The following is a 57,671-nucleotide window of genomic DNA, read 5'->3' as shown; positions in this document are numbered from 1 at the left end:
TGAAAAAACAGGAGTAAGTCATGGGTTGCAACCACACTATTCACAAACACAACCACCATTTCGGCTGGGACAACTCCATCGAACCCGTCCTGAGCGTCGACCCCGGCGAGACCGTCGAGGTCGAAACCATCGACAGCTCGGGCGGGCAGTTGAACGCCTCCTCGACACTGGCCGATCTGGGCAAGCTGTCTTTCGAGGCTGTCAATCCGGTCACAGGGCCGATCCACATCAAAGGGGCTGAGCCCGGTGATACCGTTGCCGTGACCTTTCTGGATTTCAAGCCTTCGGGCTGGGGTTGGACCGCCAACATCCCCGGTTTTGGCCTGCTGACCGATCAGTTTCCCGACGCGGCGCTTCATATTTGGAACTATGATTCCACCGCGATGACCCCTGCTCTGTTCGGCCCGGGCGGGAAGGTACCGCTCAAGCCGTTCGTCGGCACAATCGGCCTGGCGCTGGCCGAGCCGGGCTTGCACTCCGTCGTCCCTCCGCGCCGTGTGGGCGGCAATCTGGACATCCGCGACAATTGCGTGTGCACAACGCTTTACCTCCCGGTCGAAGTGGCTGGTGGGATGTTGTCACTGGGGGACACCCATGCCGCACAAGGCGATGGTGAGATTTGCGGTACGGCCATCGAAAGCCCTATGGACGTGGCCATCAAAGTCGACCTTCTCAAAGGCGAAAACCTGCCCTATCCCCGGTTTGAAACCAACGGCCCCGTCACACGCCATTTCGATACCTCCGGCTACAAGGCGACGACAGGCATAGGCGAGGATCTCATGCAGGCCGCCCGCGATGCGGTGGCGGGCATGGTCGACTGGATCTCGGCCACGACGGGGATGTCAGCGCTTGATGCGTACATGCTCTGCTCGGTCTGCGGCGATCTGCGCATCAGTGAGATCGTGGATATCCCGAACTGGACGGTCTCATTCTACTTTCCGAAGACCGTTCTGGACTGAAGAACACTGCAACTTCTGAATTTCGGAGCTATGCGGTCGATGTCAGAAGCAGTGAGTCGTTCAAAATAGGTCGGAACATAGGCGATCTCTTCAGTAGGTGACCTTCGACTTCGGTTCTTTCGCCATTGTGACGACCAGCGCAAAGCGTCTCACCAGCGGTTCAACTGCCCGTTTTGTAGTGCGCCATAAACATGGCAATGCAATCGTCCATTACGCCCTCGGGTGTCGGGTTCTCACCAAGGAAAAACTCTGGCCAGAAAAAGAAGTTTTTGGCGAGTGCCAAGAGCTGGTTGGTCGCGAAGACCGGATCAGCCTTTCGGATTACGCCCGCGTCCATGGCTTCGCCGATCAACTGCGTCATCGGGTAGTCGTGCGTTTCTGTCTCCGTGAAGAATTTCCGAGAACGATCGAGGTCGCGGATCAGCTCTGAAAGGACCATGCGGTTTAGACCAATTGCTGTCTCTTCCGTTATGATCGAGATGTACCCCCAAAGAGCGTCTTTCAGCTGCTCAACGAAGTCACGACTTGGGTCATAGGCAACCGGCTGCATACTCCGGTTCTGCTCCAACATGATTTCTGAGATTGCTTCGAAGAGGGCCTCTTTGCTTTCGAAGTGGTTGTAGAGCGTGCGACTCGAAACATTTGCTTTTTGGGCGATTGAGGTCGTCCTGGCCCCCAGAAATCCTTGTTCTCGAAACTCATCGATGGCTGCATCGATGATATCTTTTCTTTTCTTTTCAGTACGTTTCACGGATTTCGCCTCAAAAAGTAAAAAAGTTTGTTTACAAACTTCACCCACTCAACATAAGTAAACAAGACGATTTACTTTAGCAAGGTGCAATCCTGCTCGACCTCGAAAGGACCCAAACCATGACCTCCGAAACTTTCATCGCTGGCAAAAACGCAGTGACCTTTAAATCTTTTGGCGTGGATTTGGCCGGTGATCTCTACCTGCCCGAAGGTTTTGATGAGACCAAGACCTACAAGACCATCGTGGGAGCCAGCCCGTTTCCGCAGATCAAGGATCAAATACCCGCGACCTACGGCCCCGAAATGGCGGCACGTGGCTTCATCTATCTCGGCTTCGACTATCTGGGCATGGGCGATAGCCCCGCGCTGCCCGGTGAATTCAAACAATCGCGCTACAATTTCCGCCTGATCGAAAACACCTGGGACGCGGTTTCGTACCTGGGTACGCTACCCTTCGTCGAAAAAATCTATGGCCTGGGCGTCTGTCAGGGCGGTCAAACCATTGCATCGGCAGCGGTGACAGACCACCGTATCAAGAAAATCGCTATGGTGTCGGGCATGATGGCCTCGGACGCGTTCCAGTGGACCGGCCGCGAAATGGCCAATCAGATGATCGACGCAGCAAATGCCTCGATGCAGAAGCAATATGAAACCGGCGAGCCAGACTACGTTGCACCGTTCGGCTTGAACGACGAAATGTCTCGTGAAGAGTTCACTGAAGCGGCCGCCTACCCAGACATGGCTGGCGAAACCTATGACTATTACGGCCGTGATGGTGCTAAGGGGCCGGTTGCAGTTCCCAACTATACCAACATGCACATTGCTGATCAGCCCATGCAGTCTTTGTTCTCACTTTGTGAAGCCTATGCGGACAAAATCGTGCAACCCTCGCTGACCATCTACGGTACAAATGCCTCCACAGCGATCTGCTCGACCGCATTTGTCGAGAAACTGACCAATGACCACAAAGAGCTGGCGTTTGATGAATTCAGCCACGTAGACTTTTATTACAAGCCCGAGGCTGTGAATGCGTCGACCGATGCAGTGGCAGAGTTCTTCAACAATTAACGCGATGGAGTGCTTCGTTTGATTTGGTCCACCGTTCTGTTTGAGAAACGGTGGACCGCGAATGTCGAACAAGAGACACAAGCAAGAGGAAATAGTTCAGAAGCTGCCGCAAGTTGACGTGCTAGTCAGTCAGGGAATGATGCCTACAGATGCGATCCGGGCAGCTAGCCAATATTCTGTTTTTGGTACAAAACTCGCGGGATTTCGGTGTGTACTTCCCAACTCGCACATAAAGGTCTCGGCGATCAAAGACCCGGCGCCATTTCTTCGCTAGAAACCCAAGAGTTTCGGATTGTGGGCGCAAATGACCTTGCGTATGGGCGACAATACTAACGAGATGGGTTCTTATTGCCTTGTGGTTCACAACGGGTTTCGCGCCCTCACCTCAGCCACATTTCGAATGACCGCAGCTTCTGCACGTCATGCAACCTTCGATCATCACCATGTCAAACTGCCCACAGGACGGGCACGCCTTACCACGTGGTTCATCCATGTTGACCACCTGCGCCTGAGGGTCCGACTTCAGCCCCATCCCCTCTCCCTCAAGAAAGCCTATGTTGACCATGTGCTGCTCGATCACCCCGCCAATCGCTGCCAGGATCGAGGGGATATATTTGCCCTTCACCCAGGCTCCACCGCGCGGGTCGAACACGGCCTTCAGTTCCTCGACCACGAAGGACACATCCCCACCCCGCCGGAAAACGGCCGAGATCATGCGGGTCAGCGCAAGTGTCCAGGCGTAATGCTCCATGTTCTTCGAGTTGATGAACACCTCGAACGGACGGCGGCGGCCTCCTATGACAATATCGTTGATCGTCAGATAGATCGCATGCTCACTGTCGGGCCATTTCAACTTGTAGGTCGACCCCTCTAGCGACTGAGGGCGGTCCAGCGGCTCGGACATGTAAACGACGTCACCGCCATCGACCTCATGCGGTGCAGCCGCGCTTTCACCCGGAGCCGTGTCTGCACTTTCCGATACGGTCAGAACCGAGCCGGTCACATCATTGGGGCGATAGGTCGTACAGCCTTTGCAGCCCTGATCCCAGGCCTGCATGTAGACATCCTTAAAGGCATCAAAACTGATATCCTCGGGGCAGTTGATCGTTTTCGAAATCGAACTGTCGATCCATTTCTGCGCCGCGGCCTGCATCTTGACGTGATCCGACGGAGACAGCGTCTGCGCATTCACAAAAAACTCCGGCAGGTCCTTGTCGCCAAACTTGTCACGCCACATCTGCACGGCATAGTCCACCACCTCTTCTTCGGTGCGCGAGCCATCCTTCTGCAACACCTTACGCGTGTAGGCATAAGCAAAAACCGGCTCGATCCCCGACGACACGTTCCCAGCGTAGAGAGAGATCGTGCCCGTCGGCGCGATTGAGGTCAGCAACGCGTTACGGATCCCATGCGCGCGGATTTCATCGCGCACATCGTCATCCATCTGCTGCATCGTGCCGCTGGCGAGGAACTTCTCGGCATCGAACAAGGGGAACGCCCCCTTCTCCTTCGCCAATTGCACCGACGCCAGATACGCGGCGCGGGCGATTGCGTGCAACCAGCGCTCGGTTTGACGCGCCGCCTCGTCAGAGCCATAGCGCAGGCCCAACATCAAAAGCGCATCCGCCAGACCTGTCACACCCAGCCCGATGCGGCGCTTGGCCTGCGCCTCGGCCTCCTGTTCGGGCAGAGGGAACTTCGACGCATCCACCACATTGTCCATCATGCGCACAGCGGTTGCGACCAGCTCTTTCAGAGCATCTTCGTCCATATGCGCGGCGTCATCGAAAGGCTCGGCCACCAACCGGGCCAGATTGATCGATCCCAACAGGCACGCGCCGTAAGGCGGCAGAGGTTGCTCGCCACAGGGGTTGGTGGCGGAAATCGTCTCGACATAGCTTAGGTTGTTGGCCGCGTTGATGCGGTCGATAAAGATCACGCCCGGCTCGGCATAGTCATAGGTCGCCTGCATGATCTTGTTCCACAGGTCCCGCGCCTGAACGGTGTGATAGACTTTGCCACCGAACACCAGCTCCCACGTGCCATCGGCTTTGACGGCCTCCATGAACGGGTCAGTCACCAGCACCGACATGTTAAACATGCGTAGACGCGCCGGGTCAGACTTGGCAGTGATGAACTGTTCGATATCCGGGTGATCGCAGCGCATCGTCGCCATCATCGCGCCCCTGCGCGAGCCTGCGGACATGATCGTGCGGCACATTGCGTCCCAGACATCCATGAACGACAAAGGCCCCGATGCATCCGCAGCGACCCCTTTCACATCCGCCCCGCGGGGACGGATGGTCGAGAAATCATAACCGATCCCCCCACCCTGCTGCATGGTCAGCGCGGCCTCTTTCAGCATATCGAAAATGCCGCCCATGCTGTCGGGCACGGTGCCCATGACGAAGCAGTTGAACAGTGTCACCTGCCGCGCGGTGCCCGCGCCTGCGGTGATGCGACCGGCGGGCAGATATTTGAAATCCTCCAGCGCGGCGTAGAACTTTTCTTCCCAATGGGCCGGGTCAGCCTCAACCCGCGCCAGATCGCGCGCGATACGTCGCCAGCTGTCTTCGACCGTCTGGTCGATGGGCGTGCCATCCGCCTGTTTAAAGCGGTATTTCATGTCCCAGATCTGCTCGGCGATGGGGGCGGCAAAGCGGCTCATTGGCGATTCCTATTCAGCTGCGAGGCATACAAGATAGACCAAATTGGTCACCTAGCGCTACTATGACTTGATGCAATAGGCCGTTAACCCTACCTTCTTAACCAATTCCTTTGGGGCGACTCTGTGGGTAAACTGTGGATAAATTCGTAAACCTCGTCAAACTTTCGGTCGGGTCAGAGAGCGTCGACACGCTAGTGGCGTGGCAGGACAGCCGCAAGCCGCTCTACGCGGATGGCTGCCCGCGCCACGTGACGCGCATGTGGCCCAAGCGCGAGGCCGAGATCCTGAACGGAGGTTCGATCTATTGGGTGATCAAAGGCGTGATCCAATGCCGCCAGCGCATCCTGCGCCTTGACGAGGTACGTGGTGAGGACGGTATCCGTCGCTGCGCCATTGTTCTCGACCCCGAGGTGCATCGCACCCAGAACGCGTTGAAACGCCCCTTTCAAGGCTGGCGCTATCTGAAACCCGAAGACACCCCTGCCGATCTTCCAAAATCGCGCGAGCAGGACGACGCCCTGCCCGACGATCTGAACCGCGCTCTGGCCGAAATCGGCATATTGTAGTCAGCGCAGGCGATCCAAAAGCTCGGACAGAACCGCCTTGTCGCCAGCATCGTAGCTCGCCACACGGCTGCGCCACAGGGTCGCTTGCGATTGCAGGATGAGACCGTCCGAAAGGATTTTCAGGTGATTGGCCCGCAGTGTTTCACCGGTCGAGGTGATATCGGCAACCGCCTCGGCGGTTTCGTTCATCACGGTGCCTTCGGTCGCGCCCTGGCTGTCGACTAGAGCATAGTCGGCCACCCCTGCATCGGTCAGAAACTCACGCACCAAACGGTGGTACTTGGTCGCAATCCGCAGCCGATGACTATGTGTTCTGCGGAACGCGGCGGCGGCTGCATCCAGATCGTCTAGCGTATCCACGTCGACCCAACAGGCAGGCGTGGCGATGATCAGATCCGCCTTTCCAAAACCAAGCGCGGCGATTTCCTCAACCTGCTGTTCCCAGCGCGGCAGCTTTTCCTGTACGAGGTCAACGCCCGTGACACCTAGGTGGATACGGCCAGCTGCCAGCTCACGCGGAATTTCCCCCGCAGACAGCAGGATCAGCGAGACATCCTCGATCCCCTCAACCTTGCCCGCATATTCCCGGTCCGACCCGCTGCGCGACAGAGTGATGCCGCGCTTTTCGAACCACGAGAAAGTTTTCTCCATCAACCGGCCCTTAGAGGGCACGCCCAGTTTCAGGCTCATTGTGCGTCCTCCTCGATCTCGAGCATCAGGTCAGGGCGGATGACGCCGCCAACGGCCGGAATTTCTTCGCCATTACCCAACTGCCGGGTCAGCGCATCATAGCGCCCACCGGTCGCGATGGGTGGCAGATCGGGGCGGCCTTCGGCGTAGAAGCCAAAGACAAACCCGTCGTAATACTCCATCGAGGTCCGGCCATACGCAGCCTCAAAATCCAACCGCTCAACATCGACGCCCCGCGCCTGCATGGCTGCGATCCGGGCTTCAAGACGATCAAGCGCCTGCGTGACTTGCGGCAGGTCAACCGCGACATCGCGCAGCTGTTCCAGCGCAAATGGCATGGTCTCGCGCACATTCAACAGCGTCTCCAACCCGGCCAGTTCGTTGTCTGAGATGGGCGGCGTGTCGCGATCTTCACGCAGGGCTTCGATCCGCGCCTCGATCTCGGAGGCACGACGCTTACCGATCATCGGAATGTCATTGTCCAGAGGATCTGCGGCATTCAGCAACTCGTCGCGCCCTTCGGGGCCCGGTTTACGAGCTGCAAACCGATCCAAAAGAATACGGAATCGGCGGGGGCGCCAGAGGTGCCGCATCAGAGCGGTCTTGCGACGCTCAGTCGTGCGAAGGCCCTCGACGGCTGCGGTCAGAATTCCGATATCCCCGGTCGCCGCCCGCAAAGGTAGACCCCGCAACTGCAGCGCAAACAGCGAGAACACCTCGGCGTCCGCACCGGATGGGTCGTCGCGATCAAAGACCTCATAGCCCACCTGGATATATTCATTCGACCGGTCCGGGTCATGCTCCTGACGGCGAAAGACCTCTCCGGAATAGGTATAGCGCGCGGGTTCTGCGCCGTCGCTCATGTGCATCTGCACCACTGGCAGAGTGAAATCCGGGCGCAACATCTGCTCGCCCCGCAAGGCGTCCGACGTGACATAAGCACGCCCGCGGATGTCTTCGCCATAGAGATCCAGCAATGTCTCGGCCGGTTGCAACAGAGGCGTATCGACCACCTGCGCACCTGCGGCCTCGAACCGGACGCGCATCATCGCGGCGCGGGCCTGTATCTGGGAACGGTTGGCCATGGCTCAGTCCTGACTGTCCAGAATTTCACGCACTTTTGCGACAAGATCACCGCGCGGCACTTCGAACTGGCTGGGGCGTTCTTTCCATTCCTCCAGCGTGGCACTTTCGGCGATTTTGGCACCAAGGATCAAGTCTTTGATCTGAACGATGCCGCCCGCCTTTTCGTCACCCCCTTCAATCACCGCGATGGGAGAGTTCCGCTTGTCCGCATATTTCAGCTGATTGCCGAAGTTCTTGGGGTTACCCAAGTAGACTTCGGCCCGGATACCCGCATTGCGCAGCTCAGCCACCATCGCCTGATAGTCAGCCATACGGTCGCGATCCATCACGGTGACAACCACAGGCCCTGTCGCCTGCGCGCTGAGACGACCCTTTTCGCGCAGAGCGGCCAGCAGGCGGTCAACACCGATCGACACACCCGTCGCGGGCACTTCCTGCCCGGTGAAGCGCTTGACCAGATCGTCATAGCGCCCGCCGCCCGAGACAGAACCGAACTGCCGCTTGCGGCCTTTCTCGTCGAAAATCTCAAAGGTCAGTTCGGCCTCGTAGACCGGGCCGGTGTAGTAGCCGAGTCCGCGTACTACCGACGGGTCGATCATAATCCGATCTGCGGAGTACCCTTGTGCATCCAATAGTTCGGCAATCTCTTCCAACTCTTGAATACCTTTCATTCCAGTTGTCGATTCTGAAACGATTGATTTCAAATATTTTATTGCGAACTTATTTCTAATGGCGCTCTCTTTGACACCACGGCCTAGTAAAGAAATCCAATCGGCATCATTTGCATAGCGAGCATTCGTCAAAAGACCCTCGTCCATGCCCTCAGACTTTAGTATCCGGGTTGTTTCCTCGATATCATTTTGGATGTTGGTGTCCGCGTTTACGAACCCCATGACAATTTCGACTTGCTCCGCGGAAAGTTTTGCGCCTTCTGTGAAAGCCCCCGAAGCATCTTCTCGGCCTACACTGAGAAGATCCTTGACGCCTTGGCTTCCTAGTCGGTCAATTTTGTCGATTGCACGAAGCACAATTCCACGTTCGTGCGCGAAAAGCTCTGGATCAGATTCGTCAAGGATGCCGGCAATTTCCATGATTCCGTTCAGAACCTTGCGGTTGTTCACCCGCACCAGATAGTCACCGCGAGGAATACCCACCGTCTCCAGCGTGTCCGACAGCATCGCGCAGATCTCGGCATCCGCCGCCATCGAGGCGGTGCCAACCGTATCCGCATCGCACTGATAAAACTGACGATACCGCCCCGGCCCCGGCTTTTCGTTCCGCCAGACCGGCCCCATCGCATAACGGCGATAGGGCGTCGGCAGGTCGTTGCGGTGCTGCGCGTAGACCCGGGCCAAGGGCGCGGTCAGGTCATAGCGCAGGGCCATCCAGTCGCCCCCAGAACCTTTCGAGCCGCCTTCGTCGAACTCCTGCCATGCAAAGACGCCCTCGTTCGGGCGGTCCACGTCGGGCAGGAACTTGCCCAGCGCCTCGACGGTCTCGACCGCGCTGCTTTCCAAAGCGTCGAACCCATACCGATGATACACGCCTGCAATCGTCCGCAGCATCTCGGTGCGCTGCGTGACTTCCTCGCCGAAATAGTCACGGAACCCTTTCGGCGTTACGGCCTTGGGGCGGGGCTGTTTCTTGGGCTTGGCCATCGGGGGCGTCCTTCACGGGTCATGTTCCGCGCGCGGTCTATCCCATGGCCCGCATCGGGGCAAGGCGCGCTTTCGCTGGTCTTGGCTTTGCAGGCCCGCTATGACCGTCCCTGAAGCAGACCCCAAAGGAAATCAACATGCAGCATCTGGAAGAACAGATTGCCCATCTGACCCGCACGGTCGAAGAGCTGAACACCGTCGTCACACGCCAGCAATCCGAGATCGACCGCCTGACGCGCCGCGTCGAAATGCTGCTGCAGCGCGAGGCCGAACGGGCGCAGGAAGGCTCGGGCGGGGTTGCGTTCGGAGACGAGCGCCCACCGCATTATTGAGACAGGTTTCGATGTTGCTGCCTACTTTTCTGGTTCTTGCTGGTCACGTCCAATACTAATCACAGGGTTACCTTCCGAACTCTTGTTGGTAGGCTAATACTTTAACATCAGTTCACTGGCAGGAGACGTTCAATGGCCGACAAACTTGCTCTTGTCACAGGTGCCGCGCGTGGCATCGGGCTGGCGACAACAAAACTGTTTCTACAAAACGGCTGGAACGTTGCGATGATCGATCGTGACTCTGAGGCGCTTTCTCTTGCCGCAAAGGATCTAGACGGTGCGGTTGCGTTCGTCGCGGACGTTTCAGATCAAAATCAGGTTGTTAGCCTGGTCAAGGCCGTTCTCACCGAGTTCAATCGCATTGATGCTGTGGTGAACAACGCGGGTGTCGCAGATTTCGGACCAATTGAAGAACACGATTTCGAGGTGTGGCGTCGCGTTATGGAAACCAACCTTGATGGCGTGTTTCTGGTATCCCAGGCGACTATACCGGCCCTTCGCAAAAGCCGCGGTGCTATCGTCAACATCGCATCGATTTCGGGACTGAGGGCCAGCACACTTCGGATAGCATACGGAACGTCTAAGGCGGGCGTCATCCACCTGACCAAGCAACAAGCCGCCGAACTAGGAGAATTCGGTATACGCGCCAATTGCGTGTGTCCAGGCCCGGTCCGTACCAAGCTTGCGATGGCAGTTCACTCGCCCGAAATCATTGCCGCCTATCATGACGCTATCCCACTGAACCGATACGGCTCGGAGGATGAGATCGCGCAGGTGATCTATTTCCTTTGTTCGGACAAAGCCAGCTACGTAACGGGTCAGGTGATTGCGTCCGATGGCGGGTTCGAAAGCACTGGCGTGGGTTTACCGGCTCTACGATCAAGCAACTGAAATTCGGCCACGATTTGCCCGCGTCGGGACGCAAGACAGGATAATTGCGTTCACAAACCCAGCGACGATTTCACCGCATTGTCGACGACCCCGCCCAGAAGGGCGTTTTTATCCGCAGCACAGCCCTCGGACAGAGCGGCGATGAAGGCCTCGCGCAGTTGCGCTTTGTCTTCATCCGTCGCCGCGTGGTCCTCGATATTGACCTGACGATTATAGAGCGACAGGGCCGTCATCTTGCCCACGACCTCGACAACAAAGGCCTCATCCCCGTCCGCCTCTTCAGCGATTGAGGCGCAGGTGTAGTGCATGACAGGCAGGGCATCGTCAACCATCTGCTGGGCGGCTTCGTCGGCCAAAGCAAAGACCGGAGCCACCAAAAGTGATACCAAGACTAAAGGCTTGAGAGTTTTCATCCGCATCGCAATCACTTCCAGTTATGTCCGATAATCGCACCGGCCACACCGCCGATTGCCGCGCCCTTGCCGTCACCGATCAGGGCCCCAACTCCGGCGCCGATCAACGCACCTTCGATTGTCTGCTTCTTCTTTTTGTCGTCCGCAAAAGCCGCAGTCGCCACGGAAAGCGAGATCGCCCCCGCAAATACCAACGCTTTGGAGCCCATAGCTGAAAGTGCCAAACCCTAACCCTCCTGTTTCATCTGTCACAGAATGTACAGTTACAGCCTAGCCGGGGGACATCGCTGTGGCAACAAAGCCGGGATCAGACCTCTTCCACTGACAGAACGCCATCCAGCGACTTGATTGCGCCTTTGATCTGCGGGTTGATCGGGAAGTCCTGCCCCAAATCCATCTCGACATCGCCTGGCAAGCCCGGGTCCATCAGGCACAGCTGGATCGGCCCCTTGGCGGCCCCTTTCGCAGCACTGGCGGCATCCGCCAGCACGGTTGCCACTGTGGGCAGCACCTGCGGCTGATCGACGAAGATGCGCAGGCCGGTCGCGCCCGCCTCGGCCACAACCGAATCCACCGGGCCAACCGAACGTCCCAGGAGTTTCAACTGATCGGCCTCCATCGTCGCTTCGGCGGTCAGAACCACCTGTGCGCCCGTCTCAAGATATTCGCGCGATTTCTCCAGCGTTTCTGAGAATAGCGTGACCTCATACGCTCCAGTCGGGTCCGAAAGCTGCGCAAAGGCAAAGCGGTTGCCGCGGGCAGACTTCCTTTCCTGTCGGCCAGCAACAACCCCGGCCATCTTCGCGATCAGAGGGCCAGAGCGCGCCTTTTCCGTCACCTCATCCAGGGTCAGCACCTGTTTGCGTTTCAGCGCAGGCATGTAGTCGTCCAGCGGATGGCCCGACAGGTAGAACCCGATGGCTTTGAACTCTTCGCTGAGCCGTTCGGCAGGCAACCAATCCGGCGTCGGCGACAGGCGCGGTTCGGGCAGGTCATCCCCGGCCTCACCAAACAATGACACCTGGTTCGAGTTCTTCTGTTCGTGGATCGCTGCCGAATACTGCACAAGCGGATCGAGGCTTTCGAACACGCGGCGGCGGTTCTTGTCCAACTCGTCGAAGGCCCCGGCCCGTGCCAGCATCTCCAACGGGCGCTTGCCGACCTTTTTCAGATCAACCCGGCGCGCGAAGTCGAACAGGTTGACGAAAGGCTTGTCGCTCTCTTGACCCTGCGCGCCTTCGCCACGACGCCCATCAACCACAAGGCTCATCGCCTCGACGCCCACGTTTTTCAACGCGCCCAGCGCATAGACAAGATGCCCATTGTCCACATCAAATGTGGCCTGAGAGCGGTTTACACAAGGCGGGATGTAAGGCAGGTCCAGCCCCTTGCGGACCTCTTCAAAGTAAACGGCCAGTTTATCGGTCAGGTGGATATCGCAGTTCATGACGCCCGCCATGAACTCAACCGGATGGTTCGCCTTCAACCAGCCGGTCTGATAGCTGACCACCGCATAGGCGGCCGCGTGGGATTTGTTGAAGCCGTAGTTGGCGAATTTCTCCAGCAGGTCGAACACCTCGGAGGCTTTCTTGGCATCCACACCATTCTCTGCGGCGCCCTTTTCGAATTTCGGGCGTTCGGCATCCATCGCCTCTTTGATCTTCTTACCCATCGCGCGGCGCAGCAGGTCGGCACCGCCTAGGCTGTACCCAGCCATGACCTGCGCGATCTGCATCACCTGTTCCTGATAGACGATGATGCCTTGGGTTTCTTCAAGGATATGGTCGATCAGAGGATGCACGGATTCGATTTTCCGCAACCCGTTTTTGACCTCACAATAGGTCGGGATGTTCTCCATCGGGCCGGGTCGATACAGCGCCACGAGGGCCACGATATCCTCGATACAGGTAGGTTTCATGCGCTTGAGCGCGTCCATCATGCCCGAGGATTCCACCTGGAACACCGCCACCGTCTTGGCAGCCGAATAGAGCTTGTATGTCGCCTCATCATCCAGCGGGATGGCGTTGATCTGGTTCTCGGCCCCTTCAGCCGGTTCATAGAGTTCTGTCCCGTCGGCCGCGACATGCAAAGGCCGCCCGGATTTGAAGATCAAATCCATCGCGTTCTGGATCACGGTCAGCGTTTTCAAACCGAGAAAGTCGAACTTCACCAGCCCGGCCTGCTCTACCCATTTCATGTTGAACTGGGTCGCAGGCATATCGGAGCGCGGATCCTGATAAAGCGGCACCAGCGCGTCCAACGGCCGGTCGCCAATCACAACCCCCGCCGCGTGGGTCGAGGCGTTTCGCAACAGCCCTTCGACTTGCTGGCCGTAATTCAGCAACCGCTCCACAACCTCTTCATTCCGCGCCTCCTCGCGCAAGCGCGGTTCGTCCTTCAGGGCCTTTTCGATCGAAACCGGTTTGACGCCCTCGACCGGGATCATCTTGGACAGCCGGTCGACTTGCCCATAAGGCATCTGCAAAACCCGCCCGATGTCACGCACGGCAGCCTTGGACAGCAACGCACCAAAGGTGATGATCTGCCCCACCTTGTCACGCCCATATTTCTGCTGAACGTAGCGGATCACTTCTTCCCGGCGATCCATACAGAAGTCGATATCGAAGTCGGGCATTGAGACCCGCTCAGGGTTCAGAAACCGTTCGAACAGCAAGCTGTAGCGCAACGGGTCAAGGTCGGTGATCGTTAAGGCATAAGCCACCAGAGATCCCGCACCGGACCCCCGCCCCGGCCCAACCGGAATGTCATGATCCTTGGACCATTGGATAAAGTCAGCAACGATCAGGAAGTAGCCGGGGAACCCCATGCCTTCGATGATCCCAAGCTCAAAATCCAGGCGTTCCTGATACTCCTCCGGCGTCACCGCATGAGGGATCACGGCCAGACGTTTCTGCAGACCCTCATTCGCAATTCGGCGCAGTTCGGCCACTTCATCATCGGCAAACTTGGGCAGAATGGGATCACGGCGATAGGCCATAAAGGCGCAACGGCGCGCGATCTCGACCGTGTTCTCGATGGCCTCGGGCAAATCCGCGAACAGAGTCACCATTTCATGCTGCGACTTGAAATAATGCTGCGCGGTCAGACGGCGGCGACCGGCTTGCTGATCGACATAGGCCCCCTCGGCGATACAGATCAGCGCATCATGGGCCTCATACATATCCGAGGTTGGAAAGTAGACATCATTGGTGGCGACTAGAGGCAGGTTCTTGGCATAGGCCATCTCGACATGACCGCGCTCGGTCAGGCGCTCGGCCTCAGGCTGGCCGTCCTCGCCCGGATGGCGTTGCAGTTCGATATACAAACGATCCGGGAACATCCTCGCCAACCGGTCAACGAGAGCCTCTGCCGCCGGGCGCTGACCTTGCTGCAGCAACATCCCGACCGGGCCTTCTGGTCCACCAGTCAAACAGATCAGACCCTCCGACCGATCCGCCAGCTCCTCCAACGTGACCTGCGGCAACTGCCCGCCCTTGTCCACATAGAGACAGGAACTCAGCTTCATGAGGTTCTCATACCCAACCTCGGACTGCGCCAGCAGCACCAGAGGCGCGGGCGCTTTCGGCTTTTCACCGGGTTGCGGCTGCACATAGGTCAGATCGACCTGACACCCCATTATCGGCTGTATTCCAGCCCCGCTGGCGGTTACCGAAAACTCCAGCGCCGAGAACATTGAGTTGGTATCGGTCACCGCAACGGCGGGCATCTCTGCCTTCTCGCAAAGACCGGGCAGCTTTTTCAGCCGCACAGCGCCTTCCAGCAGGGAATATTCAGTGTGAACGCGAAGGTGAATGAATCGAGGGGTACTGCTCATACCCCGCACGCTATCCCAGTCAGCAGCGACGAAAAAGCGGGAACCGACTCTGTGGACTGCTTAAAAAATCAGCAGCAATTATTCTGATTTTTTAGAAGGTGCTTCGGGTCAGACTCAGCACCGCTTCAAAAATGGTCTTTATTTACAAGTGCCTGACTTCTAAACAACTGCAATATTCACAGGTCGTTCCGGTCCAATGGTGCATCATATAGGCAGTTTTTCTTGCCAGATAAGGTGCGCTGTTTCTAACATCTGACGGCAAGCACTTCGCCCGCCACTCTTTCTACGTCGCATCGAAGGAGGGCCCAACGGGCGCAACCGGGTAAGGCGACGGGTTTCACGAATGGACATCACGTTTCTTCTGAACGGAGAGACAGTGCAGCTGTCGGATGTTAGTCCGACGGTCACCCTGCTGGACTGGCTGCGCGAAGATCGCGGCCTGACCGGCACCAAAGAAGGCTGCAACGAAGGCGATTGCGGCGCCTGCACCGTGATGGTCACCGAAGAGGGCAGCGCCAAGGCCCTGAACGCATGCATCCTGTTCTTGCCCCAACTGCACGGCAAAGCCGTCCGCACCGTCGAGGGCGCAAGCGGCCCAAACGATGAACCTCATCCGGTCCAGAGCGCAATGGTCGACCTGCACGGCTCACAATGCGGCTTCTGCACCCCCGGCTTTGTGATGTCGATGGTTGCCGGTCACGCAAATGGTGCAACCGACCACGACACCCAACTGGCCGGCAACCTGTGCCGCTGCACCGGCTACGCCCCGATCATCCGCGCCGCGAAAGCCGCCGAAGCGCAGCCCGTCCCGCAATGGATCACCGACGACCAGTCCTTCTCTTGTTCAAAAATACCTCGGGGGGAGGCCACAGGCCAGGGGGCAGAGCCCCCCTTCCTCCCCACGTCATCCGACGAATTGGCGGAAGTCTATGCACGGCACCCCAACGCGACACTCATCGCCGGTGCAACCGATGTCGGCCTTTGGGTCACCAAGCAACTGCGTGAGCTTGACCCGGTGATCTTCCTCAACGGCTGCGAAGACCTCAAACAGATCACAATCACCGACGACGAAATCCGCTTCGGGGCAATGGTCGACATGAACCGGATGGGCGAGGCTATTGCTGATCTCCACCCCTCCTACGCCGAAATGATCCGTCGCTATGCCAGTGTCCAAGTGCGCCATGCAGCCACCGTCGGAGGCAACATCGCCAACGGCTCGCCCATCGGGGACAACCCGCCTGCGCTGATCGCTTTGGGCGCTACTTTGCACCTTCGCAAAGGCGACACCCGCCGGTCCCTTGCTTTGGAGGAGTTCTTCATCGACTACGGCAAACAAGACCGCGCGCCCGGCGAATTTGTCGAGGCCGTCAGTTTCCCGCGTCAGGCGGATCGACTGAAGGCTTACAAACTCAGCAAACGTTTCGATCAGGATATCTCGGCCGTTTGCGGGTGTTTCAATATCACCGTTACGGACGGCACCGTTACACAGGCACGCATCGCGTTTGGCGGTATGGCTGGTGCACCGAAACGGGCAACCCATGTCGAGGCCGCACTGATCGGCAAACCCTGGACGCGCGAGGTGATTGACGCCGCGCTGCCCAGCTTTGCCGAGGATTATTCACCACTCACGGACATGCGCGCCTCGGCCACCTATCGACTGGAGACCGCCAAAGCGATGCTGGAACGCTATTTCCTTGAAGATCAGGGCGAAGTGACAGACGTGCTGAAGGTGACGGCATGAGCGTGACCAAACCCCTCCCCCACGACGCCGCCCCGCTGCATGTGGCAGGCGCCGCACGTTATGTGGATGACATCCCGACACCAAAGGGCACCCTGCATCTGGCCTTTGGTCTGAGCCCGATCGCCAAAGGAACGATCACCGCAATGGACCTGTCGGCGGTGAAATCTGCGGATGGCGTGGTGCAGGTGATGACGGCCGAAGATCTGCCTTTTGCCAACGATGTCTCGCCTTCGATCCATGATGAGCCACTGCTGTCGGACGGATCGGTTCATTATATCGGACAGCCCGTGTTTCTGGTCGTCGCCACCAGCCATCTCGCCGCCCGCAAGGCCGCGCGGTTGGGCAAGATCGACTATGCCGAGGACACCCCGATCCTGACCATCGAAGACGCTCTGGCTGCCGACAGCCGGTTCGAGGATGGCCCCCGCATCTACGCCAAGGGCGACGCTGACGCCGCCATCGCTTGTGCGGCCCATATCATCGAAGGAAGCTTCGAGCTTGGCGGGCAGGAGCATTTCTACCTCGAAGGGCAGGCAGCCCTGGCCGTGCCGAATGAAGGCGCGGATATGCTGGTCCACAGTTCAACCCAGCACCCGACCGAAATCCAACACAAGGTGGCCGATGCGCTGGGCGTTCCCATGCACGCGGTCCGGGTTGAGACCCGCCGTATGGGCGGAGGGTTCGGCGGCAAGGAAAGCCAGGGCAACGCTTTGGCCGTGGCCTGCGCCGTGGCGGCGCGCGCAACCGGCAAGGCCTGCAAAATGCGCTATGACCGAGATGATGACATGATCATCACCGGCAAGCGCCACGCCTTCCGCATTTCCTATAAAGCCGGGTTTGACGAGAACGGCCATATTCAAGGCGTCTCGTTCCTACACCACGCGATCTGCGGCTGGGCGCAGGACCTGTCCCTGCCCGTCGCCGACCGCGCGATGCTGCATTCGGACAACGCCTATCTGCTGCCCAATGCTCGGATCGAGAGCCATCGACTTAAGACCAATACCCAATCCGCCACCGCCTATCGCGGGTTCGGGGGCCCTCAGGGCATGGTCGGGATCGAACGCGTGATGGACCACGCCGCGCATGCGCTGGATCTGGACCCGGTCGAGCTGCGCCGTCGCAACTACTACGAATCCGCCCACACGGTTGCTGAGGCTGCACCGGCGAAGAAACCATTGGGGCACCCTGACCCGCATGAAGATCTGACAAGCCGGGGGGCAGTTGAGATGGGCGAGGCGCCCGTGCGCCCTCTACCCGCAGGCGGCAACACCACGCCCTACGGCATGGAGGTCAGCGATTTCGAACTGCACGGCATGACCGAAGCTCTGCTGAAATCCAGCGACTATGCCGCGCGCAAGGCTGCCATCGAAAAATGGAACGCAGAGAACAGCGTGATCAAGAAGGGCATCGCCTTCTCTCCGGTCAAGTTCGGGATTTCCTTCACGTTGACCCACCTCAATCAAGCAGGTGCTTTGGTGCATGTGTATCAAGACGGTTCGGTCCACCTGAACCATGGCGGCACCGAGATGGGTCAAGGCCTGTTCCAGAAAGTCGCTCAGGTCGCTGCGTCGCGCTTTGGCATTCCGTTGGAGATGGTCAAAATCACCGCAACCGACACGGCCAAAGTACCGAACACCTCAGCCACGGCGGCGTCTTCGGGGAGTGACCTGAACGGCATGGCGGTCAAAGTCGCCTGCGACACGATCCGCGACCGCATGGCCGACTATTTGGCCGAGCGTCATCAGGCCGACCCGTCGAAAGTTACTTTCTCGGACGGTCACGTCTCAGTAGGTGCGGAACGCTATACCTTTTCTGAGGCCGCCGCTTTGGCCTATCAGGGGCGCATCAGCCTTTCGGCAACCGGTTTCTACAAAACACCCAAGATCGAATGGGACCGGATCGCAGGCCGGGGGCGTCCGTTCTTCTACTTCGCTTATGGGGCGTCGGTCACCGAAGTCGCCATCGACACACTGACCGGCGAGAACCACATTCTGCGCACCGATATCCTGCATGACGCAGGCGCATCGCTGAACCCGGCGCTCGATATTGGACAGGTCGAAGGCGGCTACGTTCAAGGCGCAGGATGGCTGACGACCGAGGAACTGGTTTGGGATGGCAAGGGCAATCTGCGCACACACGCGCCCTCGACCTACAAAATCCCCGCCTGCTCGGACCGGCCCGACATCTTCAATGTCGCGCTTTGGGATGGCGAGAACCGCGAGGATACGATCTATCGCTCGAAAGCGGTGGGTGAGCCGCCTTTCATGCTGGGGATATCGGCATGGTTGGCCCTGTCGAATGCGGTCGCAGCCTGTGGCGACAGCTATCCGGCGCTGGATGCTCCTGCCACGGCTGAGGAAGTCTGGCGCGGTGTCCAGCGGATGAAAGGCGGCATCTGATGGGATTTGATCTGGAGGCTTTGAGGGAGGCGGTCAAAACCCATGGACGGGTGACTCGTGTGGTCATCGCTGCGATCAAGGGCTCGTCCCCACGCGAGGTTGGCGCCGCGATGTTGGTCTGGCCGGATGGCCAGAGCGGAACGATCGGCGGCGGCACGTTGGAGTTTCAGGCCGCCGAAGCTGCGCGGTCCCAATCCCTCCCCGCCCGTCTAACCCATCACGCTCTTGGCCCCGAATTGGGCCAATGCTGCGGCGGTGCAGTTTCACTGTTCTGCGAGGTCTTTGATATGAAGACGGTTGAAGCACTCGACGATACGGTCATAGCGCGATCCGCTTCTGAAGACGAAACGCCTCTATCCGTGAAACGGTTGCTTGCAACTGCGCGCGGTCAGGGAATTGCCCCCGAACCTCAACTGATCGACGGCTGGATGGTTGAGCCGGTTCACAAGCCAACCCGAAACCTGTGGATTTGGGGTGCTGGCCATGTGGGCCGTGCACTCGTGGATGTTCTGTCCCCCCTGCCCGACATCGCGATCACCTGGGTCGACACCGGACCCGAACGCTTCCCGGCCTTGGTCCCAAAGGGTGTAACCACCGTTCCAGCGGCCAAACCAGCCGAGCTGGTTCGCCATGCACCGCCCAATGCCGAGCACCTTGTGCTTACATATTCACACAATCTGGATTTAGAGCTGTGTAACCGGCTGCTTTCGCATGATTTCCGCTTTGCGGGGCTGATCGGCTCGGCTACGAAATGGGCGCGATTCCGGTCGCGGCTGGCAGCTCTTGGGCATTCGCCTGAACAGATCAGCCGGATCACCTGTCCAATCGGCGATCCCGCTCTGGGCAAACATCCGCAAATGATCGCCGTTGGCGTCGCCGCGCAGCTTCTGCGTCCGGCCCGACAGACTGAGTTGAAGAAGGACCTGAGCGCGTGACCACTCCACTCTTACGCCTGCAAGGGCTGACCAAAGCCTATCCCGGCGTCGTGGCCAATGATCAGGTGTCGTTCGACATCGGTGAAGGCGAAGTACATGCGCTTTTGGGCGAAAACGGCGCGGGGAAATCCACGCTGGTCAAGATGATCTATGGGCTGGTGAAGCCCGACAGCGGCACCATGATGCTGCGCGGCCAACCCTTTGCCCCAGCGGAACCCCGCGCGGCGCGGGCGGATGGGATTGCGATGGTGTTCCAGCACTTCTCGCTGTTCGATGCGCTGAACGTGGCCGAGAATATTGCGTTGGGGATGGAAAACCCACCGCCGATGGGCGATCTGGCTTCGCGTATCCGCGAAGTGTCCGAGACCTATGGTTTGCCTTTAGACCCGTACCGAACGGTCGGTGATCTGTCCGCGGGGGAGCGTCAGCGGGTCGAGATCATCCGCTGCCTGCTGCAAGACCCCAAGCTGCTGATCATGGACGAACCAACCAGCGTGCTGACCCCGCAAGAGGTCGAAATCCTGTTTGAGACGCTGAACAAATTGCGGTCTGAGGGCACCTCGATCCTTTACATCTCGCATAAGCTCGAAGAGATTCGCACGCTGTGTGACCACGCCACGATCCTGCGTCTGGGCAAGAATGTGGGCGAGTGTATTCCAGCCGAAACATCAGCGCGCGACATGGCCGAAATGATGGTGGGATCAACGCTGCAAACGCCCGAACGCTCGGGCCGTGAGTTCGGCGAGGTTGCGTTGGATGTCAGCGGTCTGTCGGTGCCATCGCCTTCGGAATTCGGAACGGCGCTGAAGAACGTCCATATGACGGTCCGAAAGGGTGAGGTTCTTGGCATCGGCGGTGTCGCTGGCAACGGTCAGGATGAGTTGCTGGGCGTGCTGTCCGGTGAGATTCAAACCCCTGCCGATGCGATCAAATTCAATGGTCAGCAAATCGGCAAACTCGGCCCTACCGCCCGCCGGAAACTGGGCGTGCTGACCGCGCCTGAGGAACGTTTGGGTCATGCCGCTGCGCCGGATATGAGCCTGACTGAGAACGCCCTGCTGACCGGGTCGGTGCGCGAAGGTTTGGAAAACAAAGGGTTCCTCAAATGGTCCGAGACCAAAAGCTTCGCGGAGAAGATCATAAGCGCGTTTGACGTCAGAACGCCCGGGCCTGAAAACGCGGCACGGTCGCTTTCAGGCGGGAACCTGCAGAAATTCGTGATTGGTCGGGAAGTCTTGCAGAACCCTGAGGTTCTGGTGGTGAACCAACCGACATGGGGTGTCGATGCGGCGGCGGCTGCGTCGATCCGGCAGGCCATTCTGGATCTGGCGGCCAAGGGAACAGCGGTGATCTGCATCAGTCAGGACTTGGACGAGTTGATGGAGATATCAGATAGTTTTGCGGCCCTGAACGAAGGGCGGCTGAGCGCGCCTCGCGAAACCACCGGCCTGACCGTTGACGAGATCGGCCTAATGATGGGCGGCGCCCATGGCATGGAGGTGGCACATGTGTGATCTGTCGCGTCGCCTTCGGCGAGAGTATTTGGAACAAGATGAAGACGGGCGGGGAATAAGTACATGATTGTGTTGGAGAAACGACCGCAACCGTCGAAAGCGTGGTCCTATGCGACCCCCGTGGTGGCGGTGATTGCTACGATGGTCTTCGGCGGCATCTTGTTCGCCATTCTGGGCAAAAACCCGATCGAGGCCATCGGCACCATCTTTTGGGAGCCCCTGTTCGGCGAGTTCGCATTTTACTACCGCCCGCAACTGCTGGTTAAAGGCGCGCCATTGGTGCTGATTGCGATCGGCCTGGCGTTGGGTTTCCGCGCCGGCATCTGGAATATCGGGGCGGAAGGGCAGTACATCATGGGCGCCATCTTTGGGGCTGGGGCCGGGCTGGCCTTTTACCCTCTGGACGCGTTCTACATCTTTTCGATCATGGTAATCGCGGGCGCATTCGGTGGCTGGCTTTGGGCGATGATCCCGGCCTTTCTGAAGGTTCGCTTTGGCACCAACGAAATCCTCGTATCGCTGATGCTGGTTTACGTGGCCGAGCAAATGTTGGCCTCGGTGTCGCTGGGCCTGTTGAAAAACCCCGAGGGGTTTGGCTTTCCCGGTTCGCGCAACCTGCAATCCTATGACAGTGCGCATAATGCCGAACTGATCGCTGGATCAGGGATGCACTGGGGTGTCGTGACGGCCCTCATTGCGGTGATCTTTTCCTATGTTCTTTTGAACCGGCACATGCTGGGCTTTCACATCCGTTTGACTGGTGAAGCTCCGCGTGCTGCAAAGTTTGCTGGTGTGAATCCTGCCCGTCTGATCCTGTTTTGTCTGGGCCTGTCCGGCGCTCTGGCCGGTCTGGCGGGGATGTTCGAAGTCTCCGGTCCTTCGGGTGTGGTCAGCATCGACTTTAACGTAGGTTACGGTTTCACAGCGATCATTGTGGCCTTCCTTGGCCGTCTGCACCCGGTGGGTATCCTGCTGGCCGGTGGCTTGATGGCGCTGACCTATATCGGCGGTGAAATCGCGCAGTCTCAGCTCGGGCTGCCTGCCGCTGCCATTCAGGTGTTCCAGGGGATGCTTTTGTTCTTCCTGCTGGCATTCGATCTTCTGACAAACTACCGCATCCGTGCGGCCCGTAGCGAGGTAGCGTAATGGATCTTGGTGAAATCAATCCCGTCCTTCTGGTCGCCTCGCTCATGGTGGCTGCAACCCCTCTGCTGCTGGCCGCAATCGGAGAGCTGGTCGTCGAGAAAGCAGGCGTTCTGAACCTCGGTGTCGAGGGTATGATGATCGTCGGCGCCATCAGCGGCTTTGCGATTTCAGTCGAGACCGGCTCGCCCTGGCTGGGCTTTATCGCTTCAGCGATCGGCGGGGCTGTGCTGTCTCTGCTGTTTGTATTGCTGACGCAAGTTGCTTTGGCCAATCAGGTGGCCAGTGGCCTTGCGCTGACATTGTTCGGCCTCGGGTTCAGTGCCCTTCTGGGCCAAAGCTATGTGGGGGTCAAACCGCCGAGCATGGGGGATATTCATATCCCGCTGATCAGTGATATCCCCGTCATCGGACCGATCATTTTCCAGCATGACCCGATCCTCTATGTCGGCATTGCTCTGACTGCGGGTGTCTGGGCGACGCTAAAATACACGCGTGTTGGTCTGATCCTGCGCGCGGTGGGTGAAAACCACGATGCAGCGCATGCGTTGGGCTACAAAGTCATCAAGATCCGCATCATGGCGATCCTGTTTGGCGGGGCCTGTGCCGGGCTGGGCGGCGCCTATATCAGCCTGATCCGTGTCCCTCAGTGGACCGAGGGCATGACCGCCGGTGTCGGCTGGATCGCTCTGGCGCTGGTGGTGTTCGCCAGCTGGAAGCCATGGCGTGCCTTGCTGGGTGCCTATTTGTTTGGCGGCATCACCGTGTTGCAGCTTAATTTGCAGGCAGCGGGCGTTGCCATTCCTGTCGAGTATCTGGCAATGTCGCCCTACATCATCACGATCCTTGTGCTTGTGATCCTTTCGGCCGACAAGAGCAGCGCACCTGCCTCGCTGGGCCGGATTTTCCACGCCTCGCACTAGGGGCCAACTGAACCAACTTGGGGAGTAACACATGAAATTCACGACACTTCTGGCAAGCGCCACAATGGCGCTGGGTCTGGCCTCGGGGGCCATGGCAGCCGACGACAAGACCAAGGTCGGCTTCGTCTATGTCGGTCCGGTGGGCGACGGCGGCTGGACCTATGAACACAACAAAGGTCGCCTGGCCGTTGAGGAAGAGTTCGGCGACAAGGTTGAAACCGTCTTTGTCGAATCCGTTCCCGAAGGCCCGGATGCCGAGCGCGTCATGACGCAAATGGCGCTGGAAGGCGCTGACCTGATCTTCACAACCTCGTTCGGCTACATGGACCCGACCATTAACGTGGCGAAGAAATTTCCGAATGTGAAATTCGAACACGCCACAGGCTACAAAACCGCCGACAACGTTGCTGTCTACTCCGCCCGTTTCTATGAAGGTCGTGCCGTTCAGGGCCACATCGCGGGTAAGATGACCAAGTCGAATATCATCGGCTATATCGGGTCCTATCCGATCCCTGAGGTTATCCGTGGCATCAACTCGGCCTATCTGCATGCCAAGAAGGTGAACCCGGATGTCGAGTTCAAGATCGTTTGGGCATACACTTGGTTCGACCCTGCGAAAGAAGCTGACGCCGCGACCGTTCTGATCGAACAGGGCGCAGACGTGATCCTGCAGCATACCGACTCGACCGCGCCTCAGGCGGCTGCCCAAGAAGCGGGCAATGTTGTCACCTTCGGTCAGGCCTCGGACATGAGCGAGTACGCCCCGTTCCCGCGCGTATCCTCGATCATCGATGACTGGGCGCCCTACTACATCGCACGGACCAAGGCCGTCATGGACGGCACCTGGGAAAGCGCCAACACATGGGACGGCATCCGTGAGGGAATGGTCGCGATCGGCGAGATCTCGGATGCAGTTCCCGCAGATGTCAAAGAAGAGGCTCTGGCGCTGAAAGCAGCCATGGCCGCAGGTGAATACCACCCCTTCACCGGCCCGATCAAAAAGCAGGATGGCAGCGACTGGCTGGCCGAAGGCGAGGTTGCTGACGACGGAACGCTGGCCGGTATGAACTTCTACATCGAAGGTCTGGAAGGCGAGATTCCTCAGTAAGCTGCAGGACGTATCAAAAAACCAAAGGCCCGCATTTTGCGGGCCTTTTTTGTTGGGGCTACATTGCCCAGATCAAGGTCTGAACCGTCAGTGCCCCGTCAGCACCAAGGTGTTCACCGGCATCAGGATCAGACGTAACCGAAGGCCGGCCGCATGAACCACTCCAATCGTGTCGACCACATGCAGGAACGCCTTGTTCCAAAAGCCGAGGCTTTCATCCTCTAGCTTGTGGTGGTTGTCGGTATAGACATTGGCCAGACAGTTGCTGCCCGGAGGGATGTCATCCGCCATGCCTTTATACAGCGGCTCCATATACACCAGAATTGAGCCGGGCACTTTGTTGTGCTGGACGTCCCGCAACTCGTCCGTGGGTCGGATCTGACCCGAGGGGATGACGTCCTGCACCTCGACCACAACCATCGGGATCACCGTGAAGGGTTTGGTCATGCAGCCCAGCTCTCCAATCATGCCCGGTTTGATGACCTGAGCAGACATCTGGTTGAACGCAGCCTGAAACCGGTCATGGCCCGAGTGTGCAGGCACCAGAATGCCCGCCGGGCGCAAAAGCGGGCTGACATAGTCACCAACCTGCAGACCGAACTGTTCGATCCGACCGGTAACACCCGCGCTGATCACAGTCTTGTCCAGCTCGGTCAGGGCTGCATCCAGCTGCGCATTGGCGCTGGCCAGTTGGGCCGGGATCAGTTCTTCGATCTGCTGCACCACGGCGGCGCGTTGTGACTGGGCGGCGGTGACCTGCGCTTCGCGCTCCGCTACCAAGTTTTCCAACCGCTCGATCTCGGCTAGGCGCACCGCGCTGGAGCCTTCGTCGCGCAGCGTGGTGTTGCGCTCTAGGTCTTCGACCGATTGCGCCAAAGCCGCGCGCGCACCGGCGATCCCGGCATCTGCCTGCGCCAGATCTGTCTCGGCCACTTTCAATGAGGCCTGTACCTGCGCGATCTGTGCATGGGCGGCCTGAACCTGCGCCTGTTGGGTGAAATCTTCGATCCGGAAAATCGGCTGGCCCGCTGTCACCGTATCGTTGTTGCTGACATAAACCTCAGACACCCGCCCACCCAGTTGCGGCAGGATCGTGACCGTCCGGAAATACGAGGCCGCCGTGCTGGAGGCCGGATGAAAGTAGAACAGTGTGGTGATCACTGACAGCGCTAGAATGGCACAGGTGGTCAGGCCCCAGCGTAGCTCGTACCACATGGTGAAAAGTGTGATCTCATGCCCGATCCGCTTACCTTGGACAAAGCGTCGGAACAGGAAATCCGGCAGCACCGTAATCAGGGCGCAGAGCATCGTTTCGATCATGGCTTACTGCTCCGACGTCGTAGAGGTTTGAGGTGCCGGAGGGGTCGGTTCAGCAGGTGCCTGAGGCGCAAGAGACTGTCCAAGGGAGCGAATGGCATCCGCTATGTTTCGCATCGGTGTTGCAAAATCGGGGAATTGGAACCCGGCAACCAGAACGGCTGCGATCCAGAAAATGCCGTTGTGTGTAAACAGCGCAAGCAGCGCCAGAATTCCTACCAACTGGAACTGAGGGTGATTGTTCTCATGCGCCATTTTCTCGGGCACCGAATGCAGCGTCAGATATCCAACACCAATCAATACAACCAGAACGACAAAAAACACGACCATTGCCGAAAAGAGGTAGTCGCTCCCATCGGCTGCGACGACATATTTTGGGATATGTCCCGTGGCCATAGGATGGAGGTCCGCTGCAGTCACCTTAATCTCCTTCTTTTCTATGAAGCGTCTTTGGCCGGGTTGATCGCCAAATTCAAGCCTGCTTATAGTTCCCCAAAATCCAAGCATATTCTTATAACAAGCACCAAGACCCTTATGACATCTGCTTCATCACAATCCATCCCGGTCACCCTGCGATGATCGACTTTCTAATCATCGGCGGCGGCATCGCGGGCCTCAGCGCGGGCGCGCGTTTGTCTGCTCATGGCTCTGTCACAATTCTCGAGGCCGAGGACGCTCTGGGCTATCACTCATCTGGTCGCTCGGCCGCGATGTTCGAGGAAAACTACGGCCCGCCCTCGGTGGTTGCGCTCAATCAGGCCGGGGTCGATTACCTGCGATCAGCGAACGGAGGCTACCTGACCCCCCGAGGTCTCATGCTGGTTGCACGCCACGATCAGACCGACCTGTTTGCCAGAGACGTCGAAGAACTGAACGTAAGCTCCATTTCGCCGCAGCAAGCCATCGACAAAGTCCCGATCCTGAACCCGGACGCTCTCGCCCACGCCGCCATCAGCGTGGACGCCTTCGACATTGACACCGACCGCCTGATGCAGGACTTCGCACGCGTGATCCGGGGCAATGGCGGCTCGGTCCTGACCCGCCAGGTCGTCACCGATATCCACAAAACCGGCCATTGGGTCATTCAGGCAGGCGACGTGTTCGAAGCCCGGAACCTGGTCAATGCAGCTGGCGCTTGGGTGGATGAGGTCGCCGCGATGGCTGGCCTGCCACATATTGGCATCGTGCCGAAGCGCCGCTCCATGGCGCGCATTCCCGCACCCGGAGGGCATGACGTATCCAACTGGCCCATGCTGATGGGGCCGGGAGAAGGTTGGTACGCCAAGCCTGATGCGGGGAAGTATCTGGTCTCACCCTCCGAGGCCGAACCGACAATACCTCATGACGCCTATGCCGACGATATGGTTCTTGCAGAAGGTCTGGCGCGGTATGAGGCTATGGTGACAACTCCCGTCACGCGGCTCGAGGTGAACTGGGCCGGGCTGCGTAGCTTCGTGGCGGATGGCACGTTGGTGCTGGGTCCAGATCCACAGGACCGCTCGTTCATCTGGTGCGCGGGTCAAGGTGGGTACGGGTTCCAGACATCGCCAGCTGCATCGTCCCATCTCGCCAGCCTTGTGACGGGGGCGCCGTCTGAACTACCTGAAGACATCGTCAATCAGTTGCATGTGGAAAGGTTGCGATCATGACCAAACGCGCTCTGCCTTCGAATGCCAGCGTCGCGACACAAGGCGTCGGGGCCCGTATGATGGCGCCAGCCGCTAGCCGCAACTCGGACGCGCTATGCGCCTTACTGGCCAAGATGGCCCCTGCCTCAGGTCGCGCGCTGGAAATCGCCAGCGGCACTGGGCAGCATGTTGCCGCCTTTGCAAAGACACTGCCCAACTTGGTCTGGCAACCCACAGAAATCGACCCTGAACGCCGCGCCAGTATCGACGCCTATGCGACGGAATTAACCAATGTCCTTCCCGCCACGGATCTCGATGCAACCTCTGCAGGCTGGCATGAGGCATTCCAAGAGCAAGACCTGATCGTACTGATCAACCTGCTGCATCTGATCTCATGGCGCGAAGCTGAAGCTTTTCTCAGCGAGGCCTCACGAGCGCTGCGTCCGACTGGCCGCCTCATCATCTACGGCCCCTTCATGCGAGACGGTGCCTTAACCAGCCCTGGGGATGAAAAGTTCCACGAAGCCCTCGTCTCACAAGATCCAGAGATCGGGTATAAGAACGACAGTGAGATCAAAGCGCGCTTGCAGCACTACGGCTTGCAATTGCTTCACCTCGTCGAAATGCCCTCCAATAATCTGGCATTTGTTGCTCACAGGCCGAAAACCTGATCGGCAGTTGGGGCCGATCAAAGCCTGCAGGAGCAGGCTTGCCTCCGGCGGAGGTATTTTTGAACCGAAGCAGTAACGGACCGTTAACTCTGATTTGAGACTGTGGATCTGCGGTACAGGCGGAGGCGCTAATGACCGCAACAGGAGAAGGCCCCCTTGCAAAAAGCAGGGGGCTGGATCTTGCACCAGCCCCCGCTTCTTCTGTTTGAAAATACCTCCGCCGGAGGCATGTGTCGCCGCAGGCGGCGCATTCACTCGCGCCGCCGAGGTCATCCTGGATATCAGCCGTCCTTGCGGATCGTTTCGTTCTTCGGGTCGTAGGGGCTGTCGCAGGTAACGACTGCATCCCACAGCTTGTCCTGAATCTTGACCTTCAGTTTGGTGCCTTCAACCGCGAGATCAGGCGTCACATAGCCCATGCCGATGGATTTCTCGAACGCCACCGAATAACCGCCCGAGGTCAGACGACCCACGCGTGTGCCTTCCGGCGCGTAGAGCGCCTCGCGGCCCCACGGGTCGGCATCTTCCGGTCCGTCGATCAGCAGGGTGCAGCACTTGAAGCGCACACCGGTCTCTTCCAGCTTGGCCTTGCCGTAGAAGTCTTTCGACAGGTCAACAAAGCGCGGCAGGTCGGCTTCAAGCGGGGTTGCGTCACGGCCCAGCTCGGTGCCAAAGGCGCGATAGGATTTCTCCTGACGCAGCCAGTTCTGGGCCCGCGCACCAACCAACTTCATACCGTGCTTCTCACCAGCCTTTTCCAGCAGGTCGAACAGATAGTTCTGCATCTCGATCGGGTGGTGCAGTTCCCAGCCCAGCTCACCGGTATAGGCCACACGGATCGCGTTCACGGGGCACATGCCGAGTTCGATCTGGCGGGCTGACAGCCACGGGAAGCGCTTGTTGGACAGTGCGGTTTCCGGATCGGCGCCCTTGATGACCTCTTTCAGAACATCACGCGATTTGGGTCCGGCGATGGCGAAGACGCCCCACTGGGTGGTCACGTCCTGGATCTCGATGTAGCCAAACTCCTCCATCTTGTCCTCGGCCGCCTTGCGCAGATAGTCGGCATCATACTCGGTCCAGGCACCGGCAGAGACGATGTAGTAATTGTTCTCGCCATTGCGGACGATGGTGTATTCGGTGCGGGTGGTGCCGTGCGACGTCAGCGCGTAGGTCAGGTTGATGCGACCAACCTTGGGCAGCTTGTTGCAGGTGAACCAATCCAGGAATTGGGTCGCTCCCGGGCCTTTGACGACGTGCTTGGTGAAGGCCGATGCGTCGATCAGGCCAACGCCTTCGCGGATCGCTTTGGCTTCTTCGACAGCGTATTGCCACCAGCCGCCGCGGCGGAACGAGCGGCTTTCTTTGTCGAAACTGTCCGGTGCATCAACAGGGCCGAAATAGTTCGGACGTTCCCAGCCGTTAACCCAGCCGAACTGCGCGCCGCGCGCTTTCTGACGCTCGTATGCCGGAACGGTCCGCAGCGGACGGCAGGCTTCACGCTCTTCGTCGGGGTGGTGCAGGATGTAGACGTGCTCATAGCACTCTTCGTTCTTGCGCGCTGCAAACTCGGTGGTCATCCAGTTGCTGCTGTAGCGTTTGGGGTCCAGCGAGGCCATATCGATCTCGGCTTCGCCATCGACCATCATCTGCGCCAGGTAATAGCCGGTGCCGCCTGCAGCAGTGATGCCGAAGCTGAAGCCCTCGGCCAGCCACATGTTGCGCAGGCCCGGAGCCGGACCAACCAGCGGGTTGCCGTCTGGGGTGTAGCAGATCGGGCCGTTGAAATCATCCTTCAGGCCGGAGTCGGCGCAGGAGGGCACGCGCTCAGCCATCGCCATGTACTGATCCGCGATCCGGTCAATATCCAGCGGGAACAGGTCAGCGCGGAAGCTGTCCGGCACGCCATGTTCAAAGCGCGCAGGCGCACCATGTTCATAGATACCCAAAATCCAGCCACCGCGTTCTTCACGCGCATACGACTCGTTGTCGGCGTCACGCACAACAGGGTGCTCGGGGTTACCGGCTTCACGCCATTTGACCAGCTCAGGGTCTTTGTCCATGACGATGAACGTGTGCTCGACCGGGATCGCGGGCATTTTGATGCCCAGCATCTTGGCGGTGCGCTGCGCGTGGTTGCCCGATGCGGTCACGACATGCTCGGCGGTGATCACCACCTGCTCGTCGGAGGGAACAAGGTTGCCGCCCTGCTCGATCATCTTGGTGCAGGTGACTTCCCAATGAGTGCCGTTCCAGTGGAAGGCATCCGCCTGCATCTTGCGAACGATGTCGACGCCACGTTGACGGGCACCTTTGGCCATCGCTTGGGTCACGTCAGCAGGGTTAATATAGCCATCTTCTGTGTGGTAGATCGCACCTTTCAGGTCGCCGGTTTCGATCAGCGGCCAGCGTTCCTTGATCTGCTCGGGTGTCAGCCACTCGTAAGCGACGTCACAGGTCTCAGCTGTAGACGCATAGAGCATGTATTCGTCCATACGCTCTTGCGTCTGCGCCATGCGCAGGTTGCCGACGACTGCGAAACCCGCGTTCAGGCCAGTCTCTTCTTCAAGCTGCTTGTAGAAATCAACCGAATACTTGTGGATGTGGGTCGTCGCGTAAGACATATTGAATAGTGGCAGCAGGCCCGCCGCGTGCCAGGTTGAGCCCGAGGTCAGCTCGTCCCGCTCGATCAACATCACATCATCCCAGCCCGCTTTGGCCAGGTGATAGGCAATCGAGGTTCCGACGGCGCCGCCGCCAACGACCAGTGCTTTGACTTGGGTTTTCATAACCGGGTGTCTCCCCTTGGAATCTGTTGCCACCATATGGCTTGATTCCGAAATCAATCGCGGAAGCCATCCGACCAGTGATATAAGAAAAACGACCCGCACGGGAGATGCAGGTCGTTAAATGGCGACTTATGATCCAGCCATCAGCCTTCCGAACGACACCGTTTGGTGTTTCCGACGGTCTTGCACACCAGCTTGCCGGGCGGCTCGGCGGTTTCGGATTCCTGAACTTCCGACGTGCTTTCTACGCTTGCGGGCGCATCCTCGGACCCGCCGGTGAAGGCTGCGATATAGTCGCCTGCACTTAACCCGTCACCCGAGGCTTTCGCTTTCTGGTAGTAGTCCAGCCCCGCGACTGCCAGCCCGGCCACCGCGACAAAGCCAGCCAGATATTTTGCACTCATATCGATCACCTGTTCGTCTTTCGCCATACGACATCACATCACCTAGACGTTTTGTGGGCACAAAGCGGACAAGATCGCGGAAACTGCTAGGTGTGATCGGCCAGTATCTTTCCCGGATTCATGATGTTGTCGGGGTCCAGCGCCGCCTTGATCGCGGCCATGTAGTGTGTTGCCTGCCCCAGTTCTTTCTCAAGATAGGGGCGCTTGCCCTGCCCGATGCCATGCTCGCCCGTGCAGGTGCCCTCCATCGAGATGGCCAGATCGTTGAGCCAACCGACGAACTCATCGGCCCGGCGGACTTCTTCGGCGTCGTCCATGTCGATCAGGGGCAGAGTGTGAAAGTTCCCGTCGCCGACATGCCCAACAATAGGCGCAAGTAAGTCAAGCTCGGCCGCTTTATCCTGAGCGGCCCCTACGGCCTCGGCCAGACGAGAAATCGGCACGCAAACATCGGTCGAGATCCCCTTGGCGCCCGGTCGCAGCTGAAGGCTGGCCCAGTACATGTCGTGACGCGCCTGCCAGAGCTTGTTGCGCTCCTCGGTGGTCGAGGTTGCCGCGAAGTCCGTGCCGCCAAACTCTTCTGCAATCTGGCCGAAAATCTCGGCCTGTTCGGCGGCGCTGGCATCCGAGCCGTGGAACTCTAACAGCAGCAGAGGCGTTTCAGGCAGGGTCAGGCCGGAATAAGCATTGGCGGCTTTGACGGATAGTTCATCCAACAATTCAATCCGCGCGACAGGTACGCCGTATTGGATCGTCATCATTACTGCCCGGCAGGCAGCATCGACGGTTGGGAAAGAGCAGCGGGCGGAACTGATCGCCTCGGGGATGCCGTGCAGGCGTAGGGTCAATTCGGTAATGATACCTAGCGTGCCTTCGGCCCCGATAAGCAGCCGCGCCAAATCATACCCCGCCGAAGATTTCTTGGCGCGATTGCCGGTCCGGATGATCTGCCCATCCGGCATCACCGCCTCAAGACTCAGCACATTGTCCCGCATTGTGCCATAGCGCACCGCATTGGTCCCGGACGCGCGGGTCGCGGCCATCCCGCCAAGCGAGGCGTTGGCACCGGGATCAATCGGAAAGAACAGGCCCTGATCGCGCAGATGAGTGTTCAGATCTTCACGCGTCACACCGGGTTGCACGACGCAATCCAGATCCTCGGCATGCACGGCCAGCACTTTGTTCATTTGGGTCAGATCGACCGACACTCCACCGGCAGGCGCGTTCACATGCCCTTCAAGCGAAGTGCCCGTGCCAAACGCGATTACCGGCACCTTATGCGCAGCGCAGGTTTTGACGATCTCGGAGACCTCCTGCGTGGTGTGGGGAAACACCACCGCGTCCGGGCTTTGATTGGTGATCCAGGTCGTGGTGTGGCCGTGCTGTTCGCGGATGGCCGCACCGGTTTGCAGACGATCCCCAAACCGTTGCTTCAAGATGCCAAGGGCCGTTCCAATCCCAGCCTCATTTCTCGGCAAAGCCGTCGCTTGTACCATGCTACCCCTCTCCTGCCCGCCGGTTGTGCGAGCCTTTCCCAATGTGTCGAAAAGGCCCGCCCGAGCCGGGCAAGACCTAGATTTTATTCTCCCAGCGCGATCCCTTCGCGCCGATGGTCCACCCCACCGCTGAGAGTTTCACCGATCTCAATCGCATGCAGGCCCGAGGTCAGATCGCGGGGGTTTACCTCGAACCCGATTTCGATCAGCGCGTCCGCGTAGCCTTCGGCTGCAGTGTCCACCTCGACATCATAGGTCCCGAACCGGTTGACCAGATGCGGCAGCGAGATCGCCTGCTGCACATCCATGCCCCAATCCGCCCAAGCGATGATCGATTTGGCAACGTAGCCAATGATACGGCTGCCTCCGGGGGACCCGATGGCCAGAACCGGCGCGCCGTCCTGCATGACGATGGTCGGGCTCATGGACGAACGCGGGCGCTTGCCGGGTTCCAAACGGTTCGCGATGGGCACTCCGTCGCGATGGGTGCGGAACGAAAAATCCGTCAATTCGTTGTTCAGCAAAAATCCGTTCGTCATCAGACGCGAACCAAAGCCGTTTTCAATCGTCGTCGTCATTGACAAGACATTGCCGTAACTGTCGACGATCGAGATATGCGACGTCGAAGGCAGCTCCAATGACTCGTCATCAGCCCAGTTCATCGCATGATCAAACTCGGGATTGCCCGGGGAGACCTCGATCAGTGCGCCCTCGGCATTCAAAAGCTCCGCACGCTGCGCCAGATAGTCCGGGTCGACCAGCCCGGTGGTCGGCATCGGTACGAAATCGCTGTCCGCCATGTACCGCCCACGATCCGCAAAGGCGAGGCGTGAGGCTTCGCCGATCAGGCGCCATGCCTCCATGCTTTCTGGGCCCACTTCGGCCAGATCATAGCTGTTCAGCATACCCAGAATCTGCCCAACGGTCAGCGCCCCGGACGAGGGCGGACCCATCCCGCAGACCTCGTAGACGCGGTAAGCCGCACAGACCGGATCGCGTTCAATGACCTGATACAGGGCCAGATCGGTGCCAGACAATACGCCCGGATTGCCCGGCGCGGTGCGGACGGTCCGCACGATATCTGATGCGATTTGTCCGCCGTAGAACCCGGCGGCACCGTCCTCGGCCAGTGCCCGCAGTGTATCCGCATAGGCCGGGTTCATCAGACGTTGGCCCTGTTGCAGTGGCTCACCTTCAGGCAGGAAATACGCAGCCGTTGCAGGGAAACGCGAAAGACGCTCGGCGTCGTTGGCGACCAGACTGGCCAGACGAGGCGAGACCAGAAACCCGTCATCCGCCAGCCGGATACCATCGGTGAACAGCCCGGGCCACGGCGAACGGCCCCAACGGCGGTGCGCTTCCTCCAGCAAGGCAGGCGTTCCGGGCGTGCCAACGGACAACCCTCCGACGACGGCATCAAAGAATTGCAAGGGCTCGCCGTTTTCATCCTGAAACAGGGTCGGCGTCGCGTCCAATGGGGCCGTTTCGCGCCCGTCCAGTGTTGTAAGCTGTCCGGTGGCGGCGTCATACCAGACCAGAAACGCCCCACCCCCAAGGCCCGAGGATTGCGGCTCGACCAATCCCAGAACAACCTGCACCGCGACCATGGCGTCCGCCGCCGATCCACCGGTGCGCAGGATTTTTGCCCCGGCCTCAACCGCCAGAGGGTTGGCCGCAGCGACCATCCAATTCTCGGACTTTACGGGCACGCCGCTTGTTTTGGCCTCAAGCGCCGCGATCAACTCATCGGTCAGAGCTTGAACTTGACCTTCGCTCGCGCCTTCAGGGGCCACGGAGTCCGCTGTTTCCTGGGCAAAGCCCGGAGCGGTAAAGGCAACGACAGACAGAAGTAATCCTGAAATCCGATTGATACGCATAATATGCTCCTGGAAAAGGTTACAGCATGGATGGGACCACCTGATCCGGTGGTCTGTGCCCATCCTCGAAGGTCTTGATATTGATAATAACTTTCTCACCCATCTCGATCCGCCCCTCCAGCGTGGCCGATCCCATATGGGGCAGCAGCACCACGTTGGGCAGCTTACGAAGGCGTGGGTTCACCTGCGTGCCGTGTTCATACACATCCAACCCGGCGCCCGCGATATCGCCGGACCGGATCAGCCGCGTCATCGCATTTTCGTCGATCACCTCACCACGCGAAGTGTTCACGACCACAGCCGAGGGCTTCAGCAGCTTCAAACGGCGCGCGTTCAGCAGGTGGAACGTTGAAGGAGTCGAGGGGCAGTGAACAGAGATGACATCCATCCGTGCCACCATCTGATCGAGGCTTTCCCAGTAGGTGGCCTCAAGATCCTGTTCAATCTCGGGGCGCAACCGACGACGGTTGTTGTAGTGGACCTGCATCCCGAATGCACTGGCACGGCGCGCGACGGCCTGACCGATCCGACCCATGCCCAGAATACCCAGACGTCGCCCTCCGATCCGACCGCCCAGCAAAGCCGTCGGAGCCCAACCGGACCAATCGCCTTGCTGCATCAGCGCCACGCCTTCAGGGAAACGACGCGTCACCGCCAGAATCAGCGCCATGGTCATGTCGGCCGTATCATCGGTCAGAACACCCGGAGTGTTCGAGACCAGGATGCCACGCTGACGCGCGGTTGAGACGTCGATATTGTCGACCCCTGCCCCGTAATTGGCTATCAAGCGCAGCTTTTCACCAGCTTGCCCCAACAGACCACCGTCGATTGTGTCGGTCACCGTAGGCACCAGCACGTCGGCCTCTTGCACAGCGGCGACCAGTTCCTCACGGGTCATGGGGGTGTCATCGTCGCGAAGGCGAACATCAAACAGCTCGCTCAGTCGCGTTTCCACTACTTCTGGCAACCGTCGCGTAACAACAACACTCAGACGTTCTCTTGGCACTTCCGCCCTCCCACTGCTTTGCAAACGCGCTTGCGTCATGGCATCGTGGCGCAGGATAAGGCGGGGCACAAGAACCCCAAAGGCATTGAGTCGACCTTTTTTCGAAAGCAGATCAACAGGCACAAGAGCAGGCAGTCAGTGAGTGGTCTTCTACCGGTGAAACGCCTTTGTTTGGCGATCCTATCCGCGTATCTTATTGCGTTCGGCTCTGCGCCGGTCGCAGCCCAAGACGTGCGCGGCCCGGTCACCAACCTGCCCCTTCCGCGCTATGTCTCGATGAAGGCTGCCGAAGGCAATGTGCGCCGCGGTCCGTCCCTGACCCACCGAATCGATTGGGTCTTCAAGCGGCGCGGTATGCCACTGCAAATCACTGCGGAATACGGCAACTGGCGCAAGGTACAGGATCGCGACGGGGCCGGAGGTTGGGTTCACTACGCCCTGCTGTCCGGCGTGCGCACGGTGCTGATCGAATCCGAGATGCTGCCCGTTTATGCCCGACCCGATCCGAACTCGACCGTCAACGCGCATTTCGAAACCGGAGTGGTCGCCCGTCTTGGCGCTTGCTCGCTGGACTGGTGTCGCATTTCGGCGGGGGGCTACAAGGGGTGGACGCTGAAAGCCAACCTCTGGGGCGTCGATCCGTCGGAAATCCGGGAATAGCCCCTTTTTCCCAGCCCCTAGTCAGTTGGCAAAGCAGATATTTCGTTGAGAGCGCCGATGATGTCTTCTGCGTGATCCGGATCGGCAAACAAAGTCCGAAACAGCGCCGCCAGAGGGTAGCCCGGCCAGGCTTCATCCAACAACAGGATTGTAGCCCGCGCGCGCTCATCGTCTCCGAGCCGTTGATAGCTTGCCGCCAGATAACCGATCGAGATCGCGCTGACCGGGTCACCCAGCCTGACCGCTTCGTTGAACTGGTCTACGGACGCCTGATAGTCCCCTAAGTGATAGCTGGATGAAGCCAACACGCTGCGATAGGGAAATCTTCCGTTGGTCGTATTAGCACCCTGCGCCCGATTGGCGGACGCTATAGCGCGCTGAAAATCCCCGCCAAACAAAGCGAACAGAGCATCAAAGTTTGTGACGTGGATATCATCAGGGGCAAGCCGCGTTGCGCGCGTGGACTGCGCAAGTGCTGCCTCATGCTCGCGCGAGCAAAATGAAGCCAGGGCAAGGGCGGAATGGCTCCAACCTTCGTCTGGCGCCAGTTCTAGTGCCCGCTGCGCGCGGGTTTTAGCAAGGGCCAAAAGCGCCTGTTTTTCAGCTCCTGGCGGGGTTGTTAAGGCAAGGATGCTGATCGCCTGCGCCGAACCGGCGTAGCCGCCGAAATATGTCTCATCAAGCGCCATGGCGCGTTCGAACATGCCGCGCACGGCTTGCAGCCTGTCGCGGTCCAGAACCGGGAACATCAGCAGGCGCGCCTCAGTCGCCAGATTAACGGCTTGTAGCTTGGTCGGGTTTGTCGAGAACAGCGCCTCTCTGATGGCTTGTTCCTGATTGGCATACACAGAGACCGCGACCGGGCTGGGCGATGACTGGGGTGATCGGAAGAATAGCATCGCGCCGCCCGCGACCGCCAACGCAGCCAAAACCGCTACTGAGACCCAGACCATCTTTGAGGGACGCACTCGACCAGACGGTATGTCGATGTCCAAAACCTCAAACCGAGGCACATAGCCGCCCGGATCTACATGGATGCGCAGCCTCTGATCCTTGCCGGAGTTCGAATAGAAGCTCGCCAATCGCCGACGCATGCGCCCCGCATCGACACGCACGACGGCCATTGGGTCGCCCCCGGAATCCAGCGCCCTTCCGTAGACATCCTCGGCGATCGACTTGGCGCGGATATCCTCGGACTGGCCCGCCAGAAGCTTTTCGACAACGTAGCTGAGGAAAGACTGCAGTCGCTCGGCCCCATCGAATTCCGGACTGTCCAGGACCGCCTTCAATGCCCGCTGAATGTCTTCATCCGAGAGAGTTTTTTGGGCCGGATCTGACTTTACGCTGGCGTCTGACATCGCTTTCGTTAACCGCTGGCTGGCTTCAAGTCTTTGAAAAATAACATGTTACCCCGTAACATACGTTAAGATACCTGAATGTGTAAATGAATTTCGGACAGAATGATTAGCAAAGGAGGGGAACGGACCTCATCGCGGGGGCACAACTGGGTTCAGACACCGTGAGGCTTATGATGGCTTGCTTGTCGATACACTTTCCTGATCAGGCGAATGACATCCGGCGCCTGCGCAGCTCAGACACGGTCTTTGCGCAAATCTGCGCTGACTTTGAAAGCTTGGCAGCTCTTCTACCCTGCGATGCAAGTGACCCAAGAAATTCTGATCTTATCGACAGCCTCCGAGGGCTTGAGGACGAAATCAAAACTTACCTTTCCTCCCATTCGACCCCACCCGAGGGCTAATCAAGACGCAAAAAGGCGATTCAAATGTTGGCCAATCTTCTCTTCTACGTCGGGCTCCTCGTGTCGTTGACCATCGGGTTCATGTATTTCCGTGATCTCGGTGACGTCAGCCAGATGGTGCTGAAGGTCAAGCGCAACAACATGATCCGCTTTATCCGGAATGAGAACACCTATCTTGCCGCGGGATTCGCCGGGCTTGTGCTGATGCTTGTCGGGCATTTTCTTGGTGGCGGTCCGGGCTGGCTGTTTTTCCTCGGCGTACCCGCGGTGACACTGGTGATCATATTCCTGTTCGTGTTTCCATGGGTTTGGGTCCATATCGGTCTGCGCAACCAGCAAAACACCGCCCGCTACTATCCGATTTCTGAGGCGCAGCAATTCATCAACCCATCCGCCAGTGTTCTAGTGATTGAAAACAACGGCCACGCGCGGGCGCACTCCGACGCCCAGCTGATGCGCCCTCATCTGGCCGGAAACGATAAGGGGTTGGGCGGCGATGACATCGTTATGACCTATTGCGCCATGGCCAATCTGGGTCAGGCCTACAAACCCGAGATCCACGGCAAACGTCTGGATCTTGAGGTGATGGCCCAGCACGGCAACAACCTGATACTGCGCGACAACACCACCGGAGAGCCGATCCAGCAGATCTATGGCCGCTTCGACAGCGACGCCTCGAGAACAGCGGCAATGCAGCCATGGCCCACCTTTCGGATGAGCTTTCGGGGATTTCAAAAGGCCTATCCAGATGGTGAGGTCTTTTTGAACAAGCCCTCCTCGAACCCGCTTCTCAGGTTGTTCGACACCTTTACTGAAACGGTTTTCTCCTCGGGCATCGCCAAGCAGCACCAAGAAGAAGCGCCGGTCATGGATAACATGAGCCACAGCGACAACCGCCTGCCCAACAAAACCTATGTCTGGGGCATCACGATCGGTGACGATGCAGTTTGCTGGACCGATGATTTCCTGGCCGAAAATAAAGGACTGATCAACGCCACGGTTGGCGGGCGTGACGTCGTGGTGTCCTACGACCCAATCTATGAAAGCGTTGGCGTCTGGTACAATGACAGCGGCGCGCCCATCACCCATGTCGATTTCTTCGGACACGCGGATTGCGGCCAACTGACCCGTGTTGAGACCCTTCGATCGGGCATGTTCTGGCATGTCTGGGTCGAGTTCTTCCCCGGAACGGATATCAACCGCTCCGGCCCGCCCCACACCACATCTGACCCCCGCCAGACCCCCGCCCAAAGCGAATGAGGATTGTTGAAATGAAAACCCTATCCAGCCTGTCGGTGCTGTTCTGTCTATCGGCCACGATCTCAACCGCTCAGGAAGCGCCGATCATCCATGATGCCGAGTACTACATCCTCGAAGCGCAGAATGCCGAACAATGGGCTGCGGACAATGCCGAGGTTGACCAGTTGCTCGAAGACTTCCGAAGCTCGAACGACGGCAAGCCACCCAACATCATCAATATCCTGATTGACGATATCGGCTTTGGCGATCTGGGTATTCCGGAACTGAACGCGGTGCGCGGGTATTCCACGCCTCATATCAACGCCTTCTCGGACGAAGCGATGCGCATGGTGCGCATGTATACCGAACCCTCCTGCACACCCACACGGGTTGCGATGATGACCGGGCGGCTCCCGGTTCGGATGGGCATGGGCGACACCACCGTGGATATCGCCGGGTTCGGCCTGCCCGCAGACGAAGTCACCTTGGCCGAAATTCTGTCGGATGCGGGCTATGCGACGGTGCATGTGGGTAAGTGGCACATGGGCGACATCCCCGAGGCCTGGCCCCATAACCAAGGCTTCGATTGGGCGGGGTTCCCGGTTCACCAGCAGGGCCAACTGACAATCTATAACGATGATGCGATCAAGGAACAGGTCTCGGTCGGGATAGCGGATTTCGATGACCGTTTCGTACTCGACGACTTCTTTCGCCCCGACCCCGCCGCTATGGTCACCGGTCTTGAAGCTGAACGCGGTGGTCTTGCGCGCGAAGTTGACATGACCGCGGGCGAGCGCTGGACCGCCGAAAAATATGACGAAATGAACCAGCGCTATCAGGATCAGACGCTTGAAAAAATGCGCGAGCTGGCTGGCGGGGACGCGCCTTTCTTCCTGCAATATTGGCCACTCATTCCGCTGGATAACACGCGCGCAGGTCGTTCGGGGCCGCAATCGCCGAACGGAGGGCTCTATGTCGACAAGATGCAGCAGCTCGACAGCTGGCTGGGCGATATCTTCAACGAGATGGAGGCGCTTGGCCTGGCCGACAACACCATTGTCATTGTGATGGGCGACAACGGCCATTTCACCAAGTATTCGCCGCAATCAGGGTTTACCCCGATGGTTTTCGCCGGTGGCAAAGGTGATGTGTCCGAGGGCGGCATTCGGGTCGACAGCTTCATCCGCTGGCCCGGTATGATAGAGGCCGACGGCATCGTCGGAGATATCGTCCACGTCTCGGATCTCTATACCACGCTCGCGCGGTTCGCCGGGGCCGAAAGCGGCATTCCTCGGGATCGGCTGGTGGACGGTGTCGACCAATCCTCGCTGCTGCTCTTGGGTGAAACAAAAGGACGGCGCGACCACCTGATCGTCTATTCCGTCCACACCCCCCGCGCGGTCATCAAAGATCAACTAAAGCTGCGCATTCCCGGAGCCGGGGAGAGCGCGATTCTAGCCGATTTCTTCGATGTCTACCGCGACACGCATGAGAAATACCCGGTTTCAACCGAGGTTGGGGCTTGGGGCGGGCAAGAATTTGTCCGTATTCTGGGGCGCCATCTGAAACGCAAGGAAAAATACCCAGACATCGAACCTGCCCGTGGCGTGCCTTACGAAGGCATCGAAAATCTTCGCCCCGAAACTGAAGCCGCTGTCGAGGCCTTTCTGCTCAAACAGTCTTCGGTTGGCAGATGATCGTATGTCCGGAAACTGACGCCTTGCAGCAAGGTCGTCGCGCAATTTGAAAGTAAGGAGATTCACCAATGGCAATCAGATCCACTGCTGCGATCGCAGGCGTCACGACCCTGTCCTGTTTACTGTCGAGCGCAGCATACGCTCAGTCCCTGCCGGCACCGGGTCAGACCGAAGAGGGCTGGCGACACACTCTTGGCTTTTACCTGTTCACCCCGCTCCGTACACATGGAACGTCAACCGTCTCGGGCGTTTCAGCCGATATCGACCTCGATCTTGGCGACGTGCTGGATGTTCTCGATTTCGCAGCGGCCGGGCGGTATGAGGCCTGGAACGGAGACTTTGGGATCATCGTTGACGCCAATTACGTCGGCATCGGAGAGGACACCACTCTCCCCGGCCCCGCCGCAACTGCAGTGGATGTAGATGTGCGCCAAAAATGGTTTGCGGTCATGGGTGCCTATCGCGTGGCGGATGGGACCTATGGTGCCAACAACCAGCGATACACCGTCGACCTGCAAGGCGGCATTCGCTACAACTCGATCCGGCAGGAAATCAGGTTCACGACTCCGGGGCCGACGAACCCGCCCACCCAAGGCGGTGACGAAGGCTGGATTGAGCCCGTTGTGGGTGCCCGGGGCATGTGGCGTCTCAACGACCGGTGGACCACCATCGCATCGCTGGAACTTGGCGGGTTCGGAGCCGGAGGCAACGATCTGCAAGTCGGCGCAAATATCGGCTTTGACTATCAGCCGTGGGATCGAACCGCGATTACCTTTGGCTATCGATATTTCAGTGTCGACTACAGTGATTCAACGTCAACCGGCCCGTTCGCCTATGATGTCACGCAGCAAGGGCCCTATGTGGGGCTAAAGGTCTTTCTCAATTAGATCCAAACGCCTTTCCGTGCCTCGTTCTTGCCGGGCTCGATCACTCTATGCTTAGAACCAGTTTGCCGGTGGTTTCACCGGCTTCCAAACGACGGTGCGCCTCGGCGGCTTGGGCAATGGGTAGGATGCTCACCTGCGGGCGCAGAACACCCGCTTGCAACAATTCAAACACCGTGGCCATATCTGCGCTGAACTGATCGGGGCGGTTGACGAAATAAGTGTATATGTCGCTAACCCGGACCGAAATCGACTTCTGGAAGTGCTTCGCCAAATCCTCGGCAAAATTACCTGCGGGCGGACCGGCAAGGAACCCGAACAGAACTGCAGTGCCCAAGGGTGCCAGAGCGTCGAGGTCTGATTTGAGGGTTTCACCCGAGATCGGGTTCAGCGTCAGATCCACGCCGCGCCCTACGGTGAGGTCCATCACCCGCTCGGTGACATCCTCGGTGCGATAGTCGATGACGTGATCGGCACCTTGATCTTTCGCATATCCAACCTTGTCGGTACTGGTCGAAGCGATCACCGTCATGCCCAGATGCTTGGCAATGTGTAGCGCCATGGTGCCAACACCCCCGGCTGCGGCGTGAACCAGAACGGATTTACCAGCTGCCGCGCCGCCCAGATTGACCAGCATGTGGTAGGCGGTCATGCCATTGACGGGGATTGCGGCTGCGGTTTCGAACTCGACAGTATCGGCCAGCCGGGTAACGTACGGAGCACCAATCACCGACTGAGTGCTGTATCCACCGGCTCCGATCGGCCCCATCCACGCCACGCGGTCCCCGACAGAGAATCCTTCGACCCCCTCGCCCAGCGCCTCAACCACTCCGGCCCCCTCGACCCCAGGTACATGAGGTAGCTCGGGCATCATCCCCTCGAGCATTTCACCGCGACGGATGATCGTGTCGATGAAGTTGACCGCCCCGGCCTTGTTGCGGATCAGGATTTCCCCGGCATTGGGGGTCGGGGTCGCACGGTTGGTTTCGCGCAAAACATCTGGTTTGCCGGTCTGGGTGATTTCAATAGCGAAAGGCATGAGCTGTCTCCTTCTGTTGCGCGGAAGGTAGAGGCCACGTCGCTGGATGATAATAGTTGATATCAGGAGAAATAATCCCAAAAATAGAATAATGATCTACAACGACCTTGCCCTGTTTACAGTCGTCGCAAACCATCTCAGCTTTTCCAAAGCTGCGGAGCGTCTGGGGATACCGCTCAGCCGTGTCAGCCGCAGGATTGCAGAGTTAGAGGACCATCTTGGCACCAAACTGTTTGAGCGAACGACGCGGCAGGTGCGCCTGACGGAAGAAGGCCGCCGCCTTCTGGATCAATGTCAGGACCCGATCGAGGCTCTGCAAGGTATCGCAGGTTTTACGGACGACACGAGGCGCCAGAGCATCCGCATCACAGCGCCCCCGCTGGCCGCGCGCACGACCATTGGACCTCGGTTGTTGGATTTTGCGACACGAAATCCGGATGTGGCGTTTGAGATGACCACAACCAATGTCATGCTGGACTTCTTTCGCGACAATATCGATCTGGCCTTCCGCCTCGGCCCCTTGACGGATTCCAGCCTTGTCGCGAAACGGCTTTGGTCAGTTCCCTACTGCTTTTGCGCAGGACAGGGCTTCATTCGAGAGCGTGGGCTGGACAGGTCGGTATCCAGACCAGACTTTCTTGCTTTGCCTGCCTTGAATGCGGGTCAACCCTGGGCGCTGGAGAGCGGGGAAACACTGCACCCGAAGCACATCGCCCACAGTTTGACCGACCTTGATGTCATTGCGCAGGCCGCCCGTCGCAACCTGGGTGTCGCGATGCTGCCTTCAGATATGGTAAACGGCGAACTGCAACGGCTTGAGGTCACGGATGCCCAACCAATGACGCGGGACATGTTCGCCGTCTATCCCAGCCGCCGCCTGTTGCCCGCGCGGGTCAGGAAGCTGATTGATTTCATGACGCCCGGCTGAACCTACCAATCAATTGCGACGCCATCGCGAAAGAACCCTCCGGTCGGGCCACCTTTCGGTAAGGTCGCTGCCCAGACAACGCCCCTGGCACCCTCGGAAATCGGACGCCCCCCGCCGCCCATATCCGTGGCAACCCAGCCGGGACACACGGCGTTCACGAGAATGCCCTGAGGTTTCAAGGCGGCAGCGGTCTTGAGGGTCAGCGCGTTCAGAGCCGCTTTGGACACGCCATAACCGGGCGTTCCGGCGGACATGCTGATCAGCGACCCCGCCCCAGACGACACGTTGACGATCCGGGCATCTGTTCCTCGTTTTAACAGTGGCACCGCCGCAATCGTGGTCTCCCAAGGGCCGAAAAGGTTCGTATCGAACGCGCGACGCACTCGGTCCAAATCGGCGAGGTGGACCTGTTGGTCGGTGTCGTAGTCCACACCAGCGTTGTTCACCAAAACATCAAGGCGGCCATAGGCCGATTCAACCATCAAGAAGAAGGCGGCCGCGACAGAGTCCGGACTAGAGACATCCAGTTGCAAGGCTTCCGCCCCATATCCGATCTCATCCGCGGCAGCCTGCCCTTTTGCCAGATCGCGCGCACCCATCAGAACCTTCATCCCATGGTCCCGGGCCAATTGGCGCGACACTTCTTTGCCAATACCGCGGTTGGCGCCGGTCACGAGTGCGATACGCTGACTGGTCATGATCCCTCCTTCAATTCGCCTCGGCAGCGCGCTGGCTGGCAAGAGCCACAAGCCCACGGTCACCGGATTCCCAGATTGCCGTCATGGTCATTGATGTGACAAGCCAGCGGTCGTCTGATTTCTCAAGCTCATAGTCATAGCGACCACCCAGCACCCACAAGGCGTCATCAAGACGATGGGTTGCGGTGAAATCGGCCTGTGCCGTGGCGGATTGATCGGACAGAGAGGTTACAGTGTGATTGGTCACCATGTGGTGCGTCGCGTCGAAACCAGGAAGAAAGGCGGACCATCCAGCCACAAGCTCGTCGGCGGATTGTGTGACCGGGTCTCCGCCCCAGAGGCTGGTGTAATCCGTCGTGACTGTATCGGAAAACGCGCTGCGCACGCGGGTCCAGTCGTGGCGATCAGCACCTGCCGCGATATCGGTGATTGCGGTCGAGATATCGGCTTGCTGCTCGGCAAACGCTGCGGTTCCGATCATTGAGACGGCCGTAAGGGTCGATGTGAGTTTTCTACGCATGAGAATGCTCCGAATGGATGAGGGTGGACGCCAAACGATTGCTCGGCGTCCTAACAGGGCTTAGTTGTTCGAACCGGCGCGAAAATGGTCAGCGACGGTATCGGCCGCGCGGGTGACATCCTCGGGGTTGTCGTAGAAGTCGAACTGCGTGACATCCTCCAACCATTGAGCTGTCGCGTCGCCTGCGAAACCGGTAAGGAAGGTCTGCACGCCCTGTGGGATCGCTGCGCTTTCCGAGTGCACAATTGCCAGCGGCTTATCCAAACGCTGCGGATTGTCGGCGGGGTGATAGGTCAGCCAGCCTTCCCAGCCCGCATTGTTCCACTTGTCGTCATATTCCGGTATCCCGCCTCGGTCGGCCTCATAGTAGTATCCGCCGATCGGCATCAGCACGCCCTCGGCACCCTCGGGCCCTGCGGCAGGAATGATCTGGCCACCAGCGGCCTCGGCAGCGTGAGACACCTCGATCAGCCCGGCGACACCTTCTGCGCCGCCATAGACCGCCTCGACGATCTCTTCATTCTGCAACCAAGGTGCAACCAGACCGAGCCGCTGAACCAGCGGATTGCCGGAGACCGCATCGACCATGTACCCAGCCGAGGCGCAAATCCCCAGACCGTTGATGTGCTCGGCGTCCACTTCGGGCAGGGTCGCGACGAATGCGATGGCCGCTTTGATGTCCGATGTCTTGGCCTCGGGGCTTTCAACGAAGCGCACGTTGTTCGGCAGATCACCCGATTTGCCCCAACCGCGGAAATCAAAGGTGAAGGCGGCAAAACCGCGCTCGGCCATTTCTCGGGCATAATTCGCAGGCATTTGTTCCTGAACCGAGGTCCAGGCCCCGGTCACAACGACGGTGGGTAGCGGTTCAGATCCGCGCTCTTCCGGCAGGTACAGCGTGCCGGACAGCATAGCGCCTTCGTTCTCGAAGGTAACGGTGCGGGTTTCAACCTGCGCGACGGCAGCCGTTGATGCCATAAGCGCTGCGGCGGTGTTCAGAGCGAGGGTGTTCATAACGATATCTCCCAAAATCTGTCTGGATGGGCACAAGCCCGATGACACCTGAGATACGCTGTCGACGGCAGTGATACTTGCACCGGACTGCCGCGTTTTTGAAAGATTCTGCTTTAGACGGCATTCGCCGCGCGAAACGCGCGCGGGGTCTGCCCTACCACCTGTTTGAAACTACGCGTGAAATGCGCCTGATCCGAGAAGCCACAGGCCAAGGCAATATCGCCCAGAGGGCGCGCAGGGTCTTCGATCATCTTCATCGCCTGTTCGACCCGGTAGGCCATGACATATTGCATGGGGGTCGAGCCCAGCGTTTCCTTGAAAACCCGCGCAAAATGCGAGGGGCTCATGCCCGCCTCAGAGGCCAGTTGATCGACCGTGATCGTTTGGTCCAAACGGTCCTGCACGTAGGCCAGCACCCGTTGATAGTGCTGAGAGGTAAAGCGAGCAGATAACTCAACTTCTTCAGCGCGGCGTTTGCCGTATTTCTGCAGCAGCTTGACTAGAAATACCCGGCTCATGGCTTCGAACATCACCGCCGAGGACATATCATCGGTCGCAAGCGCATCGCGTAAAATGACGCCCGCAGCGCATAGGTCAGGATCAGAAAACTGCGGCTGATCGTGAAACTGCTCCGGCGCCAGAAGCATACCGAGTTCCGACTGAGCAAAGCGCTGGACCTTGTCCGGATGCAAGGTGATCACGATCACGTCGGACTGCCCGTACCATCGCCACCCCGACCGCATCCCTGCCGGGGTCACGATGACTTCGTCTTTGCAAAAGGTGAAATCCCGTAGCGTGCCGTCCCGCCAGTTTTGCACACGATGCCCTTGTTCCTGAAGGTTCAGAAGGACGTGGTGTTCCGAAAATACCTCTTCCGGCATCCGATCAGGTTCGGCCCGAAAATACCGCACGGACATCAAACCAGCCGCCGAAGGGCGCTGCATCGCATCACTGTTCAGCAACGGTTCTGACGGGTAGATATCTGCGTATCTTAGGGGCAATGGGCGGCTCCGGCTTGCAATGCTCGATATGTGGGTTCTGCGCGCGCAGGGTCAAACGCTTTTTTGGCGCTTTATGTGGTCGATGAACAGCCTCAGGGGCATCATGGATTTATACTCGCGTGGGAAATACATGAAAATACTGGGGGTGGGGCCCAGATGGTCCTCAAGAACTGGTGTCAATACTCCGGTATCAATCAGTGGGGCAACATAAGCCCTGAAGGTATAGGCCAACCCTAACCCTCTTTTCGCCAGATCGACGGTTGCAGGAAGGGCGTTCGCGATCAGATTGCCCTGCACATCGACGGCATATTCCTCCTCACCCGATTGAAAACTCCACGGGGCAATCTGGCCCGAGGATTGGAACCTATAGCGTATACAAGTGTGCCCCAGCAGATCACGCGGCGTTTCCGGGATGCCCCGAGCCGCCAGGTAATCCGGGCTGGCGACGACGGTCACCGGAAGCGGCGGCGTCAACCGCACCGCCACCATGTCCTGCGCCACACGATCCCCCAGACGGAATCCAGCATGCAACTCCTCGCCCAATATGTCTGAAAGCGCATCCGTCAACGACAGTTCCAACTCGATCTCGGGATACGCGGCGCAAAAACTCTTGAGGATCGGACCCACGTAAAGGTGGTAGGCAAATTCCGGCATCGCCAGTTTCAACGTGCCCCGCGCGGCGTGACCGGTGCTACGCGCGCTTTCCACGGCCTCGGAGAGTTGATCAAAGGCAGGCCCCGCGCCGCGGATCAGGGCGCGCCCGGACTCGGTCAGGCTGATCGAGCGCGTTGTCCGAATGAAAAGCGCGGTGCCCAACTGGTCTTCCAACGCTTTCAATTGATGGCTAACGGTCGATGGCTTGATGCCCAGACCTTCGGCCGCAGCACGCAGCGATCCGTGGCGCGCGATGGCGGTAAAGATTTCAAGCGTGGCAAGTGGCAGGCGCATAGAGTTCCCGAACATTCTTATTATTCGATATCATACATGAAAGAAGTGCCAACAGGGTGAATTATCACGCACTACCGGGATTATTATCTTCGTGTCATCGTATTCAGGAGGACACAAGATGAACACTCTGACCAAAGTTGCTGCCCTCACCGCTGCTCTGATCACAGGAGAGACCGCCATGGCCGCATCCCCAGAAGACAATATCAAGGTCGTACAGGAGTTCTTCGCCGCCTATGGCGCCAGTGATCTGGACGGTATCGCAGCCGTGATGGACGAGAACGTCAAATGGCACATCCCGGGCCGCCATCCCTTGTCCGGCACCAAGACCGGTCGGGACGAAGTGCTAGCCTTTTTCGAACAACTGGGCACCGCTGGTTTTCAGGCAGAACCCATCTATTTCGGGGCCGACGAGACCCATGTGGTTGATATCCACCGTGGCTGGTCGAACGCCGATGGCAAACCAAATGTCGATACGACCTGGGCGCTCGTCTATCGGATCGAGAATGGCAAGATCGTCGAGGCAACCAACCTGTCCGCCGATCAGGACGCGGCAAACACGTTTTTCTGGTCCCAATACTCGTTGGCTCCGGTCCCTGAGCGACTGGCCAAGTAAACCATCAACAGGTGATTCAAGTGACCAATTACCCCGAAATCCGCGGTTTCATCGCCGACTGGTTTGCCCGGTTAGACAGGCTGGATCCGATCGACGCGTTCCTGCCTGACCTCCACCCAGATGTGGACTGGGACATGCCTGATATCGATACCACACTCAGCGGGCATGATCGCGTGCGGGCCTGGTATCGTGGCGTGCTTGAAACCTTGAAACGTCCAACAGAGCACCACGTTAGCAAGATCACAATCACGCCCGGCGCAGCCCAGTTCGAAGTTCTGTTTCGCGCGACGACCATTGCGGGGGACCACATTGAAGCCCGCGTTCAGGAAGACTGGCGCTTTGAAACCCGACCTGATGGCCGCCCGCTGATCACCCATTACTCCGCAACACTCCTGCAAGAGGCAGTTACATGAAAACCCTTGTCCTCACCGCTCACCCCGACCTGAACAAATCGCGCATCAACCGCGCCTGGTTTGATGCACTTTCAGAAGCCGCCGACGTGACAACCCGCGATCTGACCGCCATTGGCGACGGTGAGTTGCGCTTTGACATCGAAGCCGAACAAGCCCTCTTGCTGGCCCATGACCGGATCGTGTTCCAGTTTCCATTCTACTGGTATTCTGCACCCCCGGTGATGAAAGCCTGGATGGATCAGGTGTTGAACTATGGCTTCGCCTATGGGCCGGGCGGTGACAAATTGAAAGGACGTGAGTTCCTTATCCTTGTTTCGACCGGAGGTCCCGAGCACAGCTATCACGCGGGCGGATACAACAACTTTACAATAGCCGAGTTTCTGAAACCGTTCCAACAGACGGCGAACTTGGCCGGAATGACGTATCTAAGGCCTTTCGTGGCCCATGGCATGGCGGTGGCAACTCGAGAGCAGATTGAAGAGAACGTGCCCCTTATGCTGGCCTATTTGAGCGATCCCGAATTGGACCCCAAGGTGAGACAGGCCCGTTTGCTCAAACAATTGGAAGACGACCCGTCACTGGCAGCGGCGGTAAGCTGAGGTCGACCTATCCTGCGCCGGACAGAAAACACATGTTTTTCAGCCGGCGCGGGTTCTCTAACGTCCAATGACAGGTAAACTATCAGCGCGGAACAAGGGTGTGAGACCACGATGGCCGAGACTGATCACCTGAACCACTGGTTGATTTCCGGTGGTCGCCTGCTGGGCGACGAGAGGCTTATCGTCAAAGGGTATTGTGAAGGGTTGACCGCGCTTGGCGTGCCCTTGACCCGCGCAAGGATCGCGCAGAATTACTCAAACCCCTTGCTCAGCGCGTGGGGGATTATCTGGACACCCGAGGAGACCCGCCGCTACACCGTGCCGACCACGGTTTTGTCGACCAGTGCGTGGCACGGCAGCCCGTTCGAATATGTTGTCACCCAGCGGCGCCCACTACGCAAACGCCTGACTGATCTTGACGTTCTGGAGGAACATCCGGTCTATGCCGAGCTGGCTGAAGCAGGCGCCACCGACTTTCTGGCCATCCCGCTGGAGCACGGCAACGGCTCGGTTCAGGGCACCAGCTTTACCTCAAACGCAGGTACTGGGTTTTCAGACGCGCATATCCGCTACATCGAAGACACGCGATACGCACTTGCCGCAGCTTTGGAACCCATTGCGATGCGCCAATCGCAAAAGAGCCTTCTTCGGACCTATCTGGGGCACGGCCCCGCCGAAGAAATTGATCAGGGGCACATAAAGCGCGGAGAACACAGAACAGTTTCTGCCGCAATCCTGTTTGCGGATCTGCGCGGCTTTACCCAAAAGGCCTCAACCTGGTCCGAGGGCGATTTGCTTGCCATGATGGGTGAGTATTTCGAGATGGTTGTGTCGCCCATCCAGGAAGAGGGCGGTGACGTTCTCAAATTCATGGGGGACGGCATACTAGCCGTTTTCAACATTGATGACGACGCGGAAGCCTCGTGCAGATCTGCGGTGCAGGCCGCAGAACTCGCCCTGACCAACCTGCGCGACTACAACGAGACAGCCGCCGAAAAGGGAAACGAGCCCATCGAGTTCGTCGTCGGCATTGATTTCGGTCGCGTCACCTTTGGCAATATCGGCAGCCCTGATCGTTTGGATTTCACCGTCGTCGGTCAGGCTGTGAACGTGGCCAGTCGCGTTCAGGAACTGTGCAAGAAACTGAACGAAAAGATACTGGTGACTCGGAGCGTCGCAGAGCACATGAATGGTAGCAAACAGTCAGCTGGCTATCATTCTATCCGCGGCTTGCAGAAGAAAATTGAGGCTTTTGCGATCCGAGCATAGCTCTTCAAAGTCAACTTTTCGCCGAATAAAGTTGTTTGCGTCGAACCTATCGCAAGGATTTATCGTTTACACAGCGCAAATGGAGCACATGCCTATTGGCTTGGACCAAACGGAAATAGTTTTTGGTGAGGAATATGGCTGGGGTGGTAGGATTCGAACCTACGATACACGGTACCAAAAACCGCTGCCTTACCACTTGGCTACACCCCATCGGTGAGCGGCTGTCTACGATTGTTGCTGGCAGGGTTCAAGAGGATTCAGATAAAAAAGTGGGCCGTCTAGAAAAAATTTTGGTCGCGCTTGCTGCTGCGTCCGCGGCGGGGTTCCTTTGACCTGTTTTCGACACCGATATCGCCAAGCGCCAGTCTCGGGATAGACAAACAAGGGCACTAAGATCCCTCGGAACTTAGATCCTGTGAGTTCGAATTCAGGCCTGGCACTGTCACCTTTGCTGACCTCGGTGCCCGGACGGCTTACGTTGAATTTGGGAGCCCATGGCGGAACGGATACTGCGAAAGCTTCAATGGCCGTGTCAGGGACGAGCTACTCAACGGCGAAATCTTTACAACCTGCGCAACGCACAAATCCTGATCGAACAATGAAGGAGACACTACAACACAAAACGCCCCCAAAGTGAATTTGGGCTATCGTCCGCTAGCGCCCGAAACCATCGTAGCGATGAATCACAGGCCGATGATGCACTATCAATCAACTTGGACCAGTCAGATTAGGCTGCACACTAAACAATGGGCCGCTCAGGATCGCCTCAAGGGTGATGCGACGTCAGACCCGGCTGGGTTGCGGATCTCCATTCGTGAACCGAATGTTAACGGCCTGTTTTCTGCGTGTTCAACCGTGTTCTTTAATACTCCTGTATGAATCCTTGCCTGAAAAGTCTGATGGCCGAGATACGCAATGAAATTCGGGGGGTAAATGGATGTTGGACCTTGCTTTGACCTTTTCAGCTACTTCAGTTTGGGTTGCCGTTGGTTTCTTGTCAGGGTTTTCTTTTTTATTGACTTGAAGGAACCGTTTGGCAGATGCACGCGCCCTCAACCCCTTACACCGCTGCAATGAACGCATTTCAGTTAGAAAGCGAAGACGCCGACGGCTACGCGGCGATGTGGGCCGCTTGTCAACTCATGGCTTTGCTTGAAGATAGGCCGGAACTAATGAAGGAATTTGCGGACTTGTGGGCGAAAAAGTGGAAACTCAATACACATTCGCACTTTGACGCAGACCCCATGTAGCACCTTTTTGCATCGCGAAATCTGAGTTTTAAAGGCTGACTGGTACGGGGAAATACCGGCCCGTCCAGCAAGGTCCTGTCCCACTAAATTCAGTGGATTTACAGCGGCCATTTGCTCCACCAAGTCACGAATAGGGAAAGCCCACAATAGCCGGAGAGGCCCCCAATATGCCCGTCGGCCAAGCGAACGGGGTTCGGTCACAGCAATTACCTTAGGATCTGCGGAGACTACTTAAGATCAGTATTGTGTCACTTAAGTAGAAGCGCATTCGAGGCAACCGACTCGCAAAGATGCAAACATTCGGCGAAATTGGGCAGCTTTGGATGAAGAAAAACAATCGACTAAGTAACAATCGCTCCGAAGCTAAACCTAGAGCGCGGTGTGCGTAAAAAATAGTAGGTTCAAGGGAACTCGAAAAATACCTGATTACCAACAATGTATTGAGAGAGGTATTTGGTAGCGGAGGAGGGACTTGAACCCCCGACACGCGGATTATGATTCCGCTGCTCTAACCAACTGAGCTACTCCGCCATGAGTGAGAGGCGATTTAAGGGAGCGGTCAGGGAGGGTCAAGAGGGAAAACACCCCCAACTTACGGATTCTTTCAGTTCGTCGGCTGCCCCTCATGCGGAATAGCGGCGCTCGCCACAATGCCAGAGGCGACACCGGCGATGAAAGCGGCGCAGCGGTCAGGCTCGGTGATCAGGATCATGTGCCCTGCCCCGTCAATCACCTCGTATCCCAGCCCAAAGCGCTCCATCGGAGGGCCGTGGTGAGGGGCCGACAGGATTGCATCCTCGGTGCCATAGAGGATGGCACCCGGTGTCCGAAGCGCATCATAGCGGGCGACTTGCTCGGAGATGCTGAGATCAACGCCGATCACATCCTCGGACGCCGTGACAAAGGCCGAGGGGCGCAGGCCAAGGGCGCCTCCCGCGCGATCCAGAAAATCCGAAGGCGGCGTTTCCGGGTCGAACACTGCGCCCAATGTATGCGGTGCGGTTTTTGCTGCGATGGGAACGGCCAGCGTGTTGCCAATCAAGCGTCGCAGCCATTGCGTGCGAATCTCCAACGGTTTGAAAACCGCTGGCGTTCCCGGCAGTTTTTGGGTCAACGGGGCAAGCAGCGCCAGCCCGCCTACCCTTTCGGGAAAGTCCAGCGCCATCGCGAGCGACACCGCTCCGCCCAGTGAATGCCCAACAAGAATCGCGCCGGAGACCTCTTTTGCCGCAAGAAACTCGGCAATCATCCGCGCCTGCTCTGACAGTCGGGCCAGATCTGCGCTGTCGCGTATGGAATACCCGCATCCCGGTCGATCAAGGGCGATGACGTGGTACTGCTCGGCCAGTTTGTCGACCAGTGCGTAGGTATAGTGCTGCAATTGACCCGCCAGCCCGTGGATCATCACGATGGTTTGCGCGTTCGGGTCGCCTTTTTCCACGTAATGAATACGCCCGCCGCGCACCGGAAGGATTTGCCCCATCTGCGGAACGGTTTTCAGCCCCTCACGCATCAGGCTGCGAGTCCACAGGTTCATCGCCAGCAGAAACACCGCGAAGATGGCCAATAGAATAAGAAGCGTCGTCATATCAAACCTCGCTGCCTGCGGCGGGAACCGGGGCGTATTGCTCTAACCCGGATTGTGCCATGCGTTTTTGGAATTCCGCAACTGTTCCGGGCCACAGAGTCGTGTTGCGCCCTTCGGCATCCTGATACCACGACGAACACCCTCCGACCTGCCAGACACTGTCGGCGTGACGGTCCTGCATTTCCTTGGTAAACGCGGCTTGCCGTGCGGGGTCGGGAACAACCGCCTCCAGCCCTTGGCTTTGCATCCCGTCCAGAACACGGCCGATATGGCCGACCTGAGCCTCAATCATCAGCACGACCGAGTTGTGGCCGAGGCCCGTATGAGGCCCGAGCAGTATGAAGAAATTCGGAAATCCTGCGATGGCAGTGCCCAGATTGGCCTGCATCCCCCTCACCCATGCATTGCGCAATGTCTGCCCACCTGTCCCAGTGATGTCGAGGCGTTCGACCATATCAGTGACATGAAACCCGGTGCCCCAGATCAGGATATCAGCCTGTGTTTCGCTACCATCGGCTGCGATGATCCTGTCTCTTTCAATCGAACGGACTGCTTGCGATATGACGTCGACATTGTCGCGCGCAAGCGCCGGATACCAATCGTTCGAACTGAGGATCCGCTTGCAGCCAATCCGGTAATCTGGCGTCAGCTTCTCGATTTCGGCAGGGTCTGAGATCGCGCGTTCAAGCTCTTTTCGCCACAACTTCATGGCATATTGCACCATTCGCGTTTCACCGCGGAACACCCGATGGCGATACTCGAAGATCGCGAAGATCAGCTTGCGCCGCAGTCGCGGCAACAAAGGAATCCGCGCGTAAAGCCTGCGAACCCAAGGCGCGATCGGGCCGTCAGGACGCGGCAGAACATAAGGCGCGCTGCGTTGGAAAATCGTGACATGGCGGGCCGTTTTGGCGATCTCTGGTACGAATTGCACCGCCGAGGCACCCGTTCCGACCACTGCTACGCGCCTACCCGCGACCGAGACGTTGTGATCCCATTGCGCAGAATGAAACGTCGGGCCCGGAAAACTGTCGGCCCCTGCAATGTCCGGAATACTGGGATGATGCAACGCACCGATGGCCGAGACCAGAAACCGCGCCGACCAGATCTGCCCAGACTGCGTTTCGACCTGCCAGCGCGCGCCATCCCATTTGGCCGACTTCAACTCCTGCTGAAAATGACAGAGGTTGTAGAGGCCTTCCTGGCGCGCAACATCCTGCAAATAAACCTGAATCTCGGCCCCTGCCGCATAGGCGCGGCTCCAGTTCGGGTTTAGGTGCGTGGCCATCGAATAGAGGTGCGAGGGGATATCGCAGGCAACACCGGGATAGGTATTCTCGCGCCATGTCCCGCCGACATCACCAGCCTTTTCCAGAATGGCAATGTTGCGGAGGCCACGTTTGCGCGCCTCAAGCGCCATGGTCAGCCCGGAAAATCCGGCCCCGACGATCAGCATATCAACCTGGTGATCCACGCCCTCACCCCTCTTCAAGACGACCAGAGTGTATTGGCAAAGACTATAAGCGCAGGCGGCGCCCTGAACAGCGTCCCGTTGGGTAATGCCGCCAAACTAGCACTCGCATACGCTGAGTGTGACGTGCCACTATGTCGTTTTCGACGAATTCGATCAGTCAAAACGCCCCTTTTTGGCGATGAGGCTCACAGAATCCGTCGTCATTGCGACCGAAAAGGTCGGAATCCGGAGCACCACACACGCAAAGAGTGTCTAGCCTTCCCAACCAACCCACATAACCAAAGACGCCTTTTCGGTGTCCGTTTAACATCGAAATCACAAGGAAAAATTCAAGGCGCGACAGAACCTGAGTGGGTCAGGATTTAAAGCCGCGCGCCTGACCGACCGGTGCGATCACCGCAAAAACATAAGAGAAGAGCCTGCAAACAGAAAGGCCTTCCACCCTATCAAATCGACAACACGGAGGAAATTGATGTCGATTAAAGAACCGTTTACGGATTTGGACATTAAGACCGCGGATAGTGGTTTTTATGAGAATAACAGCGTTCCGATTGCGCTGATCAGTAAGGGTGTGATGGTAGCCCTTGTGCTTTGGGCGCTGATTTTTCCGGCGAACGCGAATAGCACTCTGGGCAGCTGGAACTCTCAGATTCTGGAGGTCTTCAACAGCTTCTACGTGGTCATCGTGGGGCTGTTTTTCTTCTTTCTGGCCATCGTTGCGCTGCTGCCGGCCACCGGCAAGCGGGTGATGGGGACGCCCGGCGAAAAGCCCGAGTTCTCAAATTTCTCATGGTTCTCGATGATGTTTGGGGCGGGTCTGGGTGTGGGCCTGATGGTGTTCGCCACCGCCGAGCCTCTGGGCCTGTGGGGCTCGAACCCCGTGGTTGTCGCTGGCGACGTCCCAGGCAATGAGCCCGAGGCGGTCCAGTCGGCCTATCGCTACACCTATCTGCACTACGGCTTCCACGCCTGGGCGATCTACGTGGTGACCGGCCTGTCGCTGGCCTATTACGCCTATACGCGCAACATGCCGCTGACCATCCGCTCGGCGCTGACGCCGCTGTTCGGCAAGCTGATGAACGGCTTCCTGGGCCATGTGGTCGACGTTCTGGGCGTTGTGGCAACGATCCTGGGTGTGTCGGTCACCATCGGCTATGGCGTCAGCCAGTTCATCGACGGTGTCTATGCGATCACCGGGATGGAGTGGATCATGGACCTCAATGGTGAAGTTCCGGCCCCGTCGAAGGTTGGCCTGATTGCAGGTCTGCTGGTGATCATGGGCCTGTCGATCATCTCGGCCGTGTCGGGTGTTGGACGGGGTGTTAAGTACCTGTCGAACCTGAACTTGGTGCTGTCGATCATCCTGCTGGGCACATTTGTCGTCTTCGGCTCGTTCGTCTTTGCGATGACCACCTATGGCACCGCGCTGGTGGACTACATCCTGCACTTCCTGTCGCTGAGCTTTGGCGCCTACGGCCCGCTCTCGGCCGAGGCGTTTGCAGCGGCTCTACCGGCCGAGGCTCAGGCCCATGCGGATGCCCTGATGGGTGGCGCGACCAATGCCTGGGGCAGCTATGACGGCTTCAAGAGCGGCCTGGAAGGCGCGGCAGCGGAACTCGACGAGGCCACTCTGGCCGCGGCCTATGCCGCCGGTGAGCAGGGTCGTCAGTTTGGCTGGCAGGCAGGCTGGACCACGTTCTACTGGGCCTGGTGGATTGCGTTCTCGCCCTTTGTTGGCCTGTTCCTGGCGCGCATCTCGAAGGGTCGCACCGTGCGTGAGTTCATCCTGGGCTGTGTCTTCGCACCGGCGCTGGTCTGCTTTGCATGGATGACGGTTCTGGGCGGCACCGCGATCGATCTGGAACTGGCCGGTGAAGCCGGAGGCGCGATCATCGGGGCCTCGAACACCAACAAGCTGTTCGTGACGCTGTCCTACATGATCGACGGTGGTCTGTTGTCGATGCTGAACGTGATGTGCGTTGTGCTGATCATGACCTTCCTGGTGACCTCGGCGGATTCGGGCATCCTGGTGATGAACACGATCATGTCGGGCGGCAGCCAGGAGACGGGCATCAAGCACCGCATCATCTGGGGTCTGATCCTGTTGGCGGTGATCGGCGCGCTGATCCTTGCAGCGGGTGAGAACAACCCGATGGACGCTCTGCGCAACGCGATGATCATCGGCGCGCTGCCCTTCACTATGGTGATGGG

The 57,671-nt window shown here is 58.5% G+C and carries 49 protein-coding genes, 2 tRNA genes and 1 pseudogene (1 of these 52 running past the window's edge); 26 read left to right on the top strand and 26 right to left on the bottom strand.

The annotated features are described in order from the left end of the window. Together ACP15L_RS17125 and ACP15L_RS17120 are read left to right on the top strand one after the other, a co-directional pair. Positions 1–17 carry the final stretch of a branched-chain amino acid ABC transporter permease gene (locus tag ACP15L_RS17125; RefSeq protein ID WP_425085103.1) on the top strand. Its footprint begins 1,012 nt before the window's first position, so only the last 17 of its 1,029 coding nucleotides appear in the window; its start codon lies off the left edge, out of view; the stop codon is at positions 15–17. A gap of 3 nt (positions 18–20) precedes the next feature. After that, the gene (locus ACP15L_RS17120; RefSeq protein WP_425085102.1) at positions 21–959 is read left to right on the top strand and encodes an acetamidase/formamidase family protein; all 939 of its coding nucleotides are present in this window, start codon (positions 21–23) and stop codon (positions 957–959) included. Between the two features lie 160 nt (positions 960–1,119). On the opposite strand, the gene ACP15L_RS17115 is transcribed toward ACP15L_RS17120, so the two are convergent. Next, the gene (locus ACP15L_RS17115; protein ID WP_425085101.1) at positions 1,120–1,710 is read right to left on the bottom strand and encodes a TetR/AcrR family transcriptional regulator; all 591 of its coding nucleotides are present in this window, start codon (positions 1,708–1,710) and stop codon (positions 1,120–1,122) included. 119 nt (positions 1,711–1,829) lie between these two features. Between ACP15L_RS17115 and ACP15L_RS17110 the strand changes: the two genes are divergently transcribed. Beyond that, positions 1,830–2,777 (top strand): alpha/beta hydrolase, encoded by a 948-nt coding sequence (locus tag ACP15L_RS17110; protein ID WP_425085100.1) that lies wholly within the window; start codon positions 1,830–1,832, stop codon positions 2,775–2,777. Between the two features lie 385 nt (positions 2,778–3,162). Here ACP15L_RS17110 and ACP15L_RS17105 read toward each other — a convergent pair whose 3' ends face one another. Further along, positions 3,163–5,445 carry an adenosylcobalamin-dependent ribonucleoside-diphosphate reductase gene (locus tag ACP15L_RS17105; RefSeq protein ID WP_425085099.1) on the bottom strand — a complete coding sequence of 761 codons (2,283 nt, stop codon included), beginning with the start codon at positions 5,443–5,445 and terminating at the stop codon, positions 3,163–3,165. 134 nt (positions 5,446–5,579) lie between these two features. Between ACP15L_RS17105 and ACP15L_RS17100 the strand changes: the two genes are divergently transcribed. Further along, positions 5,580–6,011: a DUF1489 domain-containing protein gene (locus ACP15L_RS17100; RefSeq protein ID WP_170468402.1), complete on the top strand. Its 432-nt coding sequence runs from the start codon at positions 5,580–5,582 to the stop codon at positions 6,009–6,011. Here ACP15L_RS17100 and hisG read toward each other — a convergent pair whose 3' ends face one another. Genes hisG through hisS form a run of 3 tightly spaced genes read right to left on the bottom strand, consistent with a single transcriptional unit; the run spans position 6,012 to position 9,445 of the window. Next, positions 6,012–6,701 carry an ATP phosphoribosyltransferase gene (hisG, locus tag ACP15L_RS17095; protein ID WP_425085098.1) on the bottom strand — a complete coding sequence of 230 codons (690 nt, stop codon included), beginning with the start codon at positions 6,699–6,701 and terminating at the stop codon, positions 6,012–6,014. After that, entirely contained in the window at positions 6,698–7,786 is a 1,089-nt protein-coding gene (locus ACP15L_RS17090) for an ATP phosphoribosyltransferase regulatory subunit (protein WP_425085097.1), read from the bottom strand. Before ACP15L_RS17090 ends, hisG begins: the two co-directional genes overlap by 4 nt. Before the next feature lie 3 nt (positions 7,787–7,789). Next, positions 7,790–9,445 carry a histidine--tRNA ligase gene (gene hisS, locus ACP15L_RS17085; protein WP_425085096.1) on the bottom strand — a complete coding sequence of 552 codons (1,656 nt, stop codon included), beginning with the start codon at positions 9,443–9,445 and terminating at the stop codon, positions 7,790–7,792. Between the two features lie 137 nt (positions 9,446–9,582). Between hisS and ACP15L_RS17080 the strand changes: the two genes are divergently transcribed. Next, entirely contained in the window at positions 9,583–9,777 is a 195-nt protein-coding gene (locus ACP15L_RS17080; protein WP_425085095.1) for a SlyX family protein, read from the top strand. Positions 9,778–9,909: 132 nt separating this feature from the next. Next, entirely contained in the window at positions 9,910–10,668 is a 759-nt protein-coding gene (locus tag ACP15L_RS17075) for an SDR family oxidoreductase (protein ID WP_170680288.1), read from the top strand. 50 nt (positions 10,669–10,718) lie between these two features. Here the strand turns inward: ACP15L_RS17075 and ACP15L_RS17070 are convergent, their stop codons facing one another. The 3 genes from ACP15L_RS17070 to dnaE all read right to left on the bottom strand — a co-directional run bounded on the left by ACP15L_RS17070 (position 10,719) and on the right by dnaE (position 14,916). Then, entirely contained in the window at positions 10,719–11,087 is a 369-nt protein-coding gene (locus tag ACP15L_RS17070; RefSeq protein ID WP_425085094.1) for a hypothetical protein, read from the bottom strand. A 5-nt stretch (positions 11,088–11,092) separates the two neighbouring features. Continuing rightward, entirely contained in the window at positions 11,093–11,305 is a 213-nt protein-coding gene (locus tag ACP15L_RS17065) for a YMGG-like glycine zipper-containing protein (RefSeq protein ID WP_425085093.1), read from the bottom strand. A gap of 83 nt (positions 11,306–11,388) precedes the next feature. Then, positions 11,389–14,916, bottom strand: coding sequence for a DNA polymerase III subunit alpha (gene dnaE, locus ACP15L_RS17060; protein ID WP_425085092.1), 3,528 nt, complete (start codon positions 14,914–14,916; stop codon positions 11,389–11,391). A gap of 343 nt (positions 14,917–15,259) precedes the next feature. Here dnaE and xdhA point away from each other — a divergent pair, with 343 nt between their 5' ends. The 7 genes from xdhA to ACP15L_RS17025 all read left to right on the top strand — a co-directional run bounded on the left by xdhA (position 15,260) and on the right by ACP15L_RS17025 (position 24,679). Next, on the top strand, positions 15,260–16,657 hold the full coding sequence (xdhA, locus tag ACP15L_RS17055; protein WP_425085091.1) for a xanthine dehydrogenase small subunit: 1,398 nt from the start codon (positions 15,260–15,262) through the stop codon (positions 16,655–16,657). Further along, a complete protein-coding gene (gene xdhB, locus ACP15L_RS17050) occupies positions 16,654–19,056 on the top strand; it encodes a xanthine dehydrogenase molybdopterin binding subunit (protein WP_425085090.1) in 2,403 nt (800 codons plus the stop codon). Before xdhA ends, xdhB begins: the two co-directional genes overlap by 4 nt. Next, positions 19,056–19,991: a xanthine dehydrogenase accessory protein XdhC gene (gene xdhC / locus ACP15L_RS17045; RefSeq protein ID WP_425085089.1), complete on the top strand. Its 936-nt coding sequence runs from the start codon at positions 19,056–19,058 to the stop codon at positions 19,989–19,991. The genes xdhB and xdhC overlap by 1 nt, the downstream gene beginning before the upstream one ends. Further along, entirely contained in the window at positions 19,988–21,505 is a 1,518-nt protein-coding gene (locus tag ACP15L_RS17040) for an ABC transporter ATP-binding protein (RefSeq protein ID WP_425085088.1), read from the top strand. Before xdhC ends, ACP15L_RS17040 begins: the two co-directional genes overlap by 4 nt. Positions 21,506–21,568: 63 nt before the next feature. Next, on the top strand, positions 21,569–22,651 hold the full coding sequence (locus tag ACP15L_RS17035; protein ID WP_425085087.1) for an ABC transporter permease: 1,083 nt from the start codon (positions 21,569–21,571) through the stop codon (positions 22,649–22,651). Further along, the gene (locus tag ACP15L_RS17030) at positions 22,651–23,571 is read left to right on the top strand and encodes an ABC transporter permease (protein WP_425085086.1); all 921 of its coding nucleotides are present in this window, start codon (positions 22,651–22,653) and stop codon (positions 23,569–23,571) included. The genes ACP15L_RS17035 and ACP15L_RS17030 overlap by 1 nt, the downstream gene beginning before the upstream one ends. Before the next feature lie 31 nt (positions 23,572–23,602). Beyond that, entirely contained in the window at positions 23,603–24,679 is a 1,077-nt protein-coding gene (locus tag ACP15L_RS17025) for a BMP family ABC transporter substrate-binding protein (protein ID WP_170637604.1), read from the top strand. Between the two features lie 87 nt (positions 24,680–24,766). Here the strand turns inward: ACP15L_RS17025 and ACP15L_RS17020 are convergent, their stop codons facing one another. Both ACP15L_RS17020 and ACP15L_RS17015 read right to left on the bottom strand, forming a co-directional pair. Beyond that, positions 24,767–25,999: an HlyD family secretion protein gene (locus tag ACP15L_RS17020; protein WP_425085085.1), complete on the bottom strand. Its 1,233-nt coding sequence runs from the start codon at positions 25,997–25,999 to the stop codon at positions 24,767–24,769. A 3-nt stretch (positions 26,000–26,002) separates the two neighbouring features. Next, positions 26,003–26,416 carry a hypothetical protein gene (locus tag ACP15L_RS17015; protein WP_425085084.1) on the bottom strand — a complete coding sequence of 138 codons (414 nt, stop codon included), beginning with the start codon at positions 26,414–26,416 and terminating at the stop codon, positions 26,003–26,005. Between the two features lie 155 nt (positions 26,417–26,571). Here ACP15L_RS17015 and ACP15L_RS17010 point away from each other — a divergent pair, with 155 nt between their 5' ends. Both ACP15L_RS17010 and ACP15L_RS17005 read left to right on the top strand, forming a co-directional pair. Further along, positions 26,572–27,645 carry an NAD(P)/FAD-dependent oxidoreductase gene (locus tag ACP15L_RS17010; RefSeq protein ID WP_425085083.1) on the top strand — a complete coding sequence of 358 codons (1,074 nt, stop codon included), beginning with the start codon at positions 26,572–26,574 and terminating at the stop codon, positions 27,643–27,645. After that, positions 27,642–28,295, top strand: coding sequence for a DUF938 domain-containing protein (locus tag ACP15L_RS17005; RefSeq protein ID WP_425085082.1), 654 nt, complete (start codon positions 27,642–27,644; stop codon positions 28,293–28,295). Before ACP15L_RS17010 ends, ACP15L_RS17005 begins: the two co-directional genes overlap by 4 nt. 281 nt (positions 28,296–28,576) lie before the next feature. Here ACP15L_RS17005 and ACP15L_RS17000 read toward each other — a convergent pair whose 3' ends face one another. The 5 genes from ACP15L_RS17000 to ACP15L_RS16980 all read right to left on the bottom strand — a co-directional run bounded on the left by ACP15L_RS17000 (position 28,577) and on the right by ACP15L_RS16980 (position 35,867). Further along, on the bottom strand, positions 28,577–31,084 hold the full coding sequence (locus ACP15L_RS17000; RefSeq protein ID WP_425085081.1) for a GcvT family protein: 2,508 nt from the start codon (positions 31,082–31,084) through the stop codon (positions 28,577–28,579). A 143-nt stretch (positions 31,085–31,227) separates the two neighbouring features. Further along, positions 31,228–31,488, bottom strand: coding sequence for a hypothetical protein (locus tag ACP15L_RS16995; RefSeq protein ID WP_425085080.1), 261 nt, complete (start codon positions 31,486–31,488; stop codon positions 31,228–31,230). A gap of 86 nt (positions 31,489–31,574) precedes the next feature. After that, the gene (locus ACP15L_RS16990) at positions 31,575–32,984 is read right to left on the bottom strand and encodes an FAD-binding oxidoreductase (protein WP_425085079.1); all 1,410 of its coding nucleotides are present in this window, start codon (positions 32,982–32,984) and stop codon (positions 31,575–31,577) included. Between the two features lie 83 nt (positions 32,985–33,067). Continuing rightward, positions 33,068–34,861 (bottom strand): gamma-glutamyltransferase, encoded by a 1,794-nt coding sequence (ggt, locus tag ACP15L_RS16985; protein WP_425085078.1) that lies wholly within the window; start codon positions 34,859–34,861, stop codon positions 33,068–33,070. 19 nt (positions 34,862–34,880) lie between these two features. Then, complete coding sequence (locus ACP15L_RS16980; protein WP_425085077.1) at positions 34,881–35,867, bottom strand: 2-hydroxyacid dehydrogenase; 987 nt, start codon at positions 35,865–35,867, stop codon at positions 34,881–34,883. A gap of 171 nt (positions 35,868–36,038) precedes the next feature. Here ACP15L_RS16980 and ACP15L_RS16975 point away from each other — a divergent pair, with 171 nt between their 5' ends. Beyond that, positions 36,039–36,527, top strand: coding sequence for an SH3 domain-containing protein (locus ACP15L_RS16975; protein ID WP_425085188.1), 489 nt, complete (start codon positions 36,039–36,041; stop codon positions 36,525–36,527). 17 nt (positions 36,528–36,544) lie between these two features. On the opposite strand, the gene ACP15L_RS16970 is transcribed toward ACP15L_RS16975, so the two are convergent. Then, positions 36,545–37,885 carry a tetratricopeptide repeat protein gene (locus tag ACP15L_RS16970; RefSeq protein WP_425085076.1) on the bottom strand — a complete coding sequence of 447 codons (1,341 nt, stop codon included), beginning with the start codon at positions 37,883–37,885 and terminating at the stop codon, positions 36,545–36,547. A 425-nt stretch (positions 37,886–38,310) separates the two neighbouring features. On the opposite strand from ACP15L_RS16970, the gene ACP15L_RS16965 reads away from it, so the two are divergent. The 3 genes from ACP15L_RS16965 (at position 38,311) to ACP15L_RS16955 (ending at position 42,109) form a co-directional block, all read left to right on the top strand. After that, entirely contained in the window at positions 38,311–39,546 is a 1,236-nt protein-coding gene (locus ACP15L_RS16965; protein WP_425085075.1) for a DUF3179 domain-containing (seleno)protein, read from the top strand. A gap of 11 nt (positions 39,547–39,557) precedes the next feature. Beyond that, the gene (locus tag ACP15L_RS16960; protein WP_425085074.1) at positions 39,558–41,222 is read left to right on the top strand and encodes a sulfatase-like hydrolase/transferase; all 1,665 of its coding nucleotides are present in this window, start codon (positions 39,558–39,560) and stop codon (positions 41,220–41,222) included. Positions 41,223–41,290: 68 nt separating this feature from the next. Continuing rightward, positions 41,291–42,109 (top strand): hypothetical protein, encoded by an 819-nt coding sequence (locus ACP15L_RS16955; RefSeq protein WP_425085073.1) that lies wholly within the window; start codon positions 41,291–41,293, stop codon positions 42,107–42,109. A 40-nt stretch (positions 42,110–42,149) separates the two neighbouring features. Here ACP15L_RS16955 and ACP15L_RS16950 read toward each other — a convergent pair whose 3' ends face one another. Beyond that, entirely contained in the window at positions 42,150–43,145 is a 996-nt protein-coding gene (locus tag ACP15L_RS16950; protein ID WP_425085072.1) for a quinone oxidoreductase family protein, read from the bottom strand. 91 nt (positions 43,146–43,236) lie between these two features. On the opposite strand from ACP15L_RS16950, the gene ACP15L_RS16945 reads away from it, so the two are divergent. Next, positions 43,237–44,073, top strand: coding sequence for a LysR family transcriptional regulator (locus tag ACP15L_RS16945; RefSeq protein ID WP_170689200.1), 837 nt, complete (start codon positions 43,237–43,239; stop codon positions 44,071–44,073). A gap of 2 nt (positions 44,074–44,075) precedes the next feature. Here the strand turns inward: ACP15L_RS16945 and ACP15L_RS16940 are convergent, their stop codons facing one another. The 5 genes from ACP15L_RS16940 to ACP15L_RS16920 all read right to left on the bottom strand — a co-directional run bounded on the left by ACP15L_RS16940 (position 44,076) and on the right by ACP15L_RS16920 (position 48,254). Then, a complete protein-coding gene (locus tag ACP15L_RS16940; protein ID WP_425085071.1) occupies positions 44,076–44,771 on the bottom strand; it encodes an SDR family oxidoreductase in 696 nt (231 codons plus the stop codon). Positions 44,772–44,781: 10 nt separating this feature from the next. Further along, entirely contained in the window at positions 44,782–45,291 is a 510-nt protein-coding gene (locus tag ACP15L_RS16935; RefSeq protein WP_425085070.1) for a nuclear transport factor 2 family protein, read from the bottom strand. 60 nt (positions 45,292–45,351) lie between these two features. Next, positions 45,352–46,305, bottom strand: coding sequence for an alpha/beta hydrolase (locus tag ACP15L_RS16930; protein WP_425085069.1), 954 nt, complete (start codon positions 46,303–46,305; stop codon positions 45,352–45,354). A 113-nt stretch (positions 46,306–46,418) separates the two neighbouring features. Then, a complete protein-coding gene (locus tag ACP15L_RS16925) occupies positions 46,419–47,306 on the bottom strand; it encodes a helix-turn-helix domain-containing protein (protein WP_425085068.1) in 888 nt (295 codons plus the stop codon). A 51-nt stretch (positions 47,307–47,357) separates the two neighbouring features. Further along, positions 47,358–48,254, bottom strand: a complete 897-nt coding sequence (locus tag ACP15L_RS16920; RefSeq protein ID WP_425085067.1) for a LysR family transcriptional regulator — start codon at positions 48,252–48,254, stop codon at positions 47,358–47,360. 118 nt (positions 48,255–48,372) lie between these two features. On the opposite strand from ACP15L_RS16920, the gene ACP15L_RS16915 reads away from it, so the two are divergent. The 4 genes from ACP15L_RS16915 to ACP15L_RS16900 all read left to right on the top strand — a co-directional run bounded on the left by ACP15L_RS16915 (position 48,373) and on the right by ACP15L_RS16900 (position 51,148). Then, the gene (locus ACP15L_RS16915; RefSeq protein WP_425085066.1) at positions 48,373–48,867 is read left to right on the top strand and encodes a nuclear transport factor 2 family protein; all 495 of its coding nucleotides are present in this window, start codon (positions 48,373–48,375) and stop codon (positions 48,865–48,867) included. A gap of 20 nt (positions 48,868–48,887) precedes the next feature. After that, entirely contained in the window at positions 48,888–49,280 is a 393-nt protein-coding gene (locus ACP15L_RS16910; RefSeq protein WP_425085065.1) for a nuclear transport factor 2 family protein, read from the top strand. After that, entirely contained in the window at positions 49,277–49,879 is a 603-nt protein-coding gene (locus tag ACP15L_RS16905; RefSeq protein ID WP_425085064.1) for an NAD(P)H-dependent oxidoreductase, read from the top strand. Before ACP15L_RS16910 ends, ACP15L_RS16905 begins: the two co-directional genes overlap by 4 nt. A 111-nt stretch (positions 49,880–49,990) precedes the next feature. Then, positions 49,991–51,148: an adenylate/guanylate cyclase domain-containing protein gene (locus ACP15L_RS16900; RefSeq protein WP_425085063.1), complete on the top strand. Its 1,158-nt coding sequence runs from the start codon at positions 49,991–49,993 to the stop codon at positions 51,146–51,148. 135 nt (positions 51,149–51,283) lie between these two features. On the opposite strand, the gene ACP15L_RS16895 is transcribed toward ACP15L_RS16900, so the two are convergent. Further along, a tRNA-Gln gene (locus ACP15L_RS16895) sits at positions 51,284–51,358 on the bottom strand. Between the two features lie 240 nt (positions 51,359–51,598). On the opposite strand from ACP15L_RS16895, the pseudogene ACP15L_RS16890 reads away from it, so the two are divergent. Beyond that, positions 51,599–51,823: pseudogene (locus ACP15L_RS16890) on the top strand (integrase core domain-containing protein); the annotation flags it as partial. Between the two features lie 1,029 nt (positions 51,824–52,852). On the opposite strand, the gene ACP15L_RS16885 reads toward ACP15L_RS16890, so the two are convergent. The 3 genes from ACP15L_RS16885 to ACP15L_RS16875 form a co-directional block, all read right to left on the bottom strand. Then, positions 52,853–52,929 (bottom strand) — tRNA-Met (locus ACP15L_RS16885). 73 nt (positions 52,930–53,002) lie between these two features. Then, positions 53,003–53,986, bottom strand: a complete 984-nt coding sequence (locus ACP15L_RS16880; protein ID WP_425085062.1) for an alpha/beta fold hydrolase — start codon at positions 53,984–53,986, stop codon at positions 53,003–53,005. Between the two features lies 1 nt (position 53,987). After that, on the bottom strand, positions 53,988–55,460 hold the full coding sequence (locus ACP15L_RS16875) for a flavin-containing monooxygenase (protein WP_425085061.1): 1,473 nt from the start codon (positions 55,458–55,460) through the stop codon (positions 53,988–53,990). Positions 55,461–55,932: 472 nt separating this feature from the next. Between ACP15L_RS16875 and ACP15L_RS16870 the strand changes: the two genes are divergently transcribed. Beyond that, positions 55,933–57,671 (top strand): BCCT family transporter (locus tag ACP15L_RS16870; protein ID WP_425085060.1); only part of this gene is annotated, 1,739 nt, incomplete at its 3' end.

The organism is Ruegeria profundi, from assembly GCF_049800715.1.
GTDB classification, from domain to species: domain Bacteria; phylum Pseudomonadota; class Alphaproteobacteria; order Rhodobacterales; family Rhodobacteraceae; genus Ruegeria; species Ruegeria profundi_A.
Note: the sequence above shows the minus strand (reverse complement) of the source record. Positions and strands in the feature narration are given on the sequence as shown.

Coding starts and splice junctions, on each gene's coding strand:
- ACP15L_RS16880 (WP_425085062.1), bottom strand. CDS start 53,986: ATGACGACGCTTCTTATTCTATTGGCCATCTTCGCGGTGTTTCTGCTG.
- hisS (WP_425085096.1), bottom strand. CDS start 9,445: ATGGCCAAGCCCAAGAAACAGCCCCGCCCCAAGGCCGTAACGCCGAAA.
- ACP15L_RS17000 (WP_425085081.1), bottom strand. CDS start 31,084: ATGAAAACCCAAGTCAAAGCACTGGTCGTTGGCGGCGGCGCCGTCGGA.
- ACP15L_RS16920 (WP_425085067.1), bottom strand. CDS start 48,254: ATGCGCCTGCCACTTGCCACGCTTGAAATCTTTACCGCCATCGCGCGC.
- ACP15L_RS16950 (WP_425085072.1), bottom strand. CDS start 43,145: ATGCCTTTCGCTATTGAAATCACCCAGACCGGCAAACCAGATGTTTTG.
- ACP15L_RS17075 (WP_170680288.1), top strand. CDS start 9,910: ATGGCCGACAAACTTGCTCTTGTCACAGGTGCCGCGCGTGGCATCGGG.
- dnaE (WP_425085092.1), bottom strand. CDS start 14,916: ATGAGCAGTACCCCTCGATTCATTCACCTTCGCGTTCACACTGAATAT.
- ACP15L_RS17025 (WP_170637604.1), top strand. CDS start 23,603: ATGAAATTCACGACACTTCTGGCAAGCGCCACAATGGCGCTGGGTCTG.
- ACP15L_RS17070 (WP_425085094.1), bottom strand. CDS start 11,087: ATGCGGATGAAAACTCTCAAGCCTTTAGTCTTGGTATCACTTTTGGTG.
- ACP15L_RS16945 (WP_170689200.1), top strand. CDS start 43,237: ATGATCTACAACGACCTTGCCCTGTTTACAGTCGTCGCAAACCATCTC.
- ACP15L_RS16990 (WP_425085079.1), bottom strand. CDS start 32,984: ATGGTACAAGCGACGGCTTTGCCGAGAAATGAGGCTGGGATTGGAACG.
- ggt (WP_425085078.1), bottom strand. CDS start 34,861: ATGCGTATCAATCGGATTTCAGGATTACTTCTGTCTGTCGTTGCCTTT.
- ACP15L_RS16900 (WP_425085063.1), top strand. CDS start 49,991: ATGGCCGAGACTGATCACCTGAACCACTGGTTGATTTCCGGTGGTCGC.
- xdhC (WP_425085089.1), top strand. CDS start 19,056: ATGGGATTTGATCTGGAGGCTTTGAGGGAGGCGGTCAAAACCCATGGA.
- ACP15L_RS17035 (WP_425085087.1), top strand. CDS start 21,569: ATGATTGTGTTGGAGAAACGACCGCAACCGTCGAAAGCGTGGTCCTAT.
- ACP15L_RS17080 (WP_425085095.1), top strand. CDS start 9,583: ATGCAGCATCTGGAAGAACAGATTGCCCATCTGACCCGCACGGTCGAA.
- ACP15L_RS17030 (WP_425085086.1), top strand. CDS start 22,651: ATGGATCTTGGTGAAATCAATCCCGTCCTTCTGGTCGCCTCGCTCATG.
- ACP15L_RS16915 (WP_425085066.1), top strand. CDS start 48,373: ATGAACACTCTGACCAAAGTTGCTGCCCTCACCGCTGCTCTGATCACA.
- ACP15L_RS17010 (WP_425085083.1), top strand. CDS start 26,572: ATGATCGACTTTCTAATCATCGGCGGCGGCATCGCGGGCCTCAGCGCG.
- ACP15L_RS16905 (WP_425085064.1), top strand. CDS start 49,277: ATGAAAACCCTTGTCCTCACCGCTCACCCCGACCTGAACAAATCGCGC.
- ACP15L_RS16995 (WP_425085080.1), bottom strand. CDS start 31,488: ATGAGTGCAAAATATCTGGCTGGCTTTGTCGCGGTGGCCGGGCTGGCA.
- xdhA (WP_425085091.1), top strand. CDS start 15,260: ATGGACATCACGTTTCTTCTGAACGGAGAGACAGTGCAGCTGTCGGAT.
- ACP15L_RS17120 (WP_425085102.1), top strand. CDS start 21: ATGGGTTGCAACCACACTATTCACAAACACAACCACCATTTCGGCTGG.
- ACP15L_RS17090 (WP_425085097.1), bottom strand. CDS start 7,786: ATGGCCAACCGTTCCCAGATACAGGCCCGCGCCGCGATGATGCGCGTC.
- ACP15L_RS16940 (WP_425085071.1), bottom strand. CDS start 44,771: ATGACCAGTCAGCGTATCGCACTCGTGACCGGCGCCAACCGCGGTATT.
- ACP15L_RS17020 (WP_425085085.1), bottom strand. CDS start 25,999: ATGATCGAAACGATGCTCTGCGCCCTGATTACGGTGCTGCCGGATTTC.
- ACP15L_RS17005 (WP_425085082.1), top strand. CDS start 27,642: ATGACCAAACGCGCTCTGCCTTCGAATGCCAGCGTCGCGACACAAGGC.
- ACP15L_RS16955 (WP_425085073.1), top strand. CDS start 41,291: ATGGCAATCAGATCCACTGCTGCGATCGCAGGCGTCACGACCCTGTCC.
- ACP15L_RS17105 (WP_425085099.1), bottom strand. CDS start 5,445: ATGAGCCGCTTTGCCGCCCCCATCGCCGAGCAGATCTGGGACATGAAA.
- ACP15L_RS16965 (WP_425085075.1), top strand. CDS start 38,311: ATGTTGGCCAATCTTCTCTTCTACGTCGGGCTCCTCGTGTCGTTGACC.
- ACP15L_RS16960 (WP_425085074.1), top strand. CDS start 39,558: ATGAAAACCCTATCCAGCCTGTCGGTGCTGTTCTGTCTATCGGCCACG.
- ACP15L_RS16930 (WP_425085069.1), bottom strand. CDS start 46,305: ATGAACACCCTCGCTCTGAACACCGCCGCAGCGCTTATGGCATCAACG.
- ACP15L_RS16935 (WP_425085070.1), bottom strand. CDS start 45,291: ATGCGTAGAAAACTCACATCGACCCTTACGGCCGTCTCAATGATCGGA.
- ACP15L_RS16970 (WP_425085076.1), bottom strand. CDS start 37,885: ATGTCAGACGCCAGCGTAAAGTCAGATCCGGCCCAAAAAACTCTCTCG.
- hisG (WP_425085098.1), bottom strand. CDS start 6,701: ATGAGCCTGAAACTGGGCGTGCCCTCTAAGGGCCGGTTGATGGAGAAA.
- ACP15L_RS17110 (WP_425085100.1), top strand. CDS start 1,830: ATGACCTCCGAAACTTTCATCGCTGGCAAAAACGCAGTGACCTTTAAA.
- xdhB (WP_425085090.1), top strand. CDS start 16,654: ATGAGCGTGACCAAACCCCTCCCCCACGACGCCGCCCCGCTGCATGTG.